This is a genomic window from Streptomyces canus, from assembly GCF_001514145.1.
GTDB classification, from domain to species: Bacteria; Actinomycetota; Actinomycetes; order Streptomycetales; family Streptomycetaceae; genus Streptomyces; species Streptomyces canus.
Genome location: NZ_KQ948681.1, coordinates 54,679 through 103,327 on the forward strand (window position 1 = coordinate 54,679; position 48,649 = coordinate 103,327).

General features: G+C 69.7%; 45 protein-coding genes (1 of these 45 cut by a window edge). 12 read left to right on the forward strand and 33 right to left on the reverse strand.

Annotation, left to right across the window (positions count from 1 at the left end):
• The 27 genes from AQJ46_RS46835 to AQJ46_RS46970 form a co-directional block, all read right to left on the reverse strand.
• Positions 1-490: the 5' end (the start) of a MerR family transcriptional regulator gene (locus tag AQJ46_RS46835; protein WP_059211463.1), read on the reverse strand. Its footprint begins 632 nt before the window's first position; 490 of the gene's 1,122 nt are visible here — the first part of the coding sequence; the start codon lies at positions 488-490; the stop codon falls past the left edge of the window.
• A gap of 303 nt (positions 491-793) precedes the next feature.
• Positions 794-1,573, reverse strand: a complete 780-nt coding sequence (locus tag AQJ46_RS46840; RefSeq protein WP_059211464.1) for a GP88 family protein — start codon at positions 1,571-1,573, stop codon at positions 794-796.
• A 16-nt stretch (positions 1,574-1,589) separates the two neighbouring features.
• Positions 1,590-2,030: a hypothetical protein gene (locus tag AQJ46_RS46845; RefSeq protein WP_059211465.1), complete on the reverse strand. Its 441-nt coding sequence runs from the start codon at positions 2,028-2,030 to the stop codon at positions 1,590-1,592.
• Positions 2,031-2,195: 165 nt separating this feature from the next.
• A complete protein-coding gene (locus AQJ46_RS46850; RefSeq protein ID WP_059211466.1) occupies positions 2,196-3,188 on the reverse strand; it encodes an SAV_2336 N-terminal domain-related protein in 993 nt (330 codons plus the stop codon).
• 325 nt (positions 3,189-3,513) lie between these two features.
• Positions 3,514-4,008, reverse strand: coding sequence for a hypothetical protein (locus AQJ46_RS46855; RefSeq protein WP_059211467.1), 495 nt, complete (start codon positions 4,006-4,008; stop codon positions 3,514-3,516).
• A 218-nt stretch (positions 4,009-4,226) separates the two neighbouring features.
• Positions 4,227-4,649, reverse strand: a complete 423-nt coding sequence (locus tag AQJ46_RS46860; protein ID WP_225887615.1) for a hypothetical protein — start codon at positions 4,647-4,649, stop codon at positions 4,227-4,229.
• Entirely contained in the window at positions 4,646-4,912 is a 267-nt protein-coding gene (locus AQJ46_RS55815; RefSeq protein WP_159064199.1) for a hypothetical protein, read from the reverse strand. The genes AQJ46_RS46860 and AQJ46_RS55815 overlap by 4 nt, the downstream gene beginning before the upstream one ends.
• Before the next feature lie 311 nt (positions 4,913-5,223).
• A complete protein-coding gene (locus AQJ46_RS46870; RefSeq protein WP_059211469.1) occupies positions 5,224-5,688 on the reverse strand; it encodes a hypothetical protein in 465 nt (154 codons plus the stop codon).
• Between the two features lie 38 nt (positions 5,689-5,726).
• Positions 5,727-7,973 carry an ICP22 family protein gene (locus AQJ46_RS46875; protein WP_059211470.1) on the reverse strand — a complete coding sequence of 749 codons (2,247 nt, stop codon included), beginning with the start codon at positions 7,971-7,973 and terminating at the stop codon, positions 5,727-5,729.
• Positions 7,973-10,684 (reverse strand): hypothetical protein, encoded by a 2,712-nt coding sequence (locus AQJ46_RS46880; protein ID WP_059211471.1) that lies wholly within the window; start codon positions 10,682-10,684, stop codon positions 7,973-7,975. The genes AQJ46_RS46875 and AQJ46_RS46880 overlap by 1 nt, the downstream gene beginning before the upstream one ends.
• Complete coding sequence (locus tag AQJ46_RS46885; protein WP_059211472.1) at positions 10,684-11,094, reverse strand: hypothetical protein; 411 nt, start codon at positions 11,092-11,094, stop codon at positions 10,684-10,686. The genes AQJ46_RS46880 and AQJ46_RS46885 overlap by 1 nt, the downstream gene beginning before the upstream one ends.
• 93 nt (positions 11,095-11,187) lie before the next feature.
• The gene (locus AQJ46_RS46890) at positions 11,188-12,303 is read right to left on the reverse strand and encodes a DUF4417 domain-containing protein (protein WP_059211473.1); all 1,116 of its coding nucleotides are present in this window, start codon (positions 12,301-12,303) and stop codon (positions 11,188-11,190) included.
• Positions 12,300-13,622, reverse strand: a complete 1,323-nt coding sequence (locus AQJ46_RS46895; protein WP_059211474.1) for a ParB N-terminal domain-containing protein — start codon at positions 13,620-13,622, stop codon at positions 12,300-12,302. The genes AQJ46_RS46890 and AQJ46_RS46895 overlap by 4 nt, the downstream gene beginning before the upstream one ends.
• A 57-nt stretch (positions 13,623-13,679) precedes the next feature.
• A complete protein-coding gene (locus tag AQJ46_RS46900) occupies positions 13,680-14,669 on the reverse strand; it encodes a replication-relaxation family protein (RefSeq protein ID WP_059211475.1) in 990 nt (329 codons plus the stop codon).
• Positions 14,666-17,080 (reverse strand): type IV secretory system conjugative DNA transfer family protein, encoded by a 2,415-nt coding sequence (locus AQJ46_RS46905; protein ID WP_225887616.1) that lies wholly within the window; start codon positions 17,078-17,080, stop codon positions 14,666-14,668. Before AQJ46_RS46905 ends, AQJ46_RS46900 begins: the two co-directional genes overlap by 4 nt.
• Before the next feature lie 27 nt (positions 17,081-17,107).
• Positions 17,108-17,671 carry a hypothetical protein gene (locus AQJ46_RS46910; protein ID WP_059211476.1) on the reverse strand — a complete coding sequence of 188 codons (564 nt, stop codon included), beginning with the start codon at positions 17,669-17,671 and terminating at the stop codon, positions 17,108-17,110.
• A gap of 250 nt (positions 17,672-17,921) precedes the next feature.
• Positions 17,922-18,953 (reverse strand): NlpC/P60 family protein, encoded by a 1,032-nt coding sequence (locus tag AQJ46_RS46915; RefSeq protein WP_059211477.1) that lies wholly within the window; start codon positions 18,951-18,953, stop codon positions 17,922-17,924.
• 9 nt (positions 18,954-18,962) lie between these two features.
• Entirely contained in the window at positions 18,963-19,616 is a 654-nt protein-coding gene (locus tag AQJ46_RS57995) for a hypothetical protein (RefSeq protein ID WP_225887617.1), read from the reverse strand.
• Positions 19,617-19,700: 84 nt separating this feature from the next.
• The gene (locus tag AQJ46_RS46925; protein ID WP_059211479.1) at positions 19,701-22,241 is read right to left on the reverse strand and encodes a hypothetical protein; all 2,541 of its coding nucleotides are present in this window, start codon (positions 22,239-22,241) and stop codon (positions 19,701-19,703) included.
• On the reverse strand, positions 22,238-24,838 hold the full coding sequence (locus AQJ46_RS46930; RefSeq protein ID WP_059211480.1) for an ATP-binding protein: 2,601 nt from the start codon (positions 24,836-24,838) through the stop codon (positions 22,238-22,240). The genes AQJ46_RS46925 and AQJ46_RS46930 overlap by 4 nt, the downstream gene beginning before the upstream one ends.
• Before the next feature lie 31 nt (positions 24,839-24,869).
• Positions 24,870-25,475, reverse strand: coding sequence for a hypothetical protein (locus tag AQJ46_RS46935; protein ID WP_059211481.1), 606 nt, complete (start codon positions 25,473-25,475; stop codon positions 24,870-24,872).
• On the reverse strand, positions 25,472-25,798 hold the full coding sequence (locus tag AQJ46_RS46940) for a hypothetical protein (RefSeq protein ID WP_059211482.1): 327 nt from the start codon (positions 25,796-25,798) through the stop codon (positions 25,472-25,474). Before AQJ46_RS46940 ends, AQJ46_RS46935 begins: the two co-directional genes overlap by 4 nt.
• 25 nt (positions 25,799-25,823) lie before the next feature.
• Positions 25,824-26,927: a conjugal transfer protein gene (locus AQJ46_RS46945; RefSeq protein ID WP_059211483.1), complete on the reverse strand. Its 1,104-nt coding sequence runs from the start codon at positions 26,925-26,927 to the stop codon at positions 25,824-25,826.
• Positions 26,927-27,205 carry a hypothetical protein gene (locus AQJ46_RS46950; protein WP_059211484.1) on the reverse strand — a complete coding sequence of 93 codons (279 nt, stop codon included), beginning with the start codon at positions 27,203-27,205 and terminating at the stop codon, positions 26,927-26,929. The genes AQJ46_RS46945 and AQJ46_RS46950 overlap by 1 nt, the downstream gene beginning before the upstream one ends.
• 109 nt (positions 27,206-27,314) lie before the next feature.
• Positions 27,315-28,256 (reverse strand): hypothetical protein, encoded by a 942-nt coding sequence (locus AQJ46_RS46955; protein WP_059211485.1) that lies wholly within the window; start codon positions 28,254-28,256, stop codon positions 27,315-27,317.
• A 1,225-nt stretch (positions 28,257-29,481) separates the two neighbouring features.
• Positions 29,482-31,836: an ATP synthase subunit B family protein gene (locus AQJ46_RS55820; RefSeq protein ID WP_159064200.1), complete on the reverse strand. Its 2,355-nt coding sequence runs from the start codon at positions 31,834-31,836 to the stop codon at positions 29,482-29,484.
• Between the two features lie 1,338 nt (positions 31,837-33,174).
• Complete coding sequence (locus AQJ46_RS46970; protein WP_059211488.1) at positions 33,175-34,032, reverse strand: GntR family transcriptional regulator; 858 nt, start codon at positions 34,030-34,032, stop codon at positions 33,175-33,177.
• 66 nt (positions 34,033-34,098) lie between these two features.
• Between AQJ46_RS46970 and AQJ46_RS46975 the strand changes: the two genes are divergently transcribed.
• The 12 genes from AQJ46_RS46975 (at position 34,099) to AQJ46_RS47025 (ending at position 43,594) form a co-directional block, all read left to right on the forward strand.
• A complete protein-coding gene (locus AQJ46_RS46975; protein WP_059211489.1) occupies positions 34,099-34,737 on the forward strand; it encodes a WhiB family transcriptional regulator in 639 nt (212 codons plus the stop codon).
• Between the two features lie 100 nt (positions 34,738-34,837).
• Complete coding sequence (locus tag AQJ46_RS46980) at positions 34,838-35,056, forward strand: hypothetical protein (RefSeq protein ID WP_059211490.1); 219 nt, start codon at positions 34,838-34,840, stop codon at positions 35,054-35,056.
• A gap of 273 nt (positions 35,057-35,329) precedes the next feature.
• Positions 35,330-35,587, forward strand: coding sequence for a WhiB family transcriptional regulator (locus AQJ46_RS46985; protein WP_059211491.1), 258 nt, complete (start codon positions 35,330-35,332; stop codon positions 35,585-35,587).
• 243 nt (positions 35,588-35,830) lie between these two features.
• Positions 35,831-36,022, forward strand: coding sequence for a hypothetical protein (locus tag AQJ46_RS55825; protein WP_059211492.1), 192 nt, complete (start codon positions 35,831-35,833; stop codon positions 36,020-36,022).
• Positions 36,022-36,180: a hypothetical protein gene (locus tag AQJ46_RS55830; RefSeq protein WP_159064201.1), complete on the forward strand. Its 159-nt coding sequence runs from the start codon at positions 36,022-36,024 to the stop codon at positions 36,178-36,180. Before AQJ46_RS55825 ends, AQJ46_RS55830 begins: the two co-directional genes overlap by 1 nt.
• 185 nt (positions 36,181-36,365) lie before the next feature.
• The gene (locus tag AQJ46_RS46995; protein ID WP_059211493.1) at positions 36,366-37,775 is read left to right on the forward strand and encodes a DUF2637 domain-containing protein; all 1,410 of its coding nucleotides are present in this window, start codon (positions 36,366-36,368) and stop codon (positions 37,773-37,775) included.
• A 251-nt stretch (positions 37,776-38,026) separates the two neighbouring features.
• Positions 38,027-38,200: a hypothetical protein gene (locus AQJ46_RS47000; RefSeq protein WP_159064202.1), complete on the forward strand. Its 174-nt coding sequence runs from the start codon at positions 38,027-38,029 to the stop codon at positions 38,198-38,200.
• Positions 38,200-38,970 carry a hypothetical protein gene (locus tag AQJ46_RS47005; RefSeq protein ID WP_059211495.1) on the forward strand — a complete coding sequence of 257 codons (771 nt, stop codon included), beginning with the start codon at positions 38,200-38,202 and terminating at the stop codon, positions 38,968-38,970. The genes AQJ46_RS47000 and AQJ46_RS47005 overlap by 1 nt, the downstream gene beginning before the upstream one ends.
• Before the next feature lie 2 nt (positions 38,971-38,972).
• Positions 38,973-39,473 carry a hypothetical protein gene (locus AQJ46_RS47010; RefSeq protein ID WP_059211496.1) on the forward strand — a complete coding sequence of 167 codons (501 nt, stop codon included), beginning with the start codon at positions 38,973-38,975 and terminating at the stop codon, positions 39,471-39,473.
• 150 nt (positions 39,474-39,623) lie between these two features.
• Positions 39,624-41,909: a hypothetical protein gene (locus tag AQJ46_RS47015; RefSeq protein ID WP_059211497.1), complete on the forward strand. Its 2,286-nt coding sequence runs from the start codon at positions 39,624-39,626 to the stop codon at positions 41,907-41,909.
• A 422-nt stretch (positions 41,910-42,331) separates the two neighbouring features.
• Entirely contained in the window at positions 42,332-43,207 is an 876-nt protein-coding gene (locus AQJ46_RS47020) for a hypothetical protein (RefSeq protein WP_059211498.1), read from the forward strand.
• A gap of 96 nt (positions 43,208-43,303) precedes the next feature.
• Positions 43,304-43,594, forward strand: coding sequence for a hypothetical protein (locus AQJ46_RS47025; RefSeq protein WP_059211499.1), 291 nt, complete (start codon positions 43,304-43,306; stop codon positions 43,592-43,594).
• Between the two features lie 1,155 nt (positions 43,595-44,749).
• Here AQJ46_RS47025 and AQJ46_RS47030 read toward each other — a convergent pair.
• The 6 genes from AQJ46_RS47030 to AQJ46_RS47060 form a co-directional block, all read right to left on the reverse strand.
• Positions 44,750-45,001, reverse strand: coding sequence for a hypothetical protein (locus AQJ46_RS47030; RefSeq protein ID WP_059211500.1), 252 nt, complete (start codon positions 44,999-45,001; stop codon positions 44,750-44,752).
• A 73-nt stretch (positions 45,002-45,074) separates the two neighbouring features.
• Positions 45,075-45,800 carry a hypothetical protein gene (locus tag AQJ46_RS58645; RefSeq protein WP_059211501.1) on the reverse strand — a complete coding sequence of 242 codons (726 nt, stop codon included), beginning with the start codon at positions 45,798-45,800 and terminating at the stop codon, positions 45,075-45,077.
• A gap of 425 nt (positions 45,801-46,225) precedes the next feature.
• Positions 46,226-47,095: a DUF6197 family protein gene (locus tag AQJ46_RS47040; protein WP_063803941.1), complete on the reverse strand. Its 870-nt coding sequence runs from the start codon at positions 47,093-47,095 to the stop codon at positions 46,226-46,228.
• Positions 47,096-47,247: 152 nt separating this feature from the next.
• Complete coding sequence (locus AQJ46_RS47045) at positions 47,248-47,463, reverse strand: hypothetical protein (RefSeq protein ID WP_059211502.1); 216 nt, start codon at positions 47,461-47,463, stop codon at positions 47,248-47,250.
• 386 nt (positions 47,464-47,849) lie between these two features.
• Positions 47,850-48,173 (reverse strand): hypothetical protein, encoded by a 324-nt coding sequence (locus AQJ46_RS47055; protein WP_059211504.1) that lies wholly within the window; start codon positions 48,171-48,173, stop codon positions 47,850-47,852.
• Between the two features lie 43 nt (positions 48,174-48,216).
• On the reverse strand, positions 48,217-48,396 hold the full coding sequence (locus AQJ46_RS47060) for a hypothetical protein (RefSeq protein WP_059211505.1): 180 nt from the start codon (positions 48,394-48,396) through the stop codon (positions 48,217-48,219).
• Positions 48,397-48,649 lie beyond the last annotated feature (253 nt).

Genomic DNA, 48,649 nt, shown 5'->3' on the forward strand with positions numbered 1-48,649 from the left:
GCTGCTCCCCGACCGTCGTCTGGCGGCGGGTCCTGCGTGGCCGATTGAGGTACGCATAGGCGGTCGACCGGAACCACCTGTCCTCGTTGACTTCGGGTTTTTGCCCGTCGCCCGCCTTGCGGTCCGGCCTCGCCAGGGTCCCCTTGGAGATATATGTCCGCAGGGTCCGTACGTCGGTCGCATCGCGGTGGAAGGCCCGCCCCTCGAGCTCGCCGATCCGCTGCAGGGTCAGCAAGTCGCGAGCGTCGCCGGCCGGCAGGCCCAACGGATTGCGCCCCTTCTGCCCCTTGATCCATACGCCCGGAAAATTCTTACGCAGCCACTCGTCCACCTCGTCCTCGTCGTACACGTCCGCCTTGCCGGCCCGGTCGACTGGATCCGGGAAGCTCTCCTCGCCGGTCCACTTGTAGGCGGTGTCCCGGTGTACGTCATACCGCTCGCTGATGAGGGTGACGTTCGTGTGCTTCTGTTCGGAACCTTCAGGAATCATGACGTCTCCAAGGGCCGGCGCGGCCTTCTCCAGGGTTGCCGGCCGCCGTACAGCGGGGGCGTATTCTCGTGGTCCCGGCCGGCGGAGCTTGCCAGGGTCGTGCGGGCGGTGCGAGTGGTGTGGCCGCAGGGGCCCCACCAACAGAGCAAGGTACATAGAAAAATAGAATTGTGCAATCCTCTCGGGTGTGTCGGGCGGTATCCGCGCGCCGCCGGCACGCCATCGTGGGCTGCGGCGGTCACACACCGCCGAAGCCCACGATGACGTGCATGCCAAGTACTTCCACCCGAGGGGGCTGCCGCCTCAACCCGCCGGGGTCAGGACGGGGCAAGCCTCCGCTTTCTTCGCTGCCCGCTGCTTCCTGGCCTCCCGCTCCGCGTCCAACTTCCGCTGCAGACTGCCGAAGGTCTCCAGCCCCTGGCGTTTGAGCAGATGCTTGATGGGGTTCGCCGGGATCCCTACACGCTCGGGCCCCAGCACGGCCAGCAGATCGGATTCAGTCTGGTCCGAGTAGCCGGCGGCCTCAAGCGCCTCGACGTTGTGGAAGACCTCGGCGTGCCGCTCCGATTCAAGATCAAGCATGTAGTCCTCAGTGCCGCCGAGGCTGTAGCACCACAGGAAGTTCCCGGGCGGGCCGGGCTCCACCAGCCGACGGAAGCGGCTGACGGCCTTGGTGTAGCAGTAGAACCGCACTCCATCGGGGGCACTCCGCATGATGCGGAGCCAGGCAGCGAGGTAGTCGTCACTGAAGAAGTCGCCGCTGTCGTGCAGCCGGATCCATTTGCCCTGGTAGCGCTTGTGCTTGAGCTCCTCGGACATCTGCTGTTCCCACTCATCGAGCGTGTCCAGGATCATCTTCAGATTCCGTTCATGGGCCTCGAGCACATTGCGGAATCGGTAGGTACCGGTCCGGGCGTAGCACAACCGCGCGCACGCCCCGGCCTCCGGGCACGTGTTGTACGTCCGCCCGTCGTCGAGGCGCCCCGCGAAGGCCGGCAACGGCCAGTTGAAGATGCCTTCCTGGCGGAGCTGCCGGTTCTGGGTGAGCAGCCACTTGCGGGGTCCGGACTTGGTGTCGGTCATCAGGGTTCACTCCAGGTCAGCTGTCGGTGTCGGAAGAAGGCGAAGCGGAGGCGGGAGGCTTCAGGCCGGGGCACCCCTCGTGGATGGCGGTGCACGCGTGGACCCCGAGAGCGGTGACACCTCCTTCGGCCCGGGCCAGGAGCGCGAACGCCCTGGCCAGCGCAGTGCGGGAGGACCGGCGGTGTTTGCCGCCGAACTGCAAGTCGTCGCCGTGGTTGGCGATCTGCTCCAGTGCCGCGTCCCGGGCCTGATTGATCTGTTCGTCCGTGGCCGACGCCAATTCCGCGATGAACAGAGGGATGAGGCCGGCAAGGAAGTCGGCCAAACGCTCGGGGAAGGCGCCGGTCCAGGGGGCGTGTTCGTAGTGCGGCTGCTGGTTCGGAATGGGAACCCGGACGACACGATCGAACGGGCCGTGGGAGGTGGAAGGTGCGCTGCCGGGCGGGTCGTTGTGCACAGGAGGCTCGATTCATGCAGGGCGCCCCCGACTCGAGTGAGTCGGGGGCGCTCAGGTGGTCCGCCTGGTTCCGGAGCCGGTGCTCTTCCGGCTCCAGGCGGTGCTGTGGGGCAAAAGGCCGGCGAACGGCGCCGGCATTGCCGTGATGGGCTCGCGAGTCCGCGCTCAGCCGAGGTGGCGCAGAGCCTCCTCGCTCACAAGGACACGCCCCTTCGGGGCACCGGCCAGTTCCGCGCCCGCTCGCGTCAGCAGCTCCACCGTGCGGGAGAACGAGGTACGCGGCACCGTGCGCAGCAGCAGCGCAGCAACGCCTTCTCGGAAGGCATAGATTCCGGGCGAGCCTGGCAATGCATGGAGCATGCCGCTGAGGATCACCTCCGCGAGGTGACTCGGGCACGGAGTCGTCCCGAGCGACTTCTGCACCAACTGCATCACCGGCAAATGCGGGACGCCCACCGCCAAGTGACCGGCGAGACCGAACGCTTCGGCAGAAGCGGTCGAGCGGAAGCGGAGGACGAGTTCCTCAGCAGTGAGCTCAACCGGGGAGACGGAACCTTCGACCGAGAGGGCAGCGGGCAGAACGTAGGCGACCGCCCCCGAGATCTCCGCCCCCTCGGCGCCGCTGATCAGCGCGAACCAGTTCTCCAACCACACGGCGGAGGACTCCAGAACCGGGATCAGGACACTGTCCGCTCCCGGCTCCGGCACGCCGTCGTAAGCCGTGAAGCTCAGTGCGGCGTTCGCGGCCCCGGCGGACGGAGCCCAGATCCGACCCGGCGCCCCCGGCAACGCGGTGCGCCGCCACATGCGCTCCGGCAGCGGCTGGACGACCGCGACCGGCCGAACGCGCGCCCAGCTACGCAAAGTCCCGTACCAACGAACGGCGGCCGGGCCGGGATACCACTGCGGGCCGGAGCAGTCACTGAGCACGAGCGTGACCGTACGGTCGTCCTCGACTTGGCGCCCGCGCAGCGTGCCGTCAGCCTTGAGGACGGACACCGTCACGCTCTGGAAGTGACCGGCCTGGGCCAGGGACTGACGCAGACTCCGCAGCAGCGGCCGCCACATGGTCATCGTGGGCCCAGCGTCGAAGACAAGCTGGAGTCGGTACGCCGGGCCGCTGCTTCGGGAAAGGGCGGTGGTCGTCCGCACGTTCACGTCGTCTCCTTGGGGCCTCGGGGAGGGGCGAGGCCCGGACCGGCCGGAGGGAGTCAGTCCGGGCCTCGCGGCCCCGGCCGCCGAGGGGGAGTTGCGCGGCCAGGGCGAGCCGCGTGAAGCGGCTCCTTCGAAATGGTCTTGCGATCGGGCTCTCCCGCCCTCACAAAAACCACTCTACACACTAAAAAAGAAGTAGGCAATACCTCGAATTCTTGGGATGCTGAGACGGCGAACGGGGTGAAGGGTGCGCAGGGGAAGGCGCCGCCGGCTCGAAGCCGGCGGCGCGTGGGGGAGTTGGGTCCTGTCGGCTGGGGCGGGGTTCCGTCTAGCCGCTGACGAGGGAGCAGTCGCGGCGGTGTACGGGCGACGTGCGGAAGGAGGGGGCCTCGGAGGTGTCGTCGCGATCCATGAGCCAGTCCCCGAAGTCCGCCTGGCTGTTGATCGTGACGGACGGAACCGGCGCGCCACAGTCGGGGCACGGTGCGATCAGGCTGAATGTCAGCCGCCCGGGGGTCTCGTACGTGCCGATGAAGAAGTAGGCGCGCCGTCCTTGTGACAGCTGGATGCGTGCCGCGCGAAAGTGCTGCGCCCCGGGGAACAGGGGGTGGTTGAGGTCCTCGTAGACGCCGAGCCTGACGTCGCCCGGCAGGCGGAGGCGGTGACGGAGGGCAGCCTCGACTCCCGCGTGCTCGGATGGGGCACGCAGGATCGAGGGCTCCGTTCCGTGGTCCGTGACCGCCCGTCCGTCTGCTCGATCCAGGGCGGCATGTCGTGCGGCGGCTTCGATCGCCTCCATGCTGGTGATGGTTGCCTCGCGCACCGTGTCTCCTTTGGCTGTCCGTGGCCTGGAGTGCCCCCCGGGGGACTCCAGGCCTCTGGCCCGGACTCGTAGGCGGGTCGGGTCAACCGCTCGAAGCGGCTCAACTGGGTGGCGTTGTGGGCGACTATCCGCTCCACAACGCAATCCACAGTACCCACTTAAAAAGAAGTAAGCAATATAACTGGCGGTGGTGAGGAGACTCGCTGGCTGGTGAAGGGTCAGGCGACGAGTGTGCCCACCATGTCGAGGACATTCTGGGCCCGGTCGAAGGCCACCTGCTTGTGGCCGTACGAAGGCCAGCGCAGATGCATCACCTCATGGGCGAACACCCTGTCGGCGGCCTCCCTGGTCGGCACGTGGGTCAGGTTGACCGCCATCAGAGGTATGTCGAGACGGCTGTCGTGCTCACCGAGAAAGACCTGCGCCGCGTAGTGGGCGTGGAACGTCAGCCCGGTGACCTGGGAGTACCGGGCCAGATCGAAGGTCAGGGCGAAGGGGAGTTGCGACGCCTCCATGAACAACTCCGCCCGCGTTCTGAGCCATCGGGGATCCACGGCCTGCACGCACTCGACTACAGGCAGAGGGCTGACCAGAGCCTCGTGCCGGGCCATGGTGAGCGGGTGCCCTTTGTGGAGCGTCACAGCAGGCCTCCTTCCGGGGCGTTGGACAAGCGCAGGGGCAGATCGCAGAGAGCGGCCGGCGTGTTGAAGTGCGCCGCCAGCTGTTCCGGGAGGCGGCGTTCGAGTAGCAGAGGGCCATGCGCCTGCCGGGCTGTCACAGCCTGGGTGTGCCCGGCCAGGACGACCGCCTCGGCGCTGGCGCCGAAGGTCGCGCTCACCAGTTCGGCCACCTGCGGGTCCAGTGTCCTGGTCCGGCCCGGGTCGAGCACGGCGCTTCGTGACATGCCAGCGTGTTCGGCGGGGTCGGCCGGCCTCAGGCCGGCGGCCGGCCGAAGACCGCGCAGCACGGCGGTGCCCGCGGACCGCAGACCACCGGGTGCCCAAAGGAGCGCGGCGGCCAGACAGCTCAGAGTCCGGTGCTGCGGCTCCAGACGTCGGCCGTCGAATCCGTTGAGGCCTCGTCGCTGGGCCCGCACACTGTCACCTCCCTCGTCTCTGCTTCGGCCAGCCCTCTGGCCGGGGCGCGGCCGGCGAGGCGCCGGCCGCGATCTCATCATGCCAAGACGCCGGCGACGGGCTCCCGGGCCGGCCTCGATCAAGAGAACTGCCCATGCCAGGAGTCGCCTTCCAAGGTGGCGAGCTGCTGTTCCTCCTCCCGGGTGAGCCGGTTGAGGAAGTCGTCCCAGTGTTCGATCTTGGCCAGCTCCTCGCCCTCGGCCGGTTGGATCCGGGCCGTCTCGCCCGAACGCAGCTGCATGATGACGTCGCCGTTGTCGTCTAGATGCGCCTCGGTCCATTCCAGCGCGCGCCGCCGGGTCTGGTTGAGGTTGAACACGAAGCCGAGGTCAGGGGAGGTCTGTCCGCCGACCAGGGGCCGGATCCATATCAGTTGGTCAGGCTCAGGTTCGGCCCGGAAGTGGCGGGCCAGGGGCTGGCGAAACACTTCGGTTCCGTCGGGATCGATGACGACCAGTTGAGCGCCGGCGTCCACCGGGTCCCCGGTGCTGCTGTGGTTGCCGGCGAGCAGGTCGGCGAAGCGTGTCTGCCAGTCGGTAGTCATGTGCGTGATCTCCTTGTTGATGACGGGACGAACGGGGGTCAGTGGGCCGTCTGGACCACGTCCTCGACGGCCTTGCCGCGCAGGTGGGTAATGCCGCGCTTCTTGAAGAACTCCAGCATCTCGGTGCGCTCGTGCGCGTACTCGCACATGATCCGGCTGGGGGCCTCGGCGCCCAACAGATCGATGCCGTCGCGGAACATGATCTCGTTGTTGCTCTGCGAGAACGACGCGATCTTCATGGGGTCGCGGGTCATGCCGTGCATGCTCTTGCCGCCCGCGGGGTTGATCGCGCCGTAGTGGTCTCCGTCGTAGGCGTAGTAGTCCGACCGGCGCATGAGGACGGACGGGTCGTCCCAGATCAGTCGGCCACCCCCTGGGCTGGAGGGTGTGTTCTTGACGCGCAGGAAGACGCTGTTGGCGCCGCCGCTGTACTTGTCCGCAGCCTCCGACATGCCGACACCGCCGCCGATACCCATGACCGACCGCTTCTCGGTGGAGGCCAGCACGCCGGTCGCGAAGAGCTTCGTCATCTCTCCGCCGCCGATGTTGTGGGTCAGAGACTTCCCGGAGAACGCCTTGCTGACCTCGGCCGCGTTGCCGGCTACGTCGAACCGCGACCAGGTCAGCCAGCCGCCGCTGGTGGCCGGGGTCGGGTCATACCCGGAGCTGGCGGCCAGCGCGTCACCGCTGTCGAAGCCGGTGGCCTTGGCGACCGCCTCGCGCAGCACCGCGACCTTCTTGGGCAGCACCGTCTTGGCCGCTTCGAGCTGGATGCGCTTGACCTGGTAATGAAGCGCATCCTCGTCCAGTCCGATGAGAGAGGAGGCCTGCTGGTGGACGAGCTCCTGCACCTGCAGGTCCTCCAGTCCCTTGGCCTCGGCGAACGCCGCTTTCACCGCGGCGCCTTTGTCCAGTCCCTGGGCTGCGACGTTGTTGGTCAGGTACGTCCACTCGCCCTCGGATGCGGTCATCGGCGCGTTCACCAGGTGAAGCTGCTCCAGGCGGTCCACGAGTTCTTTGCCGTGCCCACCGCCCACCGGGGCATGGACCTCGAGCTGGCCCCGCATCGAGAACTCGGTCTTCGAGGGGTCATTCGCCGCGTACGGCCGGTACACCGCGCTCCAGCCGTCACCGAGGTCGACCGAGTACTCCTTGCCGTTGGCCTTGCTGCGGGACGTGCCGTCCCACGACGACTCGCCGGTCTGCGGGTCCAGCTGCGCCTTGATCCGGCTGGCGTCGCGCAATTGGGCAGCGAGCGTGCCCGGCTCCGGTTCGTCGGCCGGTGCAGGGATCTGCTTGGTGACGGTCTTGGTGACCATGTGCCCGAACTGCTCGAAGTGCGGCATGGTCTCGCCGCCGTTGTTGATCTTCTCGCCGACGACGTTTAGCTGGTCCAGGTAGTACTGGGCCATCTCCTTCTCGGCGTCGCTCAGGTCAGCGGAGGACAGCACGCTGTTGACGGCATCCAGGGCCTGCTGGTGTTTCTGGATCGAGGCCTCGGACATCGGCAGGTTGTCCTTCAGCTTGTGCTGAACCGACGTGGTCGCCTTGGTGACCAGTTCACCGAGCTGCTTCTCCTTGTCCAGCGCGAGGCGCTCCTTGACCTCTTCCTCGACTTCCACGTCCACCATCTTGGTCCCGGACACGGATAGCGCCTCGAGCAGCTTGCTCTCTGCCTCCTCGGACACGTGGGCGAGCAGGACCTCGCGGGGGCCGTCGGCGGAGGCGTAGGCGACCAGCGTGGCCTGCGAGTTGATGAAGTCCTCCCCTCCGACCAGGACCGGAGTGCCGGTCGCAACGCCGACGGGCGGCTCGTCGGGCACCGGGGTGAGCGGAGGATCCGTTTCCTCCTCGTCGGGCTCTTCGACCTGGACCTCTTCGGCCGACAGCCCAGAGGCATCAACGCCGTCCTCGTTGGCCGGCTGGTCGCCTTCGACCGCTTGCTGGTCCGCCGCCGACTCCTCCAGGCCCTCGCTCGGCGGCTCCGCCCCGACCTCGCCCGAGTGCGCAGGTTCCGCCGCCACCTCGGTGGTGTCCTCACCCGCGCTGCCTGCGGAGTCTCCGGCCGATGCCGACGCGCCACCGTCCTCCTCGGGTATCGCCGCTTCGGCAGGAGGCTCGGTCGCCGGTGCGGTGCTCTGGAGAAGCTCGGTCTCCCATTCCGTCAAAGTCGCAGGCTCGGGCGGGGGCTCCGTCCCGAGGGCGACCGGAGCGGACGGCGAGTCGGTGGTCACCGTCGGCGAGACGGCGTACGAGGCGTGACTGCTCTTGGAGTTGGTTCCCATCACTTAGCCCCGTGCTTCAGGGAGGCCGCGGTCGGCATGTTCAGCTCCTTGACGAAGAAGTTGGTGAACGACTCCCGCAGGCTCTGCTTGCGCTGGACGGCGTGGTCCAGGAAGGCCTCGGCGATCTGCTCGCTGCTGACCTTGGCCGACGGGATGCCGTGCTTCTTGGCGGCCGCCTTGCGCATCGTCGGCACCCAGTGGACGCCGGCCTTGACGCCCTCGTGGGCGGTGGAGTGCAGCATCGAGCGCCACTGGGAGTCGGGGATCGCTTCGAAGTTCTTGATAATCGGGTGCGCCACGGCGGGGTTGACCTTGATGCCGTCGCCGAGGCCTCCCGACAGTGCCGCCTGGTACAGCTTCTGGTGCACCGGGTCGTAGGAACCGCCTCCCGACGGGGCGTACCCCAACGCGAGTTGGTCCTGCCCGTAGTGCTTGAACGCCTGGCCGAGGTCGCACCGGACGAGGCCGCCCGAGGCGGTGCGCAGTACGTTCGCCTGATGGCCGTCGTGATCACCGACGAGCCAGGCTCCCACGTGCGAACGGACGATGGCGTCCACCTCCGACTGGGACCAGTTCTGCGGCTCCGAGGCGAAGTGGTGCGTGTCCTTGAGCAGCGGCTGGACGCTGCCGCTCTTGCCCTCGACGTTCTTGACGTACACCGGCACCGAGGGCAGGCCGCCCAGCGACAGGGCGTGCGAGGCCGCGGATTCCGCGTGCGCGATCGCCCCGCCATCCTTGTCGGCCTTGAACAGCCATGCGGAGCCGTCCGGGGCGTCGTGGAGAGACTTGGCGTAGGTGCCCCCGAGATTCGCGGTCTTGCCGGGCCCGAACGACCAGGAGCCGACCACGTCCGCGTCGATACGCGCGGGCACATCCTGAGTGGTGGCCTTGACCTGCTGGAGGTTGGCCACCAGGGCCTGGACCTTGGCATTGAAGGAACCCGGCGGCGCCGGCTTGACCGGGGCCTTGGGAACGGAGCCGGCCGCAGGGGAAGGCGTCGGCGTCTCGGCGAGCTTCTTGGCCTGCTCAGGGCTTGCACCCATGCTCAGCGCCGCCGCCTCCTTGGCCTCCTTCGTCAGCCCGCCCGCCTGGGATGGCGACGGCGTCGAGGAGGCGGGAGCGGACGACGGCGAGGACCCGGAGGTGATCAGCTTGCTCTGCAAGGCCTTGACGGCTTCGTCGGACGCCAGGCCGTTGTCCACTCCGGCCGGGGGACCGGTCTTCTTCTTCGCCGCCGCGGCCGCGACCTTCGCGTTGATTTCCTCTTTGTCCAGGGCCGGGTTGAAGCTCGAGGCGATGAAGCTGGTGACGTGCGCGCGGGCCGCCTTGTCCGCGTCCGGCATTCCCATCTGCTCGGCCACCTCACGCAGGTCGCCGAGCTTCTGCTCTTTGGCCCACGCGTTGAACTCGTTGGTGAGCGCCTTGGGGGCCACGGTGTGCGACGTGAGCAGCCCGGGATTGCCCATGGAGATATCGCTCGCCGGCTGCAGTACGCCGTGGATCCATCCCTGAGCATCCGTCTGCAGTGTGTGGAGCTCGCCCGTGCTCGTCGCCCACTCCGCGACCTGGGCCGCCGCCTCCGGATTCCCCTCCAGGTCGGGAAGGGCGAGAGGGCTGCTGAGATCGGGCTTGGCCGCGGAATGGACGTCCAGGGCTTTGTCCAGCGCGGCCAGCTGGTCCTGCCGCGCCTGTGACTTGGCCTTCAGGGCCTCCTTCTCGGTCTCCGCGGTGCCGGTGCGCAGCAGGTCGACGATCTCTCGCGGCTTGAGGTGCTGAGCGTCTGCGAGGGACATGTCCCCCGCAGCAACGGCGTCCTGGACCAGCGGGAGGACCGTGGAGGTGCTGATCTTCGCGATCTCCAGAGGGTCCCCGGTCCACACCTTGTAGCCGGCCTGGATTTCCTCCAGGTCCGGCATCTGCGGGCACTGGGCCGTGAGGACCTGCTTCTCCGCTTGCAGCAGGTTCTGCAGCTTCTCACTGTCCAAGATGCCTTTGGCGTCGGCCACTTCCTGGCAGGCGGCCTCCCACGCCGTCACGGCGGCTTCGAACTGTTCCGGAGTGGCCGTCCATGTCCCTGCCGGCCCGGGGGACGGCAGCGAAGTGCCCTCGATCTGGTAGAGATCGGCGAGGGTCATCCCGCCGACGGTGCCCCCGGACAGCAACTGGTTGTAGCGCTGTAGCGCGGCGGCCTGGATCTTCTGCTTCGACGGGATCGGGTCGTCGTAGTAGGGGTCGAGCCAGTGGACCAGGGGGTGCTGGCCCGTGCCGGACAGCCCGACGAGCGCGGGGTGCTCGAATCCCTTCGCCGCGGCGATCTGCTGCAGCTCCTCCGGAGAGAGGCTGTTCAGGTACTCGAGAGACTGTGCCCGCAGGGCGTCGAGCTGGGCCTGGATCTCCTCCTCGGAGGCGCCCTCGGCCTTCATCGTCTCGATGGCTTCCTTGGCGGCCTTGATCTGCTCGGCGAAGATCTCGTACCGCTCGACGGGGTCCTCGGGCAGGTCCGGGTATCCGGCATTCCCCTCCTCGCCGCCCGCAGCGATATGGTCCAGGTTGTCCATCGCAACCATCAGGTCCGTCTTCGCGGTGACGAGTTCGTCGCTCAGCTGCTGCTCGTCCGGCGGCGCGCCGGCCCCGCTCGCCTCGACAGCCTCGGCCGTGTCGCTCGGCGCGATGGCGTACGAGGCGTGGCTGCTCTTGGAGTTGGTGCCCATCACGCGCCGTCCCGGGGCGGAAGGACCGGAATGACCTCGGCCAGGAGCTGGTCGAGGACGAGCTCGGCGGCGTGCCGCAGGTCGGCGGCGCCCGGGGGGACGTCGGTGAGGGAGAGCTGGCAGACGCCGTTCTCCTCCTGCCAGCGATCGACCTTCTCCGGTGTGACGCCTTCGGCGAGGCGCTCACGCCAGGGGTTGGCCTCGTCATAGACCAGCGGGACCCACACGACGTGTTGCGCGGGGTCCGCATCGGGCGCGGCGTCGAGTGCCAGAACGGCCACCGGGTCCACTGCCATGCCGAGAGCCGGATGCCACACCGTGAGGATCGACAGCTGCCAGGTGGCGGGAGCCGGGACAGCCAGCGACTCTGGCGCCGAGGGCTCCGGCTTCGGTGACGTGGGTGTCGACATCTTGAGGCTCCTCCCGTGGGTTTCGCCTCATAGGGGTGCGAAAATCCGCCGCCGTGTGACATCCACGGCGGCGGATTCTTGTGATTTTCCGATTTACGAGGGTTGGCGGCCCGGCAGAAGTGAGGCCATGAACTGCACGGTGGCCGCGAAGGCGTCCGCCGGCCGAGCGTGGATGTCCTCGCGCCCGTTCGCGGTCATGATCGCTCCGTGCAGGGCGTATTGATGCGGGTTCTGGCTGATCAGGGTCAAGCGGTTCCCGAAGAGCGCCACGACCTGGGCGATCCGGTCGACGCGGGACAGGCCGGTGAGGATCACCGGGAGATCGGCGGGCAGGTTCTCGGCGAGCCAGTACAGGCCGGGCAGGGCCCAGGTGTCCCAGTTGCTGTTCTCCCGCACCGTCTGTACGTTCACGGCGATGGCCGGCGGGGGCGCGTCCTCGATCCAGGCGATGTACCGCTTGAGGTCCTCCAGGCGGAACCAGTACACGTTGGGGACCGCGGCCACGCCGGCGTCGGCGAATTCCTGGGCGATCAACAGGCAGCGACGCATGTTCAGCAGGTGCTCGGTGCGGGGCCAGTTGCCGTAGATCGAGTAGTTCGGGGAGAGCACGAGGTCCCATCCCTGTGAGGCGATCTCCTCGACCAGGCCGTCGCGCTTGCGGTAGGTCCAGAAGGCCTCCACAAGGGGATCTTCGCCGTAGCCGACGAGCACGGCCTTCTGGTCATCCCGCAGGGCGAGCGCCTCGCGGGCCGACTTGCCGGCGAACCGCGGGTAGATCGTGTGAGTGTCCGGGCTGAAGACCCGGCGCATCCCGACTCCGTAGGCCGGCCACCGCAGGCTCGCGTCGAGCTGGGTCACGGCGGAGCCGTCGGTCATCGGAACGAACGCCGGCAGGTCGGGCAGCTCGCCGTCGATCACGATGTCGTCAAAGGCGAGTGTGCCGCCGACGTCGCCCATCCACCGGGCGATGTCGGTACGGCTTCCGCAGCGGATCGGGCAGCCGCCGCACGCGTTCGTGGGCGCCCCGGCCTCGGTCGCCGCGCATCCGCAGTAGGAGCAGTCGGAATTGCTCCCCGAACACAGCGGCTCCACCGTGGCCGGGCCGCCGCGCCCGTCCGGACCGGTCCAGAAGGCGCACGTACGGCAGTCGCAGCCGCGGCCCGGCAGCGGCAGTCCGACACGGGGCGTGGGCAGGGAAGTGAGGGTCATGCGGCGTGCTCGCTCTCTTCGAGGCGAGGCATCTCCTCGCCGAGGTACTGGTTGAGTTCGCGGGTGGCAAGGCGCAGCGAGCCGAGGTCGTACCGGCCGACCTGTCGGCCGGTACGTAGTTCCGCGAGCAGGGCCCGCAGGCCGTCCAGCGCGCCCCGGACCACCGCCGCGTCCGCCTGCGGCGCCGGTGGTTCGGGCTCCCCGGCAACCTCGGGCTCTGCTGGCTGCACGAGAGTCCGAGGCTCACCAAGTGCCGAGGAGACCGTGGGTGTACCGCTGTTGGTCTCGGACACGTCGTGAGACGACGGCGCCTCGGTCTCCTGCCCGGCCTCCTCCTCCGGCACCGGGTCGGGAACGCGCGTGAGGGCGGCGCGGCGGCTGGCATTCGCCTGCTCCTGACGGACCTCGGCGGTTTCGATGATCTGCTCCGGCTCGAGCTCCGGCGACGTCAGACCGACGTTCACCGCGGTGGGCAGCAGGTGGAGCCGCGAAGAGTTCTTGAGCGCCGCCCAGATCTCCGAGGCGGCCGACTCGCGGCCGCGCAGAAGCGCGGCGAAGCGAATGCGCGTGTTGAGACGGATGGCGGCTTCGTCCATCTCCTCGGTCAGGTCACGCGGCAGTTCCCGGAAGGCACGCACGAGTTCGGTGGCCTTGCGCTCGGTCAGCTGAAGGCCGAGCCGGGTGAGGACTTCCGACCAGGGCGCGGCACAGGACTGGTCGGTCCCGCGGATCCTCTCCAAGGCCTTGAACCGCTCGACCGAGTCCGTGATCCCGTAGACCTCCGCCGGCACCGGCTTGCCGGCCCGCAGCAGTTTGCCGACCAGGACGGCACACCGCTGGTACATCAGCGCGGCCGCCTGTTCCCCAGGGCGCAGCGGTTCACGGGCGAAGTTCTCGACGAACCGCCACATATGGCGCTCTTCGTCGCTGAGGGGACCGGGGCAGACCACCGCGGGCAGCGCGGCGAAGTGCGGGTTGTCCGGCAGATGTGCGGCACCCCACCGCATGGCGCGCAGCCGTCGCTCGCCGGTGACCAGGCGGATCACCGGCGCGCGATCAGCGACCGCGATCTCTTCGGCGAGGACGGGCTCGAGCATGCCGACGACCGACATGCTCGAGATCAGGTCGGACAGCTCCTCGGGGGCAGTCGCGTCCCCCGGCTTGCGGCCCTGCGGCTCGGTGAAGGCAGCGCCGGGACCCTGCAGGGGCAGCATCTCGAAACGCCGCTGCCGCAGCTTGGCGCTGCGCTGCAGAATCTCGGCGAGCTGGATCATGTTGCTGCCGGCGGGCGCCGCGTCCTCCAGGGTGGAGGTGCTCATGGGCTGGGTGTCCTCCCTACGGCGGATCCTGGCACGGCCCGAACAGGCCGGCCCGGATCACTGGGCGTGCTTGAGGTACAGGTCGGTAAGTGGCGGACGGTCCTCCGGCGTGCCCCGCAGCAGCACGGTGAAGATCGGCTCGAACGGCCCGCGGTCCTGGAGCAGTTGAAGCGTGGTGACGCCGATCTGCAGGCGCCCCGCGAGCCGGGACAGGCGAGGGTCGGCCCGCGTGAGGGCGTACAGGTCGGCGGTTCGCGCCTCGAGCCGGGCCGGCAGGGTCCGCGTTCGCGGCCCGTCCAGAACGACCAGAAGCCGAGGGAAGACCGGGTAGGTGTACTGCCAGGCCGGACGGCTTGAGGCCGCCGAGCGGCGGGAGCGGTCCGGATGCTGCGGGACGTACTCGAACAGGCGCCCATAGGCGGCGACTTTCGCGGCCAGCCGCGCCGTGGTCATCGTGGCCCGGTCGACCTCGATGAACGTCGTGAGCATCTTCCGCCGTCCATGGGAGAGGTCCACGTAGTGCAGGACCGCGTCGGAGATGACGTGGTCGTCCTCCACCCGGCGCTGCCCGTCGCGGATCCGGTGCGCGACCTCGGGCGTCCAGTCCAGGGGCCCGCACTCGTGTCCCAGGCGCGCCGCGTGGCGGACGAATGCCAGTCCGGCCGCGTTCACAGCCAGCGTGTGGGCCTGACGCGAGCCGGCGACCGACTCGGGTGTGACGCGGTAGAGACGAGATGGCAACTCCCCTGCTTCTTCTACCGCGGCCGCGCCGATCTCGGTGAGAAACCACAGGTAGGGCAGGTTCCGCCGGTTCGGGCCCCGAGCCTCGCCCTGGGCCCGCATCCGATGCACCAGACCCGCGTTGCGCAGCTCGTTGAGCTGGTTGAGCAGGTAGACCGGGCGGGAGGCCTGGGGCGTGAGCAGCTGGTGCATTTGGGGCGTCGACATCACGCGGTGCTGGTACAGCACGTCCAGGGCCATCTTGGCCAGGGACGTGAAGCTCTTGTGGCGCACCGGTACGACGGCGCTCTCGGTGAGGATGGTCATGCGAGTTCCGTATCCGTGCTGGCGGGTCCGCTGGCGGAGCTCGGGTGGGGCGCCGGGCTGCTGACGACGGTGCCCGGCTTGTCGGAGACGCGGTCAGCGCCGGCTCCCGAGGCCGACGGGCCGCTGCCCGGCGCGGGCTTGCCGGCTGGCTGCTGGTCATCCGGGTCGGTGTCATCCGGGGGCGGCGCCGGGAGCTTGCTGACGAACCCCTTGATCCGGTTGTCGAGCCTGCGCAGGTCGTCGAGGATGTCGCGGACCCTCCGGCGCTGGAGGTTCTCATCGACGGCCGCCGACAGCGCGGGCAGATCCTTTTCCCGGTAGTACTCGGCGTAGAGCTCGTCGACGCTGGCTCCGCGGACACGGAACGGATCGGTGGGTCCGTCCTCCAGCGTCACGGACATCACGTAGTTGTAGCGCTGCAGCTGGGTGATCGTGTACGGGTCGACCAGCTTGCCCCACCGGCGCGTGACCATCTGGGCCTCGTCGACATCGGATCCTGTCGTCGACAGCAACGAGAGGTTCTGCAGCAAGCCCTGACGGGTCGTGGGCGTCAGCCGCTGAGCCATCTGCGTCATGGCGAGGAGCTTCACCTTGAACTTCCGCAGCTGCTCCGCGATCTGCGCGAGAGTCCCCTTCGAGGCGCCGTCGACGGCGGTGAGCTCGTCGATGAACGCGTAGAAGTCCTTGCGCTGATCCGCCGGCACGTCGCGCCGCGCGAGGCCGGCCCGGAACAGGTCGTAAATCAGCAGGGAGCTGATGATCCGGTCGGTGTCTCCGGTGCCCGAGGTGCAGATGAACACGATCTTCCCGGTGTCCATGGCGGTCCGGATGTCGTAGCTCGACGTGCTGGAACCGAGCAGCGCCTTGATGGCGTTCGACGAGTCCAGCCGCTCAATGATGTTCGTGACCACCGGCATTGCATCCCCGGGGTACTTGGGGAATGTCTTGGTCCAGAAGTCCCGCAGCTCCTTCGACAGGTAGGGCACGATCGTGTCGCGCCACTCCTCGTCACTGAGGACAGTCCGGATCTGGAAGACCGTCGGTGCCAGCCCGGGCTGGTTGTTCCGGGCGAGCAGAAGTGACAGCTCCACCAGCGACTTCACGGCATTGGTCAGGATGGTCTTCGCACGTCCGGCCGAGTCTCCCCAGTTCAAAGCACTGGAGAACCCCGTGACGATGTACTGCACGATGTCGGGGATATCCGCCTCATGGCGATTCTGCATCGACAGCGGGTTCCACGAGGCGACCATCCTGTCCAGGTCGGGAGAGGTCAGGTCGATCTCCCAGATCCGGTCCATCAGGTGGTCGTGCGCGAGGTACGGGCGGGCGCGCTGCCAGCCGTCCCCGTGCGGATCAAGGAAGAGGACGCCGTGACCGCAGTGCGCGAGCGCGATCGCCTGGACCAGCGACATTTCCGTCTTACCGAAGCCGGCCTTGCCCAGGGACAGCGCGAACAGCAAGTAGACGAGCGGCACGCCAGCCAGACGCTCGCCCCCTCCTGGCTTTGGGACCCAGCCCAGCGGCATCAGATCCGGCTGGCCGGTCCACGTGGGAAGGTTGGCCGGGGGAGGCGGCACCGTACCTCCGGAACGGGCGATGTTCGCCGCCGAGTTGTGCTTGGTGGGCGGCTTCAGCAGCCCGGCGATCTCGGCCGCGGTCACCCAGCCGTGGCGACGCGGACTGAACGCCCCCGTCTCGAAACGGCTGTCGAAGCTGCGCCGGTACAGCAGCGAGTCGGACCGCACCCGGGTGACGCCGAGGTTGAGGCCGACCGGGCGCAGATGGTTCTCGCCAGACCATGCCTCGAGCGCGGCCAGGACCTGATCGAGCAGCAGCCGCGCCCTGTGCGGGTCGGCGGAGCAGGTGCGAACCAACAGCTGGAGGTCGAACACCGGGGCCGCACCGGGAAGGAACTTGCCCATGGCGGCCTTCATGTCCGAAGTCCGCGTAATCCGGAGCATGGAGTGCCGACGCGACGCAGGACGTCGGCCCTGGTTGCCGCGCATCTCGGCCGCGACCTCAGCGCCGATCGCGGACAGGCCCTCCAGACTGAAACCGGTGCCCGGCTGGCGCGGGAGCCCGGGTATGGCGGGCATGTCGCTGGGACGCCGCCGGGCCGCGGCAAGCAGCCGGCTTCGTTTCCTGCCGACCTTCGCCGGCGAGACCGGCACGAGGTCCAGGACCAGGTCAGCGCGTTCGCCGAGGTCTTCCCGGACGTCGGCTACCGCGGAGGCCATGGCCTGCAGCGGGTCGGGCTTGAGGGGCATGTCGCGCAGGGCGAGGTGATCCGGCAGGGCCAGGGCCAGCTCGGCGCGGGCCACATGGATCTTCCTGGAGGACGGACGGCGTGGAGGCGGTGTGTCCTTGGAGAGGGGCACCGGCGGGCCGGGCTGTTCGGGAGACTGCGTCATTGCGTGTCCTTCAGTACGGGCGGGCTGTCACGCGGCCGCGGCCGCGACGACGGGCTGGGCGGCCTTGGGCGTGACGCCCAGGCGGATCTTCGGCGGCTCGGTCTGGCCGGCATCACCGGTGACCGCTCGCAATTCGCAGTTCGCGTAGCCCTGGTGACGCAGGACCGAGACCGCCCGGGTGGGGCCTTCGACACGCAGGGTCAGCGGGCCGCCGGTCGACATCAGCCGCACGCGCACGGCCGTGCCGCGCGCGGGCAGCAGCCAGCGGGAGGCGTTCTGCTGAGCCCGTGCGAGCTGCTGGGCGAACCGCAGCACGTCCTCCAGCACCGGGTCGAAGCCGGTGGTAGGCAGCACTTCGACCGCGGACCGGTCTCGCAGCGTCGGACGGCTCAGCAGCCACCGAGCCAGCTGCCCGACGACCACGCCGACGGCGGCCAGGGTGAGGACCCACCAGGCGTTCCCCAGAGCCCAGTCCATGGCGGTCTGCCCGTACTGCGGCAGCTTCCCGGCTGTGTCGATCAGCTCGTCGATCACGTCATTCGTCGTCATCGTGGCCTCACCGGCGTCCGGCGGGGCGGACGGGGACGGCACGGGACATCGGGTACCTCCTGAAGGCCTTCGGGGTGGCGGATGTCTATAGGGGTGTCGAAACGCGCCGCCGTGTGACATCGGGTGAACCGTCTTTTCGGAATCGCGAGGGCTGCAGGGGCGCGGACCGTGCGGAGGCCGGCGCACGCCGTTCCACGAAGGGGCGTCTTGGCGGCCCTGAAGACCCGGTGGCAGGATTTGTCCGCTGGCTGCCGACCAGGCAACCGCAACGAGGCAGCCCGAATGCCGCCGGTTAGCCGATGTGCCGCATGGCGACGATCTGCGACGTCCAGTAGGAGAGCGGCTTGATCCGCACCTTCATCCCGGTCCGCGGTGCGTCAATGACCTGACCATTGCCGAGATAGAGAGCCACGTGGTTGGGGCTCGCTCCGCTGCCCTCGGAGAAGAGAAGATCTCCCGGGCGCAGGTCGTTCACGGAGCGGACGGGGCTGCCTTCATTCACCTGGTCGTAGGTGGTGCGAGGCAGATTGACGCCGGCCGCCGACCACGCCATCTTCACCAGGCTCGAGCAATCACAGCCGTTGCCGCTCTTGCGGTCGTAGGGCCGCTTGCAGTTGCCGCCCCACTGGTAATAGGTGCCCAGAGCATCCTGAGCGGCGGCGACGACGCGACCGGTCTTCCCCGACCCGGTGACGGTGCCGCTCCCCTCCTGGACCGCATCGGTCCACTTAGCGGCGAGATCGCGGATCTTCTTCACGTAGTTCCGGGTCTCGTCGTACGGCGGGATCCCTTTGTACTTCTGGACCGCGTACGGGCCGGCGTTGTAGGCCGCGAGCATGTTGTCGGTGGCGTCGCCAGGAACCTCATCGACCAGTCCGGCGAGGTAGCAGTCGTAGGCGACCGCGGCCGGCACGGCGTCAGCCGGGTCCCACACGTCCTTGTCGCCGTCCTTGTCGCCGTCGACGCCGTGCGCCTTCCACGTGCCGGGGATGAACTGCGCGATCCCGTCCGCGATCGGAGCACCGGTGTTCGGGTCCTTGGACTGGGCGTCCGGGTTGAAGCCGCTCTCGCTGTAGAGCTGAGCGGCGATCAGTGCGGGCGTGACCTCGGAGCATCCGTACTCGCTGATGCCCTGGTTGATCAGGTCGACGAGCCAATCGGGGACGCCGGCGCCGTCGGAGATGCTGCCGCCGAACCCGGCGTTCTGCAGGTCGTCGCTGCTGTTGTCGCTGCCGATGACGTAGGCGATGCCCATCAGCAGCACGCCGATCAGGATGCAGAAGGACAGGGCCAGGTACCCGATCGTCTTGAGGAACTTGTTCACCGGGCGCCCTTACGCGTTGGGGAGCGCGGTCACGCGCCAGCCGGAGGAGTCCTGGCGCAGTTCCAAAGCGAGCTGTTCCCTGCTGTGCTGAGCCGCTTTCTTCTCGGGTGCGACCACCAGGTCGTAGAAGACCCGGGCATAGGCAAGGTGATTGCTGGGAGCCGGGGCGCCGTCGGGCAGCTCGACGCCGGTGACCTTGGCTGTGACACGGGTGCCGGTGGCCTTCCATTCCTGCCACTGATGCGCCGAGCGGGTGTTCGTCTCGCGCAGGTCGGTGGCGAGGTCGCCGCTCGCGTACGCAGCGGCCCGGCCGCCGGCGTCGCTGAAGGAGGTGTCCCGCCGGGCGTCGTGGCTGGCCCACGCGATGGTGAACTCGCGGGCCACGTCAGCGGCCTCGGGCGGCAGGGCTGCCGTCGACGTCGTACTCGGGGTGGGAGAAGTCGACGAGGGCGCGGTGGCCGATGGCTGAGGGCTGGCTGGCTCTTCTTCGGTGGCCGGGATGGCCCGGTTGGTCGTCGAGGGAGCCGCGATAGCGCCATCGGAGGGGGACGTGTCCGCCGGGGTAACCAGCAGCGCGACGCCGAGAACCGCCAGGACCGCGGCGGCCACGAACAAGGCGATCGTGCCGGCGGCACGCGGCCGGCCGGGCGCAGGAGCGGACATGAAAACCCCCGTGACATGACTAAGGAAGAGGAGGAGGAGAGGCGGGCTGCGTTCCGGGGCGCAGGGCGCGCCCCGGAACGCTGATCAGCTGGACCGCCGAGGCGGCCCGGCGGGACGCGTGGCGCGGCGGACGCTGCGCACGCGGGCAGGTGGGGCAGGTGGCGCGTCGTCGCCCTTCTTCGTCGGTGGCGTTGCGGCGGCCGAGGCCACCGCGGAGGCGGCACCGCTGGGCGCCGACGGCGGCGTGGAGGCGCTCGTGGACGGCGAGGCCGAGCCCGTCGCCGGGGGCGCACCGGGTGTGCGGGGTGCGGCCGCGGAGATCCTGGGGCCGGACCTACTGCTCGCCTGGGCAGTACCGAACGTGGCGGCGAAGCCCAGTTGGGCGTTGGCGCTGCTGCGCGCGACGAACCGGCTCGCGGTGGCGACATTGCGCCGGTACTCGTCTGCGAAGGCCTTGGCTCCGTCGACCTTCTGCCCGACGCGGTTGGCAGCCTGGTCCTTGGCGGCGGTGAGTTGCGTCCTGACCTGGTTGGCGCGGGCCGCCGCCGCGGCGCCGCCCCGCTTGGTCGCTGCCACACCGCGGGGAATGCCGACCGGGGCGCCGACAGTCGCCAGGGCCGTGAACTTCGTGGCCTTCCAGCCGTACTTGGCCGTCGCGGCCGCGACCTTGCCGGTCGCCATCGTGGCCCGGCCGCCGCGGCTCTGGGACATCTTGTTGGCCGCGGCGGTGGCCAGCCGCTTGCGCAGCGCCTGCTTGGCCGCGCCCTGGGCCGCCACCTTGGCCGCGGCCGAGGCTCCGCCCGTGCCGACCGCCGCGGCCGCGTTGGTCGCCAGCCGCGCGGCGGCCCGGACTCGTCCGCCCTTGCGGCGGTTCTGCGGGGGACCGACCCACATCTGCTTGGCGCTGCGGCCGGCCCGTCCGATCGGGCGGGACACCTTGCGAGCCTCACCCTTCGCCTCACCGAACAGCTGCTTGAGCCCGGGTGCGGTCTCGGCGTAGCGGCCGAAGGAGTTGAACACGGACTGACGGCTGCCGCCCACCCGGGCGTTGGCCAGGCGTCGGTTCAGGTTGACGGCGACCTGCCGGGCGGTCTCCTTGATCTTCTTCTGGCCGACGAGGCCTGCGACCGCGGCGATGTCGATGACGATGAATTTGACCGCGAGGACCTTGCCGGTATCGGCGTCGATCAGCGCCAGGATGACCACGATGAAGACGCCCAGGAATAGGACCGCGAGGGCAACGCCGAGGATCGCCTTGGTGATCGCCGAGAACCAGCGCCACAGCACGGCGCGGCCGCCGCCGGGCAGGATGCCGGCGGCCAGGGCCCAGTGGCCGCGGATGCCTTCGAAGGCGACCCAGCCCTGGGAGACGAGGAAGGTGCCGGTGACCAGGACCATGAGGATCGACACGATGACCGCGGCCAGGGCCACGAACGCTGCGGAGAATGTCTGGTCGGCGGAGGCCTTCTTGGCGTCGCCGTCCTTGACCTTGCACACCTTGGTGAAGTGCTCGCCTGCGTTGAGCAGTTGGTCGTTGTAGGTGGCCCCGCCTTCGGTGTTCTGCAGGTTCGCCTCGGCGTCGAAGAAGTTCAGGCCACGCTGCTCGTAGTTGTATTTGATCAGCGAGGCCTGGGCGAAGGCCTTCGAGCACTCGCCCTCGAAGGTCTTGCCGTACAGCATCAGCTGGGTCGGCTTGACGATGAACGCGTCGACGAGCGCGTTGGTGATCGGCCGGCTCACCTCCTTGGACGTGGCCTGCCCGTCGGGGTCGTTCGACAGGATGAGTGCCGATACCTCGAGCGAGAAGTCTCTTGTCTTGCCCAGCAGCCCGTCTTCGGACAGCAGCATCGTCGACCCGCCCGGGGCCGGCTCGTCGTGCGTCCCGAGCAGAACCTGGGCCGGCGACATGAGCACGGTGGTCGCGAGCGCCGCCACCACCAGCGACATCCCGGCCTCGGCGAAGCCGCGGCTGCGCTGCTTGAACAGGATGTGCCAGGCTGCGTAGGCGAACGCGAAGACCAGGAAGAGGGCGGGCAGGCCGAGCCGGTTGATGACCTGGTCGCGCAGGGTCGTGGCGATGTCGTCGGCCGGCCCCACCATGATCTTGGCGAGGCCGAAGCCGAGCGCCCAGTCGATCAACCAGCAGCTGAACCCCACAAACCACTTGCACACGCCGAAGAACAGCTGCGCGAGGATGTTCCACAGCTTCAGGTCGATGTCGTTCCAGTCGCCGGTGTCGGCGTCCACGCTGTACGCGGAGATGGGTACGCCGTACTCGTCGGTGACATTGAACGGCTGCAACAGACCGTCGCTGGCGTCGGCAGGGGTCTTGCTCAGGTCCTCGATCGGCTTGTTGTCCGGGTTCGCGCCTGGCGTGACCCCGGGCCGGGGCTCCATCGGGTCGTACGTGTCCTCGTCGCTCGGCTTGTCCGTGCTGCCGCCGGTTCCGGGCGTCGGAGACGGGGTGGACCCGGGCGCCGTGGGAGCGGTGCCGGGCGTGGGGTTGGGCTCCGGGTCGGCGAAGGCAACGGTCCCGGCCAGGGCCAGGAACAGCGCCAGCGGTATGGCGATCAGCCAGAGCCGCAGGGCGCGCCGCGAGAGCCGTGGCCGGCGGGGCGGCTTCACGCGAGGGCCTCCTCAAGCGGCAGGACCTCGACCGCGGCGCCCGCGTCCTCGTGCTGGCCGGGGGTGGTGTGGATGGCCTCGGCCGCCGGCTCGTCGGCGGGGATGAGGACCTTCATGCCGGCGATCCGCTTACGCAGGTCGCGGTAGAGGCACTCGCCGGCGCGCAGCTGCCGCTCGGTGTCGGAGAGGTTCAGCGGGCTGAGGTTCTCGGTGATGAGCTTGATCATCTCCGGGTCGGCAGGGTCCAGGTCGAGGAACTCCAGGCAGCGGGCGGCCAGCGGCTTGCTGCGGTGCCGGAAGACGAAGATGTGGCTCAGCAGGGCGCGGATCTTGTCGCCGATCTCGCTCTTCGGCCCGATGTCGTAGGGGTCGTGGCTGCCAGCGAATGCGCCGGCGTTGTGCTTGCGGCCGTCGGCGATGATCTCGAGCAGCAGGTTGGAGCCCTCTGCGCTCGAAGTCAGCCACCAGCACTCGTCCAGGAACACGCCGCAGAATTCCTGGGGGTTGGCGAAGCTGATCTCCCGGCACAGGGCCGTCATCAGGTACATCAGCCGCCAGCCGAACCTCTTTTCCACCTCGAGGGAAGGCAGGCGGTGTTCGGAGAGGTCTTCCTTGCTGGGAAGGCCCAGACGGTCGACGGCGAACACGATCGAGTCGGCGTTGGTGATCTGTACGACCGGCAGGGTCGGGTCGAAGATCACCCGGCCGAGGTCCTTTTTGGCCAGGGAGCGCATCTTGCGCACCAGTTCGCTGGCGGCGGCGCGCACGGCTGCGTCGTTGGGTTCGTCCGGGTCGACCGTCTTGGCCCGCTCGGCCAGGGTGGTGATCAGGGCGGTCATGCCGGGATTGGGGCCCAGGCGGGTGGCTTCGATGGCGTCCGCGAGCGTGACGCCCTCGACGGACATGGACGCGATGTCGAGCAGCGGAGTCAGGAAGCTCTCGCAGTACCGCGCGGCCCGCGGCCCGCGGAAGACGCGCAGGGGGTCGAGGCTGACGCCGGCGGTCTCGTCCACCCGGATGATCTGGGTGGTGCCCGGGCATGCGACGGCGAAGCGGCTCCACTCCTGCTGCGGGGTGCGGTCGATGACCAGGGCGCGGCCCCGGCTGCCGGCGGACCCCTCGCGGTGGCCGGTGGACAGGATCGAGTACATCGCCGTCTTCATGGCGACGCTCTTGCCGGATCCCAGCTCGCCGACGAAGGCCGCGGAGGCGGAGGCGTTGACCCTCGGGCCGTGGCTGAAGTCGATCAATACCGGCCGCACGCCTCCGCCGCTGAGCTGCAGCCCGTACAGCGAGCCGGAGTCGTCGCCCAGGCCGGCGCCGCAGAACGGCATCGCCATCGCGAAGTCGCGCGCCAGCATGTACTGGGTGAAGTCGAGCAGGGGCTTGGGGGTGCGGGTTCCGGGGAGCATCGCGTGGAAGAGCGCGACCTGGTCGCCGATTGGGCGCACCATCGTGTAGTCGTTGCCGCCGAAGTGGTTCTGCAGCAAGGCGGCCTTCTCGTTGGCCTCGTCCGGGGTCGCTCCCCACACGCAGGTGGCGATGGACGCCCGGATCTCCACCTCGGTGGAGGAGGCGGTCAGCCGGTCGCGGTACTCGTCCAGCGCGAACGACGCCTTGTCCAACGACGCCGGCACGCCTGCGGTCTCGCCGTCGTATTCGGTGCGCTGGTGGGCGAGCTCCCGCTGCTGCCGGCGGCTCTTGGGCTCGGCCTTGGAACCGGACTCGATGTGCATCCGGACCGTCCAGTCGACGGGGAAGCCGAAGTCGTCCAGGGCGGCGAGGTATTCGCTGCCGGGGAACCGGAATGCCTCGGGCATCTCGGACAGGACGGAGAAGGCCTGGTAGCTCGAGCCGTGCTCGGTGGTGGCCTTCAAGTACCGGCGGCGGAACGGGTTGGTGGGGCCCTTGCTCTCCCGATCGCCGCGGCCTCCTTCGTCGAGGATGACCTGAGTGTGGGCCGCGGTGGTGTGGCCGCGGCTGCGCAGGGCGCGGGGCGCGCCGTCCTCCGGCAGCAGCGGCTCCTCCAGTCCGCGGCGGGCGCTGTGCCCGTAGATCCAGAGGATCTCCGCCTCGGTGGCCGGCCGGAGCCTGACGCCGGAGGGCCAGGACGCGGACATACGGCGGGCCTGCTTGAGGCGTTCGGACTCCTCGCGGACGCTCACCGGCGGCACCGGCAGCCCGAGGGCGGACATCACTTCGGCATGGGCCGAAGAGGCCACGGCCCGGGTGGTCTGCTTGAAGTCGGTGTGGGCCAGCGGCAGGGCCAGGAAGTCGATCCGGCCGGTGAGTTCGAGCTCCTCCAGCTGGTCGAGGACCTTCAGGCTGAGATCGATGTACTCCGGCGACTTGTCCCAGTCGACGCCCGAGGTCATGCGCTTGACCACGGAGGCCGCGTCCACCTGCGGGCACAGGCTCAGCAACAGGACCTCACCGCGCAGCGCCTTGAACAGTGACTCGAGCGCGTCGAGCCGCTCCCTCTTCGTCGCGCGGGAGGCGTGCGTGTAGTTGTCGGTGTCGACACGCCATACGCCCCACACGGTGGCGTTGGTGGTCCAGATCAGATGGCCGCTGATGTGACGGACAGGAAGGCGCATGGCGTCGGTCCTCGATGAGAGAAGGCAGGTCTTACTGGGCGGAGCGCCGGGCGTCGAGGGAGGCGAGCAGCTCCTCCAGCTGGGTGCGCGGGGCGGCATCAGGCCGGTCGGCCGGGGCGGATACGGCGGCCACGGCCGGCACGGGCTGCGGCCGGCGGGCCGACCGGGCGGAGACGGGAAGCGCCAGCGGCGCCACACGAGCAGCCGAAGCCTGCGGCACCGGTGCCGCGCCGGCAGGCGTGAGGATGCGGACGGTGCAGTGGCCTCGGACAAGACGCGGCCGCGGGGTGTGCTGCGGCCGGCCGGCGAGCCGGCCATCGGCGGGCGTGGAGGTGTAGACGAGGAGGCTGCGCAGGGCGCGCGCCGGATCCCGGCCGTCGATCCGCGCCCAGCGCAGCACCCACGCCAGCCCCCACGGGAACGCGATCATGATCAGGACGTTGCCGACCCCGAAGTGCGCCCACAGGCTCTGCGTCAGGGTGAGCGCCGCGAACACGACGACCATCGTCACGATCTGGGTGATCGTGTAGGGGCCGCCCGGGAGCCGTCCGGCTCCCGGGAGCTTGCCGATGACCAGCGGGTGCTTGCGCGCCCGGGTGTAGGAGTGGCCGACCAGCTCCTCTTCGGAGGCGCTCACAGTGACCGCCCACTGGAGGAGTTGGGGGGAAGCTGGAGGACGTGCGAGGTCGGTGCGGAGCCGGTGTCCTCGATCTCGGAGCCGACCTTGGTCTGCAGGATCGGCAGGTTGGCGATGCCCCACAGCACCATCGCGCCGAGGAGGAAGGCGACCAGGGTGGCCACCCAGCTCTTCGTCTTCCAGTACGCCATGGCGATGGCGACCAGGACCATGGCGCCGACCACCAGCTTCACCAGGGTGGTGATCTGGTTCGTCTTGAGCGTGGCCCAGTCCATGATGTCGCCGGCCAGGACGACGGTGTGCGGGTCGGACAGGGTGTGCATGTGCGTTGCCTTTCGTGAGATCGGGTCAGGAGGCCGACGGCGACGGGGAGGCGGTCGCCGAGTCGCCGTCCGTGGTGGCGGGTGTGCTGGGGACGGCTGAGGGCGTGCTGCTCGGGCCGAGCGCCGGGGCGTCGTCGAGGGCCGAGACCTCCCAGCGGCCGGCACGGGCCTGCAGGGTCAGGGCGTAGGCCAGCGGGAAGGTGTTGCCGTCGCTGTCGGTGGCGTCGACGGTGACCAGCAGCTGCCGCTTGGATCCGTCGGCCGGCACCGTCTGGTCGGCGCTGTCACCGGAGTTGTCCTCGACATCGGTGATCTTGACCTCGGTGTAGGGCGCGGGCGTGACCGGCTGGAGCTCGACGCCGGGGGAGGTGTAGCGGTCCAGCTCGCCGTTCCCGGCCAGGAAGGCGTTGAGGAACGAGGCCGCGGTCTGCGTGGCCGGGTCCGAGGTGCCGCTGCCGCGGGAGGTTCCGTAGCCGAGGCCGCCCGGCGTGAGTGCCTCGGGCGCGGCCACCTGCGCCGGCAGTGACACCGCGGTGTACCCGACCTCTGCGCCGGTGTCGGCTGCCCCGCCGGCCGATCGGGGGCCGATCGCCTGGATCGCGACCCGGTAGTACTGGACGCCCGCGTCGCGGTAGGAGTCCTTCGAGGTCTTGGCCGCGATGCTGGCCGCGACGGTCACCGACCAGTAGCCCGGGCTGATCTCGTGCGAGGCGATCGCCGCGGTGCGCGTTGCCGTACGCGTGCCGGGGTCGTGGGTGAGTGCCACCGAGCCCGCGTAGTACGGGGCGAGGTTCTTCTCCGTGCCCTCGCCCGCCTCCAGGTAGGCCGCGACGAAGAGCTGGGCGAAGCCGGACGGCCCGGTGTCGGAGGCCTGCCGGGTCTGCGGGGCGGTCTTGGTCGCTCCTTGGCTCGGAGACGCGGAGGAGAGCAGGGCAGCTGAACCCAGCAGCGGGCCGGCGGCGATGACGACCCAGATGCCGAAGCGCGCGAGCCGGGCCATCCCGGACATGCCGGCGACGCTGGACTGCCAGCCGGTCTCGTCGTCCTCGCCGGTGCGGTGGCCGGCGGACTCGTCCTGGACGTAGGTCTCGGCCCAGTCCGCTTCTGCTGCTCGTCGACGGCGGAACATCACGATGCCCTCCGCGCGACCTGGCTGCCGAGCAGGGCGCTGATCCGCTCCCGCAGTTCGTCGGGACTGCGGGACAACAGCGCCTCCCAGGACTGCAGTGCCGGTTCCGACTCGCTGTCCATGAAGGCGCGCAGGTCCTGGTGGACCTGACGGTCCAGCGGGTTCTGGACGAGCGCGGTGGCGAGCACGGTCAGACGACGCCGGGCCCGGGCAACGCGCTCCTCGTCGTCGTCGAGCGGTGGGACGGAGGGACCGTGCGGGTGGGGAAGCGTGGACACAGCGGTACTCCCGGTCGGATCAGTGGAGGGGGATGGGTGCGCCTGGGCGCCGATCAACCACTAGGGGTGTGGTTTTGACCCGCCGTGTGACATCCGGCGGGGACGAAGTTCAGGCCGCGGCCAGGTAGTAGGCGTCCAGGTCGGCGCAGCGCAGCGGCCGCACCGCGCGACTGGCGCGCTGGCGCAGGCGGGCGCCCTCGGCCCCCATGGCCCTGGTGGTGCGGATCGGACGCCCCGAATCGTCCGAGGAGGCCAGGTAGTAGGCGGTGATCCGCTGGGCGTCGGAGACCGAGAGCGCTTCGGCATCGACCGCCCACATCACGAGAGCGAGAAGGTCTGCGCGGGGATCGTCGGCGGCCAGCTCCGGCTCGTCCTCGCCCACCAGCTCGAGCTCGGCCGCCCGGGCCAGCAGCTCGGCCAGCGAGGCCTGCACGTGAGGGTCCTCCACCGCGGGAGGCATCACCCGGATGCGCCGGTCGCCGGCGAGCGGAGACACCGAAGCGGCGATCCTGCGCAACTCGCCGCGGCTGTCGAAGTCGGCGGCCAGGGTTGCCTGGGCGAGCGAGAGGGTGTCCATGGAGAGGTTCGCGAAGATCCCGTGCGGCCGCCGCGCGACCGGGTAGGTCCGCACCACCTCGAACAGGCAGCTGAGAACCGTGGAGAACAGGTCGTCCCAGTCGATCGCGGAATGCATCTGCGTCCGGGCAATCGAGATCGCCTTGGGCAGCAGAGCGCGCACCACGATCCGCCAGGCGAGCTGCCCGTCGAACGTCTCCGCGGTGGCCCGTTCCAGGAGCACCGCGAGAGCGCGGTCGTACCCGTCGAAGTCGCCCCGGCGACGGAACGCCGTCAGCCGGTCGATCACGTCCTGGGGAACGGCGATCCCCTCGAACTCCGGGTGCTGTGCCGCCCACGCAGCGACGTGGTCGGCGGCACGCAGGTCGCGGCCGAGGACTTCCCAGTCACGGTTCATGCGCTGGACCGTGCCGTTGGAGCCGTACTCGGACTCGGAGGAGCCGGCGGCGAAAGAGCTGTGATTCTTGGTGGCCACGTCCGTGTCCGTCCTTTCACGTCATCCGGTGGGGATGGCGCTCACGCTCTCCGGACCCCCCTTGTCGTCGGCCTGATCACGGCGCGCAGCGGAAGCTGTCAAGGCAAAACGCACGGCGGCGGAGGACACCGCGAGTCGGACAAGGGGACCGGCGACAAGGGGTGCGCACCACTCGACAAGGGGCGCCGACAAGGGGTGCGCGCACCGCACCGCCGCACGGCATCCGACGGTGCGGTGGTGCGGTGCGGTGGTGCGGTCCGCACGCGGTCGCGCACCGGCCGCCTCCCGGTGGTGCGCCGAGCCGGCCGGGGCGGTGCGCACGGGTACGCACTCCTCGGTGCGGAGCCGCTGCGCACCACCGGGAGGAGCGCCGCTCGACCCGCCTGCCCTCCGTACGGACCGTGACCGCGCAGAGCCGAGGGAGGGAGGAGAAATCTCCGTCCCCCCGGGCCGGCATCCGCCTGCGCCCCCGAGGCCGGCGGAGCACCGTCCCACACGCGAACAAGGCCGGAGGCCACGCTCGGCACGGCGAAACCGCTCCTTGGCCGACTCGACAAGGGGTGGTCAGGCCGTCGACAAGGGGTACGCCGTCAGGACGCAGGACTCGACAAGGGGTCACGGCGCCGTCGGCCGAACTCGACAAGGGGTACGGCGCGGAACTCGACAAGGGGTTCCTCCGACACGACCGCCGCCTCGACAAGGGGGCTGCCGTACTGCTCCCGTACCTCGACAAGGGGTGCACGCGGACACGCTGTGTGACGCCCAGGGAGCGCCGTCTTCGTCGGCTCGGTTGCCCGCACCGTCCCTCCGACGGCCCCGCACCGGCCCCGGTTGGACGGAACTGGATCATGTCCCGCACCGGTGCGGTGCGGACCGCCAAGGCCGCGCACCGCACCGGTGCGGGAACGTGGTGCGGTGCGCACGCCGGCCACCAGCCGCACCGCGGCGCACCGGTGCGGTGCGCCGCCCACGAAGATCAGACGGGTGGTACGCCGCCCCATCCGGCGCACCGCGCACCGGCCGCGCCCGGGTCGACGCGGTGCGGTCGTGCGCACTGTGACCCGGAGCCGCACCCGCACCCGGCGGCGATGCGGTGCGGGCAGTTCGTCCGCCGAGCCCGCTTCACACGGCGGCGGCCGACGGCGCCGACCGGTAGGCCCGATCCGGTGCGTCGGCCTTCGACTCCGCGCCGCGCAGCGGCCCGGGCAGCCGAGCCCCACCGCGGTCATGCAGGCCGGAGCGGACCGTGCGTGACGCGCGCGCCAGCGGGGTGCCACCGGGTGCGGAGTACCGAAAGCCGCTCCGACAGCAGGTAGCGCGCCGTGCGTTCGCGGGCCTGTTCGGCGGCCTCGTCCGCCGCACGCTCGGCATCCGCACGCGTGCGGTACCGGTGCGCGCCACGCATCCGTGCCGCGAACGCCAGGTCGGCCTCCGCCGCAGCCACCTCGCCGTGAGCCAGCAGGGCCAACGCTGAACGGCGGGAGGTGAAGACCGCGGTCTCCGCGATCAGCCGGGCCAGCGACGCCACCTCGTCACGGGTGGCTCCGTCAGCGCGAACGCGAGCACTCGCCTCTTCGACCTCGCGCCGCAGGGCCACTTCGGCCTGGACGACCATCCGCTCGACGTCGCTGAGGTTGTCCACCTCGGCCTGCCCGGCGGCCTGCGTCAGTGCCGCTTCGCGGATCTCCGCCTCGGCAGAGCGCCAGGTCGCGCACGCCGTGCACAAGCCCGCCGCATCCGGCGCATCACACCCGGCACACGGCACCGCACGACGGGCCTGTTCGGCTGCTTCGGCCTCGGCCCGCACCTGAGCGATGGCCGCCTGACGAGCGGCCCGCTCGACGGTCGCCCGCGCATGCCGGACCCGCACCTGCTCGGCCTCCCTGGCCACCGCCTCGCGCAGCCGCGCGTCGACCGCTGCCCGACGCGCGGCCGGCGGAGCACCCGCCATCTCGGCATCGACGTCGGCCTCGACGCGACGGCGCAGCGCTCGCCGGTCCGCAACCCGGTACTCGCAGGTCTCGCACGGACCGCCGCCGTCCAGGCGAAGGCCCTCGTCGCAGCGCACATCCGTGCAGTCCGGGCGACGAGGAAGCCCTCGCCGCATCAGCCAGCCCACCACGTTGCGGACTTCTCCCGGGCCGCCCTGGTCCGCGAGCCGTCGGGCCAGCCGTCGGGCCAGCACCCCGCCGGCGTGCGCAGGTCCGGCCTGACCAGCTACCACCTCGAGCTCGGCTCGTACGGCGGCCGCGACCTTCGACCGGGCACCAGGGTGGCTCAACCGCGCCCACAGCAGTTCCACCGGCGCCAGAACATCCTGGAGATCACGCGGCGGCCGCGGAACCCGCCCTTGGCACACCTCGCCTGCGTCGGCACCATCGCCCCGCTGGGAGTCGGAGGCTCCGGTCCGTCCCGGCTGCCGGTCCTGCTCATCCACCGCGGAATCCCTGGGCTGTTCCCCGCGAAGCGGGCGCCCCGCACCGACCACCAGCGTCAGCCGGGGAACTTCCTGCCAAGCGGCGGGGGCGTCCTCGCGCACACCCGCGCGCTCCGGCCGATCACCGGACCCAAGACGGCCTTCGCCGGAAAACCCCCCATCAGCAGCAACTTCAACCACCTCATCAGCCACAGGAGCGTGGCCAGTGTGGTGCTGTGCACTACCGGCGAGGTCTGCCGCACCCGCGCTGAACCCGTCGCCACGATCGGACTGCCCAGTTCCCCCATGGGCCGAGACCTGATGATCGGCCTCAAGATCCCCGAGTGCAGTACCGGCGAGGTCTGAAACGACGGACATCGCACGCTCGGCTCCACCCTTCGGCGCACCCAGAACAGGACCACGACCGTGAGCCTCGGCGACCGGAACCAGGCGCACCCGCGACGTCTGGTGCAGACGCGAGGCAGTCTCCCGGCGCACAACTTCAACGACACCGTGCTCCCTCAGCCGGCCCAAGACCTTGCCGCCGGCCTCCGGCGTGCAGCCCAGCAGCCGGGCAACCGTTGCCGCAGGGCGCCCCCGGCCGGTGTCCACGGTGCCCGGGCACAGCTGCAGCCAGCCCCGCTGTCCCGTCGACAGCACCATCAGCAGCAGCCCCAGCCGGTCCGTCGAGGCACCCCGCCCCGTACGCCCGGCCAACATCCCGGCCGGCACGGGATCCTTGCCCTTCGGCGTCCATCCCGGCCCGAACAGGACCTCGCACAGGCGCAGCAGTACCGCGAGTTCCTGCCTCGACAGCGCCAGGGGATGCCGCCGGTCGCCCGCCTGCTGGGCGCGGTGCATCGGCACAATCCGGCAGTCGAGACCGGTGGGATGACCTTGTTCGTTCGTCACCACATCCGAGTCGAGCACCTGCGCCTTCCGCAAGCGCGGAAGCACGGTGTGCGCCACCGACGACCGAGATACCCCCAACCACCGCCCGAGCTCCATCGCCCAGATCGATGTGTGGAAGTCCCGCCGGGCGTCCGCCTTCGCCATCAGCACCACGGCGCCCAGGCGCACCGAATCCAGGGCGCCCGCCAGAGCCGGATCACCCACCAGTGCACGGACGGCGCCCAGCAGACGACCGCGCATCGTCTTGGTCAACTGGAGGGGATTGCCGACCTCGAGGTACGTGACCGGTCCGGCCTGCGCGGGACGGCGCCGCGAACGAAGTCGCCGCGGCACCGGAACGTCCGGAGGCGATGGCCGTCGCCCCGGGCCGGCTGCCGACCGGGCGGCAACGGAAGCATGCGGAAATGGCGCCTCCGCCGGGGCGGAAGCCGGCTTATGACGTGGGAGCGGGTCGTCGGTCAGAGCTAGGCTGGGCACACTTCTCCTGGCACAGCGGCTTCAGGGTGACGGCCGTCGCAGCTGCGCTGGGTCTGCAGCCCCGCTGGTGCACCCGGCGGGGCTGTTGAGTTGTGGGCTGAATGCGTTCCTCGACGCGGTCAGAGCTGGTGTGTCAGCCCATAGGGGTGCGCGCGAGCAGGACGGTGTGACAGAAAAGCCCGGGCGACTTGCGATCAGTCGTCCACAGGCAACGCCGTCATCCCGCAGCCCGCGATGGCCGAAGGCGGCGCCTCGCGCTCGACCGCGAAGGGACGGTCAGGCGACCGCGGTCACGGCAGCCGGCCTGCAGGACAGCGGCTTCGCCATGAGCCCGGCGCACTTGTCCCTCGTACGCGGGGAGGCGGCACGGCTGTGGGGGTAGGCCGCGAGATGGCGGAGCCGGCCGGTCCGGAAACGCCGATGCACCGTGGACCGGACCGGGCCATGGGCACGCACGCGCGGTGACGAAACGGCGACAAAGGAGTAAATGGTGGCCGAGATCAGCGTGCGCGGGCAGCGCTCAAGCTGACAAAGGGCATGACGGTACTGCAAGATGTACTCCGTTCCTCGAACCGAGCACGCCGAAAGCACTGAAGACGCCGCTGGCGGGCTCGACCCTCGAGGGGCTGCTGCTGTAAGGGCAGTGATCATCAGGTTGGAGGACCTGATCTTCGCTCGACGGAGCTGCTAACTCCGGCTGGGCGGTGAGGGCCGGTGGAGGAGCGCTAACTCCGAAACCGGCAGCGGTGGGGCGGGAGCGGCCTTCGCCAAAAGGCGCCCGCCCAGCATTTCTACGACATTCCGTCCCCCCTACTGGGGGCGGTGCGCCCGTAGCGCGGATCCCCTTATGTCAGGGCCCGCTCGGGCGGCGCGACCCAAGGCCCGGAAGGTCCCCGGTACACCCGGGCGCTGTTACCGGAGCGCTGCGTCACACGACACCGCCTCATCGGCTATTCGATTCGCTCAGCCCCGAATGGAGTCCCACTCGGGGCATTCGTCGCGTCTGAGTTACTGGAGATCGACTGGGGGTCAGCCTATCCCCAACTGTCCCGCAAGTGCACAGACCTTGGCGGGCGCCCCTGGCAAGTGCCACTGCGTGCCAAGCGCCGGCTGTCACGGGGACTTGAAGGGCGAGGGCACGCTCCCGCCGCTTCGTGAAAAAAGCACCCTATCCGCGCGTATCGTCATCAACTCGCAGCAGACCGGGCGGTCTTCGGAAAAGGAGATGCGCCGTATGACGTGCACCGGGGAGCCGCCCGACCTCAGCAACTGGGCCTCCTCGGCGGCTGCTTCGCGCGCGGACAGGTGGCTGATGTGGCCGGTCTCGCCGAAGCCGTGCTCGGCGAGGACCTGCATCTCGTCGACGGACTCCGGCGAGGTGAGCACCCGTGCGTCGTCAACCACGAACGCCGGGAAGTGCAGGTGGCGAAGGGCCCAGGGGGCGCCGTCGTACTCAAGGACCGACTGGCGCACCACCACGTTCATCTCGGCCTGGCCGCCGAGGGCGCGCGCGATCTCATCGGTGGCGTGCCTGCGTTCGACCTTCAGGCCGGTGCCGGCGCCCAGGGCGTCCACGTCGACGGGCAGGACGCGCCCGGTGGTTCGCCAGCGCACGGCGATGGTCGAGGCCGGGCGCAGCACGCGGCTCCCCTTGTAGGGGATGACCTCGATGAGGCCTTCGGCCTCGAGCAGCTTCAGTGCCTCGCCGACGGTGTTGAAGGCCACCCCGCACAGCCGGGCCAGCTCGCGCTGCCCAGGCAGGAAATCCCCCGGCCCGAAGGTGCCTTTGAGGATGTCTGCGCGGATCGCGGCGGCAGCGCGCTCGCGCGGGGCGGGGGTCGGCATGCGCACATCTTGCCGCACTCGCCAGCGCTCACTCGGCACCTGGTCCTCGATTCCCTTGACGTGATCGACATCAGCATGCATCCTGTGACTCAACTGAATCAAATCAGATGAGTCAGTGGAGATCATCTGAACCTCACTGGTGGACGGCGTACACCGTCCATCGTCCGCCCCCTACACCGGAGATGACCACGAATGACCAGCACGTCCGCGCGCCCCCGCCTGGCTGCCGGCCAGACCACGGACAAGGACATCGCGTCTTTCCTGGCCCACACCGAGCCGGTCGACGCCCTTGCCCAGGACGGCTACCTGGCCGGCCATGACGGCAGGGCGATTGCCCAGCAGCTGCGCCGGCCGGGCCTCGTGCGGGCCCTGACCTTCTCCGTCTGCCACAGCGCCCGGCCGGACACCGACCGCTTCTACCAGGACGACGAAGAAGAGGCGGCCCAATGGCGCCGGCGCCGTACGCAGACCATTCGCGATCACTGCGCCGTCTGCCCGGTCCGGGCAGCATGCGCCGAGCTCGCCCTCAGGGACGAGGACGTCCACGGCGTCCGCGGCGGACTGCCGGAGGAGAAGCTCGCGTTGCGGCTCGCCACCGACGCCGACCGCCTGGGGAAGGCACGCGCCGCAGACGACCGCGTCGAGCGGCTCCGGTCCGTCCGGCTCGACGCCGAGCGAGAAGTGCACCGCGTCGCCCTCATGCACACCGGCGGCTCGGTGCCGGCGGCGAAGCGGGCCGAGAACAACGACGAGGTCCGCACGGCGGTTCAGGAGCGCGACGCCGCTAAGAAGGCCCACCGCACGGAGAACGGCTGGACGGTCGCGGCCTGAGCGGCCCCGCCCCGCCGATCACACAAAAGCCAAGACGGCCCCGGGATTGCCCCCCGAGGCCGCAGCAGGTCGACCAACTCAGAAGGAAGGTGACGACCGCATGGCCATCATGTCAGACAAGCCCACCGCCCCGTCCCGCGAGGGAAGCAGGCAGATTGTCGCCGGCGGGCGGATGCGCCGCCCGGCACAGTGCACCCTGACCATCGCGCCGACGGTACTGAGTGCTCACGGCTACCGCGATCAGGCCCACGCTCACCGCGCCGGCATGTGTGCCCGCCTCTTCTCCGCGGCACGCCGCGGCCTCGTGGACACCCGATGACCGCCGCCGCGCGAGCGACCCCGTCCCTCGACGGCCCGCTCGCCAACGAACAGGACCTGGACGACGCGCTCTTCGGCCCCTACGACGAGGACGCGAACGGCGAGGAGTGATCCGGCGGGCGCCGGTACGGAAGGTCAGCCCTCCGCGCGTTCGGTACCGAGGGCCGGGGATCACCGACCAACTGCCCGCTGACAACCCGCCGTCCAGCACCGGTCGCCGGCATCCCGGCCGGAGGCCGCCAATCACCAGCCATCTTGCGAGTACGGAGGATCCATGGACTGGCGTCACAACGCCGTTTGTCGCGAAGAGGACCCCGAGCTCTTCTTCCCCATCGGCACGACCGGGCCCGCCTTGATCCAGATCGAGGAGGCCAAGTCCGTCTGCCGTCGCTGCCCCGTGTCCGGGCAGTGCGGGCAGTGGGCGCTCGAGTCCGGACAGGACTCCGGCGTCTGGGGCGGACTCAGCGAAGACGAGCGCCGCCGGATGAAGCGCCGCGCCGCCCGAAACCGGGCCCGCCAGGCAGCCGCCTGACAACCGGCCGACCCGGCCGACAGCTTACGACACCACAACGGCAAAGCCGGGCCCTCCGCCAGCGATTGAGGTGCTGAGCGAAGGGCCCCGCCCCCGGCTGCAACCAGGGGCTTCCCCGTAACACCTCACTAGCCGAGGAGCACGGAACATGCAGCACCCTACGACGTCAGGCACCCGCCTGAATGCGCAGTTCACCCAATCCACCAGCCCGGCCGGCCTCCGCGTCATGGGCGGTGAACGCTGATGCCGCGCAACAACAACGTCGACCGCGGCCGCCGGTTCGCCTGGGCCGACCCGTCCCAGTTCGGCAGCAGGGGCAACACGATGGGGCGCCCCGCAAAGACAACACGTGCCGCCGCCAACCAGGGCGAGGACTTCCGCACGGGAACGCCCGCGCCCCGGCGCGGTTTCCTCGGACGCCGAGGAGACCGCTGATGGCCTGGCTCGACCGCTACTTCGACAACGGATCCCCGGCCAAGAGCGCCGCCCGCGTCACCCCCGAGCGCACCGACGCCACCCGCACGGAGGCACGCAAGGCCGCAGGGCGCCTCGGTGCCCTCTCGAGCATCGGCAAGAAGCCCGCCCAGCAGTGAGCGAGCCCAACCCACCGCACCCGTCGGACGAGGACCTCCTGCGCGCGGACCGCGTGGATGACCCACGCGCCACCACCGCGTCGGCGGCTGCTCGTCCGACGGCCCGGGCACCAGCCTCGCCGCCGGCCCGCGCGAGCCCCCCATCCGGTCAACAACTACTTCCCGCCCGCAGAAAGGACGATCCGGTGAGCACCGCCACCCACGCACCGCCGTTGAAGAAGGGGGCGTGGCCGCGTACCAAGAGCCGTCCGGCACCACGTCGCGTCAGGCAGCTGACGCGTACGGAGAAGTGCGCCGTCGTCTTCTCGGTGCTGGCCTTCATCGGCGCCGGTGTCGCCGGATTCTGGTCCTCCTTCGACGGTGTGCGCGCCTGGGCCGCGCACAGGGCGGCCTTCGAGTACGCCGCCCTGGTCCCGCTCGCCATCGACTTGCTCATCCCGGCCAGCGGTGTGCTGGCCATGGTCCTCATCCGTGTGGACATGGAACTGCCGTGGCTGCGGTTCGCCCCATGGGCGCTCACCGCGGCCACCGTCTACCTCAATGCCAGCTCCGTACCCGACATCCCGGGAGACGGAATCACTGGGCCCCCGCTCTCGGCCCAGGTGGCCCACGGACTCATGGCGGGCATCTGGGCCATGTGCTCCGAGGTCGGGATCCACGTCTACAAGGCCCACTCCAAGATCGAATCCGGGCAGCGGATGGCCCGCATCCGACGCTCCCGCTGGTTCCTTTCACCGATCCGCACCGCCCTGCTGTGGCGCCGCATGGTCCTGTGGGAGATCCGCAGCTACGAAGTGGCCCTGCAGCTCGAGCACCAGAGGCTCCTGGAGGTGGCGCGACTCAAGCGTGAACACGGCCGACTCCGGTGGCGGTGGAGGGCTCCGCTGGAGGAGCGCGTCCGGCTCACACTCGGCGTCCCGGTCTCCGCTGCCGTCGCCGATCCGACCGACTCGCGGAGCGATCCGACCTCCGTAGCGGAATCGGTTCACCTCAGTCGGACCGAGGAGAGGCAGTCGGACCCGACACAGCCGGTCGGACCGACCTCGGCCCCCGGGGAGTCGGACGAGTCAGCCGGGTCGGACCCGGCCCGGTCGGTCGGACCGACCCCCACAACCCGGGAGTCGGACTCGTCGGCTGACGCTGTGTACCCGGTCGGTCGGATCGGTCTGGCCGGCAGCCCGGGTCCGACCGACTGGGCTCGAGCCGTAGAGTCGGGCGCTCTCTTCCAGAAGCCTTCCGCGCCGGCCGGTCCGACCGCAGACCCGACCTCGCAGGTCAGCGACGAGTCGGTCGGACCGGACCCGATCCAGTCGGACGACGAGCCGACGCCGACCAGCACGGATGAGACTCCCGCCGAGTCGGACCCGAAGGCAGACGAGCCGACCGGTCCGACCCCGCGCAGGACGACCAAGTCGTTGCCCGAAGTCATCGACGAGGCCCGCATCCAGCTGTCCGACGTGCCGACGGCCGCCCTCACCGAGGAACGGATCCGGCGGGTCATGGGATGCGGTGCCTCCCGAGCCAGGCGCATCCGGGACCAGCTCAAAACGGAGCGTGCGAAAGCGGCCTCCGACCCGGAGCGCGGAACCGGATGACCGCAGACCAGCGGTCCGACTCCCCGCCCGCCCCCTCGCTGCGCGGAGTCGGACCGTTCACGCCGCACGGAGGTGCTGCCTTCGACCATCCGGCGGACCTCGCATTCCCCCAGCCCCCACCCGGCGCGCCCTCGCCGTCTGATCGCCGTACGGAAGGCCTTCCCGTGTTACTCCGCTTGCTGCTTCGCCGCCCCCTCCTGCGACGTCGCGCGCGCCTCGGCGCCGGCGCGGAACCGGAAACCCGCACCGTCATGCCCCGCTCCAGCCCTGTTCACGAGCTGTCCAGCGCGGACCGCCTGGACCACGGGCCACTGCCCGCGACGGCACCGCCGCCCGGGCAGGACGACGCCGAACGCGCCGTACGCGCCTGGCTCCACCGAGACCAGTACGGCCTGCCCGACACCCCGGCCAAGGAGTCCCACTGATGCCCGGCGTCGAACACACCAACGCCTTCACCAAGCAGACCGACACGGCGAGGGCCTCGCTGACCGGCGACCCCGCCGCGGGCGACGGTGGGTGCTGTGCCGGCTGCCCGATCGCCGCAGGGTGCGCCCTGGCCAGCGACGTCTACGTCACCTGCCCGATCACCGGCAGCACGCCGCCTCCGGCCCCGCCCGCCGGCGTTCCCGAACTGGCCGGCTCGGAACTGCAGCCGGATGCGGATCCGGGAACCAACTGGAGCGACGTGGCCAGTCGGGGTGTGGAGACGGCAGTCTCCGCGGCCTTCGGCTTCGGATGGCTCGACGCCCTGATTGCCATCGTCCAGCGCTCGGACGGCACGGACGCCCAGGGCAACCCCGTCGACTGGGGCCGGTTGCAGCCCCGGCGCAACGGGCTGTCGATCTTGTTCGTCTCCTTCGTCCCCCTCGGTGAGCACACCGCCGCCGCCTGGGTCGCCCAGGGCCTTACCGAGGCGACCGACGCCTACCTGCACTACGGCCTCGGAGCGGTGTTCATGCCGCTGGGAGCCGGCCTCGTCGTGCTGCCGGTGCTCGCGTGCCGCGAGATGAACGGCGTGTTCGGCGCGCTGTGCCGTGGCGCGACCGGCCTGGTGGCCCTCGCCGCCCGCATCGCCTGCAAGTTCCTGACCTCACGGCTGGGGTGGATCGTCACCCGCCCTGCCCTGTGGGCCGGCGGGATCGGCCCGCTCCTTCTCAGCTGGCGTTTCATCGTTTCTCGTCTCACCGGAGCCTGATCGTGTTCGACAACCACGTTGCCAACGGCACCTTCGGAACCCTCGCCTTCGGAGTGCTCACGCTCGTCGTGATCGCGGCCGGGTTCAAGTACAAGCTGCTGCGCCGCAAGAAGACCATCGTCTTCGTCGCCCTGGGCGTCCTCGCCGTCACCGTCAACTCCGGCGGCCTGCTCGGCGAAGTCGCCGGCGCCCTGCGCCTGGGCATGAACGTCGCCGGCGAGCAGGGAATCAACGGGTTGGCCGGCGCGAAGACGCCGGCCAACCCCCCGACCACCCAGGTCACCCCCGTCACCGCGTTCGGCGCCCTCCTCGGCCTGGCCATCCTCGCCTGGTACGGCATCAAGCTCTACGCGGCCAAGGGCAAGCCGGAGGACTGGAAGGAGATGATCGGCGGCGTCATCGTCGGCGTCTGCTCCGGCACCGGCGTCGGGTTCCTCGGGATCGCGCTCAACAGTGGCGTCATCGTCAGCAACAACGTCGGCTTCTACGTCTTCGGCGGCTGACCCTGCGGGCCGTGACGGTCCCCCACACCCCCCGAAGCCGGGGTGTGGCGGGCCGCCCTGGCCCGGACGCCCCACGTCCAGCCGCACCTCACACCCCCTACCCGGTCCCCAGCGATCGGCCCGCCCCACCGCCCAGCGACGGAGGAGTCCATGAGCACCGCCCACGAACCGCGCCCCCGTGACCTTGAGGTCGACGACGGCGAGCACGGGGCGGCCGCGACCGTTGCCGAGGCGCCAACCAGCGACGACGACCAGAACGACGACAGCGAGCGGACCAACCACGCGGCGGCCAGGCGCTGCGCGCACCACGCCGCAACCGTCCTCCGCCTCGTATCCGGCCACACCGGCCCCGGCCTGCGCCACGGCTGGGACGCCCTCATGCACTGGACGACCGTCGCCTACATGTCGGACGAGGAGATCCGGCGCCGGCTCGTCAAGAAGCACCTCGACACCTACATCGCCGACCGTGACGCCACACGGTCCAACATCAACCGGCTCAGCAAGAAGACCGGCAAAATGGCCCGGGAAGCCGTGACCTTCGGCCTCACGCCCGAAGAGGCCGCCCGCCTCCGGGCGACCAACACCGAACTCCAGCGCCAGCGCCGGGCCGGCACCGCCCTGGCACGGATCCCCTTCGACGCGGAGACAGCCCAGCCCACCGAGGCGCAGATCCGCCGCCACCGCACCGTCCAGAGCCTGGCCCGCTTCGCCGGCGTCCTCCTGCCTGCGGGCGCAGCCACCATCGGCCTGATCGTCGCCGCCCCCACCGCTGGCCTCATCGCCTTGCCCCTCCTGGCCGGCGCGGCCTGGTGGCTCGGTCGGCACCCCGTGGAGCTGACCCAGCGGCCGCTCCCCGCCGACCTGGTCGGCCCTGCGGAACTCGAGCCGCTCCTCCTCGACGCCGATGACGACCCCGACGCCGCCGAGCTCGAGGATGAGGGCCCCTACGCGATCGCCAACGCCACTACGCCGGAGGAGGCCGAAGAAGCCCTGCGGCGGGCGATCATCCACGAGGGCGAAGACGTCGAGTCCGTCACCGACGCCCGGCGCGAGCCGTGGGGCTGGTCCGTCCGCGTCACCTTCCGCACCGGCTCACCCGACGACCTCAACAAGGAAGACACTTACAAAGGCCTGGTCACCCTGTTGCGCGTGCGCCGCAACGGCCTGCTCATCGAAGGCGACCCGGACGACGGCGCGGCCTGCACCGTACGCATCCTCATGCGCCATCCCTTCACCGCCGAGCTGGTGGGCGACGTCCCGTACAGGGCTCCACTCTCTGCCTCGATCACCGACGTCTTCGACTTCGGGGTCGCCATGGACGCCACCCCCCTCGCCTACGCCCTCGCCGGACTGATGCTGCTCATGGTGGCCGACTCCGGCGGCGGCAAATCCGGCATCATGCTCGCGATGGCCGAAGCCGTCACCTCCACACGCGACGCGGTCGTCGTCAACGTGGACCCGGTGGGGACCGGCGTCGACGCACTCGGGCCGGCGATCACCCTGAGCGCCTGCATGGACGACGACACCATCTGCGCCCTCCTGGAGTTCTTCCTCGCCCTGTGCTCCGCCCGAGCCCGACTACGCGCCACGTACGGATGGGGCAACCTCTGGCGCGTCTCATCCGAACACCCGGCGTTCTGCCTGTTCGTCGACGAGTGGCCCCAGCTCTCCCCCCGCGCCAAGGCCCTGCTGATCCGGCTCCTGCTCCTCGGCCGCAAGGAGGCGATCTGGGTGTACGGCGGCAGCCAGTACGGCACCAAGGACCACCTGGGCGAGGCGATCGGTCCCAAGCTCTCGGCGAAGCTGATCGGCGCCAGCCGCCGCGTCGACGTCACCGAACTGCTCGGCGCCGGCGCGCTCGCTGAGGGCTACCGAGCGGACCTGATCCGTCCGGCCACACACAACGCCCGCAACGATGCGGGCCAGATGTACGCGCAGGGCCTGGCCGGCATGTCCGACCGCCCCATGCGATATCAGGTACGCGAGATCCACGCCGACTACGCCGCCAGAGTCGGCGCCGAGCGAGCAGCTGCCGGGCTCCCGGACGTCACCCACACCCTCGCCGAGGCCGGCATGCTCGATGCCTGGCTCGAACTCCAGGAAACCTGCGCGAACAACACCGTGATGCCCGCCGGCCGAGCCCGCGCCCCGGAGATCCTGCTCACCATCCGCGACGCGTTCATGCGTGAGAACGACCCGACGTACATGACGCTCGATCAACTCCACGGTCACCTCCGCCGAGCCGCTCCCGACCCCTGGGAGCAGTGGGACGGCCTGCCCAACCATGACCGCCTGCGCGAGCTCGGCAAATCCCTCCGCCGGTCGCTCGACGACGCGGACGTCGCGCTGTCCTCGCAACGCATCCGCGAGGTGGAGGGCAAGCCCCGCGGCTACTACCTCACCGACGTACAGGAGGCTCTCGACCACGCGACGTGATCGCCTTCCGATTGGCATCTGATCGGCTCAGCATCGGCGCCGATCGAAGATCCATTCCCGACCTGCAGAAACCAATCCCTCCAATCAAGATCGCTACCCCGGGGATCCGGCGCGGATGGCCGCCCAGGACACCGCAGCCGGCCCGACGGCGGGGCAGGCAACGGGCGCGAGCGCCCGAGGCCGTGCGCCAAGAGACCTCCGCCGAACCGACCCGGCTGTCGATTTCTTACTTCTTTACAGAGGTGTGTTCCGGTCGACGGGGTGCGGCCATGACGCCCCTTCCGCGCTGTCACACGCTTCGCCGAAAACGCACCCCTATAACCGCCACCCGTGCCAACACACGACCAAGGGATACGCACATGGACCATCACCACCCGCTTCCAGAACACGCCGTTGCGCCCTACGGACACGAACGTCCCTCCATGCGGCGGCTCATCCTCGAAGCCCGGTGGGCTTCCTACCAGCACCGCTCAGCACTCGAACACGATCCGGACGCTCCGAGCACCACAGGCCTCGGCCGAGCAAGGACTCTGCACCTCGGTGTTCTCCACGACGTCCTCGCCCTCCGCGGGACCGAGGACGCGGACGCCTACGACACCGCACAAACCTGCGGAGACACCCTGCGGCACCTCGACGACGCCGACATCACGACGACCGGCATCGACTACCTCCGCCAGCAGTACGCCCAGGCCCACCAACTGGGCACGGTGACGGGCAATCAGTTCGCACCACTGCTCAGGCATGTCTTCCCCGAGCCCATCGACCTGGACGTCAGCTATCCCGCCACCTCGGATCTCATCCACCAGATGTGCGACGCCTACCACTGGTCCAAGATCAGGAATCCCGCACTACCACCTGCCGACGCGGCCACCGAAGCGCGCAGGCACCTGATCTGCCAGGGCCTCCTCCTCGACTTCGCGGCCGCCCTTACCCCCGCCGACACCGCAGCCGCCGCAGCCGCCGTCGAAGCCGGCCACGCCCTGCGGGCCCGCGACGGCCGCCCGACATCCACCGATCAGAATGCCCGGGCGTACCTTCTCGACGCCTACCGCGAGCTGAAGCCGGACGAGGAGCTTGATGCACATCCCTTCGACTGCCCCGGTGGATGCGGAGGCGACGGCATCGTACTGACGACGGTGACCTGGGAGTACCAGGGCGACGGAATCTACGTGCCGGTGTACCAGGAACCCGTCGATTGCGACAGCGGTGATCCGGAGGCGCACAGCGTGAACTGCCAGACCTGCAAGGGTCACGGATACACGTACTCGCGCGGGGAACGCCAGCTCTGCTTCGGATAGGTGACGGCACCATGCGAATCGCCATCAACATCACTGGTGCCTCCCCGGCCGCCTTGCTCACTGCCTCTTGACCAGTCACCCACCAAGGAGAACAGCATGACCACCGAGGCGAGTCCCGCCCTCTGGGTCGGGACCTTCCACGGGCATCACAGTGGGACCAAGGTCGTCGCCACCGCGACCCGCACCGACTCCGCCCCGCTCCCGTACGGCTGGGACTGCTCCTGCGGGATCGGTCAGCGATTCCCCACCGAGGACGGCATCTTCGACAGCGCATGGCGTCATACCCACCCGCCCCGGTGGCGCTCCTGGGCCCGCCGGGTGCCCCTCCTGGGGCGCCTGGTTCAGCCCACGCCCCGGCTCAAGCACCCGCAGACGCCTGAGTGGTGAGAGGCCGCGCCGTCCCCGCTGGCATGCAAGCCTGCTTCCTCGGCGGCGGCCTGGCCGTCTGGCTCACCGCCGTCGGCCCCCGATGCGCCACCGGCGCCGCACCGATCCCGGTCCCTCGCGCACGAGAGGGTGAACTCGCGGACATGGTGGCGCTCGCCGGGTGAGAGCTCCTTCAGGACCCCGGCGACGCTCCGTTCACCGCGCGGTTCATCAAGGCCTGCACCCGGCACCAACATGAAGCGGGCCCCGTCCTCGGACGGGGCCCGCTTCATTGGAGCTCAGTCCGACGACTGACCGGCGCTGACAGCAAGGGAGAAGCTGCGGGGGCTGCGGGGAGGGAGAAGTCTCCCTCCCCGCAGCCCCCGCAGCGTCACGGGCTGTTCCCGCGGGCACACCAGGGAGGACAGAGAAGTCTCCCCCTCATCGCGGGCCGGTCAGGAGACCCTCCGGGCAGACCGGGGGGAGAAGTCTCTCCCCCCGGAACCTGAGCGCTGATCAGAACTGAGGGGAGTGAAATCTCCCTTCCCCTTGTGGCCACCGGCATGAGAACCGGAGAGACGACCCCGGCTGCCCGGCCCTGCGGGACGCACCTTCACCCAGATGATCAAGGTTGCCGCTCGTATTGCCTCTCGTAGTGCTCTTCCTGGTGCCTCTCGTAGTGCCTCTCCTATTGCGTCTCGTAGTGCCTCGGACCGGTGCGCCCGACGGCCAAAGCCGCTGATCAGTGGCTCAGACAAGGGGTTCTCCTCATGCCGACTACTTCCCTACGAGCCTGCGAGGCACGGCCCTGGGACGTGCGAAGAGCAACAAGAACAGGCGAGGGATAGGCGAGCCACAACAGCGAAGAGCCGGCGGAGGTGAGAGCAGAGATGGGACCAAGGACAGAACAGACGACAAGTACAGAGGACGAGACAACAGCGATGGGCGGGAGGAGACCGGGAGCGAGTGTGAGGCAGACGGGCGAGCAACGAGGGACAGGGCGGGGGATCGGCGAATGCAGATGAGCGAGCGGGTTGGTGATCGCGCCGGTCGTCCGGTGCGGGGTGGATCGGTGGCGGCTGGCGGGGACGATGCCGAAGGCCGGACGCTAGCGCTGCGCCCCGCTCACCGGTGGTGAGCGGGGCGGGGGGAGAGGGGGGCGGCGCGCGATCGGATTTAGTCGACTCGGGAGCTGGCGTCCTTGATGAGGGCGCGGCCGACGGAACCGGCCGCCTGCGCCGGGGACAGCCCGGAACCGAGGGCGCAGATGTAGCGAGTGGCGATGACATCGTGGGCCTCGGGGGTGCTGAGGGCGGTCATGACGGTGGCGGGGCGCAATCCCCACTTCTGGGCTATCAGGGTTGCGGCCGTGACGACGATGAACGCCACGATGTCGGGCAGGCTGCCCGGGGTGGGAGTGTCGGACATGGAGATGTCCTCTCTGGGAGATGGCGGTTCGGCCCCTCGCGAGGCGAGGGGCCGAACCGGGCGGGCGGGGGGACTACTTCGTGAGGTCGGCGCGCTCGGCGATGAGGTCTTCCCTCTTGCACTGGAGGGCGAGGATCTGGCCCGTGAGCTGAACGGCGGGGGCCATGTCGGGGGTGATGTCGTCGCTCTGCGGGGCGGTGGTGGCCGGGAGCTCGTCGCGCTGCTTGGTGAGCTCGTCGATCCGCTCGCCGATGGACATGATCTTGCAGCTCAGGTCGTCGGCCTTCTTCGCGATCGCCTCGGCGCGCTGGGGAGCGAGGGTGGCGGTGTAGGTCGCGGTGAGCTGGTCGTAGTCGTCGCGAGCCTGCCAGTTGCGGACGAGGGCCGTGACGAGGTCGGCGGTACGGGCGGAGGTGTTGAGCGTCGCGCCACCGGCGCTCGTGCCGGTGCCGGTGGAGGCTCCGGCCAGGTCGCGCAGCCGGAACACGGAGGTCTCGTCGACGAGGTCGGCCGGGTTGACCAGCTGGTGGCCGACCACGTAGGGGAGGCTGGCGCTGCCGAGGACGGGGACGTTCGTGCGCTGGTGGCGGTCGGTGGGCGACCCACCACCGAACTGGATGTTGACCAGACCATCGACCTCCGGGAAGGCGTGGTAGTCGGGGTGGATCACGAAGGTGCCGACGGGAAACGCGCCCATCTGACCGACCCGCTTGACGTCGTAGACCGCCTCACCGTGCTCGCCGATGCTGACCTCGGCGGTGTAGTAGCGGCCAGCGGCGGTCTTCAGGGTCTCGGTCATGGTGTCCTCCTGGACAAGGTGGTGGTAGGGGCGGGGTGTTCCCTGCGCCCTTCGATGTCTCCACTCTACACACAGAAAAAGAATTAAGCAATACCTAGAATTGTTCGCACGTCCTCGCAGGTCAGCGGCAGGGGCGGGGGTCCTGTGACACGCGTCCGTGGCGGGACGGCCGGGACGTAAGAGGCCGGGCACTTGATCGCGGGGAGGGGTGATTTCTCCGTAGGATCCGCCGTCGGCAAGGACTCAGATGGGCCGTCTCCGGCGGCAGTCGCCGCACCGTCACCGGCGCCGGAGGGGAGCGCAGTGTTCCGCCTCGGTTGTCCGCCGTCCGGCCACGCGTCGACTGGCTGGGTAGCGCACGGTCGGCACCGCCCCGGGGGAGTGAAGTCTCTGGTCGCGAGGGCCGCTTGGACATCTCGCACGACTCATCCGCTCTCGGCTGGGACAGCCGCGCGGAACGCCGCGACCACGTCCGCCGTACTGCGCCCCGGCTCGTTCCCCCACATCAGGACCGTGCCACGGAGATGCCTGGCCAACACCCAGCCGGTCATGTCATCGACAGCCACCAGCGGGCCCTCGGTGATGTGCTCGACGAACAGGCACCACGCAGACTCCGCTTCCCCATACGCCGCCCATGCCTCCCGGCCGTCCGCAGGGTTCGGCTTCGCCGCGACGAACGCCCGGTCCAGGGCGTGCAGTGCGGTGCACGCCGAACTGCCCGCGAATCCGGCCGGATCATGCGACTCCAGACCCGGCCGGTGCCCGACGTCCTCCAGATGCGTCGCCGCCCACGCCAGCACGCCCCCGACGGAACCGCGATGCATCCGGGCCATGGGCCGCCCTGGCCGAGCGGCGGCCGTTGCGGCCGACTCGGCCAGCCCGGCAGCCTCACGGAGCACCTCGACCACCTCGTCCCGCGTACGGTCGCCCTGCGAACCCCACTGATGCACGACGTGCCGACGGTGCCGGTACTCGTCCGGCCAATCCGAGTCGTGCAGCACGGCACCCCCGGCAACCAAGTCGGACAGGGTGTCCAGGGCGAGGCGCTGCGCGGCGTACAACGCCGGATAGTCGTACGTCCGGCCGGAGCTGCGCCGGCTGTCCCCGCCCGCGACATCCAGGGCGCCGAGAATGCCCGGGGTGAGCAGGCGCGTAGCAGTGACTCCCCGATCGTGACCGAACTTGTCGCCGTCGCGGCCGTTATGGAATCCACGGGCCTTGACGTGCGCGGCCGCCCAATTCAGCAGGTCGGGCGCGTTCGTCGGGAGAACGGTGGATTCGGCGCTGTATCGCATGTGTTCCTCCAGAGTTGAGGGGGAGGCGTTCACGCCGCGAACCCGGTCTCTGCTGACGGTTCCGTTTGTCGCGCGGCGCTCCGAGGGCAGAGCGATCGGGACACCGCCGAGCTGTCCCGCTCCTGGCGACTGAGGACGCTGCTCTGAGGGCTTCAAATGGGTGTGACGCCGTCCTGGATGGCGGTGGTGCAGTAGTAGTGCTTGCCGGTATTGCTGGCGCTGTGGTCGGCGCGGATGGCGCATGGGATGGTGCCGCAGGTGGGGATGGCGCGGTTGGCGCGCATTTCTTCGCCCAGTCCGTAGAGCCGGTATTCCCGTGCGTTCTCGTTGCAGTAGACGCACGCGCGGGGCGTGCGAAAGTGGGGCATACCAATCCTTCGACGCGACGGTCCCGTACGCGCGAATCCCTAAAGGGGCTCGCGGCCCGGGATGGGTTACTTCGAGGGGAAGCACTTGAAGCAGAGGCGGACGGTGCCGCGCCCAAGGCGTTCCTCCACCTCCGACTTGGTGTACCTCAGAGAGGCAACGCCGCCGCAAATGACGTCACCGATGTACCAGCAGTGGCTTCTATGGATCAGCCTTGGAGGCCCGGGCGCATCATGTAGGCGGGTGACGTAGCGAGAGAGCACCAGTTTGAGTTCTTCAAGCAAGAGCATGAGATTTCCGATCGTCAGTACGAGCACAGCACCACAGTGCGTGGATCGCTGCAGCCCAGCTGCGCCTGGGGCAACGCGCAGGGTCCTGCGACAGTTGGTTAGACGGCGGCCCAGCCGAAGAACACCCAGCCCTCAATCTCAGCGGTGCTCTCCGCAAGTACGGGAATGGCGCCCGCAGGATCCCACTTCCAAAAGCCGTCGTCAGGGCCGCCGAGCAACTTGTCGGCGAGCCCCTCGGCTTCCTTAAGCGGCATGCCCGTTGGTGTGACGATCTTGTAGCTATCCTTCGTGGCAAGCGTTCCGCTGCGGTCTGCCGATACGCCGTCGTCCTCCGCTTCCTCTGTGGCGCGGGTGTGTGCCGCACGGAACGCCTGGTCTACGTCGGTGCCGTTCTCATATTCGTTGAAGCCTTGGGCGCCCATGGCGGGTTTCCCTTCTTTGCGTGCGGAGCGGAGGATTGAGCGGCTATGCGCGCTCCTCGGCGTCTTCCAGGTCGTTCATGGCGAAGATCCAGGCCAGACGCTCGGTTGATCCCGGCTCGCCGTACGGAAGGCCGGTGTCGGGGCACATCGGCTCGGTTCCGCCGGTGGTCTCGGTGACGTCAGGGGCGGAGGCCCGGCGTGACCTGCCAAAGTTCTTGAACATGGCGCCCCTCTCGGGCGGAACGGTGGAGCCGGGTGTGTTCCTCGGCGGCAACGTCTCCAACATACACCGATAAAAAGAAGTAGGCAATTTGCAGAATCTTCCTCCCTGCCCCCCGCGCCCGCTCCTATCGCCTCGCTCCTCCCGCCACCTCTCCGCCCCTGCTTCCCTCGTGTTACGTGTCGTGTGGCGTGTCTGGTGTGGTCGTGTGGCGGGTGGTCTTACGCGGATGGGAGTGCTGCTGGTGTCGGGGAGG

Bases quoted from the DNA above. Each gene is read 5' to 3' on its own strand.
- AQJ46_RS46980 (WP_059211490.1), top strand. From the start codon at position 34,838: ATGGCCATCATGTCAGACAAGCCCACCGCCCCGTCCCGCGAGGGAAGC.
- AQJ46_RS55830 (WP_159064201.1), top strand. From the start codon at position 36,022: ATGGCCTGGCTCGACCGCTACTTCGACAACGGATCCCCGGCCAAGAGC.
- AQJ46_RS46905 (WP_225887616.1), bottom strand. From the start codon at position 17,080: ATGACGCAGTCTCCCGAACAGCCCGGCCCGCCGGTGCCCCTCTCCAAG.
- AQJ46_RS58645 (WP_059211501.1), bottom strand. From the start codon at position 45,800: ATGACCGAGACCCTGAAGACCGCCGCTGGCCGCTACTACACCGCCGAG.
- AQJ46_RS57995 (WP_225887617.1), bottom strand. From the start codon at position 19,616: ATGTCCGCTCCTGCGCCCGGCCGGCCGCGTGCCGCCGGCACGATCGCC.
- AQJ46_RS46880 (WP_059211471.1), bottom strand. From the start codon at position 10,684: ATGGGCACCAACTCCAAGAGCAGCCACGCCTCGTACGCCATCGCGCCG.
- AQJ46_RS46840 (WP_059211464.1), bottom strand. From the start codon at position 1,573: ATGACCGACACCAAGTCCGGACCCCGCAAGTGGCTGCTCACCCAGAAC.
- AQJ46_RS47025 (WP_059211499.1), top strand. From the start codon at position 43,304: ATGACCACCGAGGCGAGTCCCGCCCTCTGGGTCGGGACCTTCCACGGG.
- AQJ46_RS47020 (WP_059211498.1), top strand. From the start codon at position 42,332: ATGCGGCGGCTCATCCTCGAAGCCCGGTGGGCTTCCTACCAGCACCGC.
- AQJ46_RS46930 (WP_059211480.1), bottom strand. From the start codon at position 24,838: ATGCGCCTTCCTGTCCGTCACATCAGCGGCCATCTGATCTGGACCACC.
- AQJ46_RS46940 (WP_059211482.1), bottom strand. From the start codon at position 25,798: ATGCACACCCTGTCCGACCCGCACACCGTCGTCCTGGCCGGCGACATC.
- AQJ46_RS47000 (WP_159064202.1), top strand. From the start codon at position 38,027: ATGCCCCGCTCCAGCCCTGTTCACGAGCTGTCCAGCGCGGACCGCCTG.
- AQJ46_RS46895 (WP_059211474.1), bottom strand. From the start codon at position 13,622: ATGAGCACCTCCACCCTGGAGGACGCGGCGCCCGCCGGCAGCAACATG.
- AQJ46_RS55825 (WP_059211492.1), top strand. From the start codon at position 35,831: ATGCCGCGCAACAACAACGTCGACCGCGGCCGCCGGTTCGCCTGGGCC.
- AQJ46_RS55815 (WP_159064199.1), bottom strand. From the start codon at position 4,912: ATGTCACGAAGCGCCGTGCTCGACCCGGGCCGGACCAGGACACTGGAC.
- AQJ46_RS47030 (WP_059211500.1), bottom strand. From the start codon at position 45,001: ATGTCCGACACTCCCACCCCGGGCAGCCTGCCCGACATCGTGGCGTTC.
- AQJ46_RS46885 (WP_059211472.1), bottom strand. From the start codon at position 11,094: ATGTCGACACCCACGTCACCGAAGCCGGAGCCCTCGGCGCCAGAGTCG.
- AQJ46_RS47060 (WP_059211505.1), bottom strand. From the start codon at position 48,396: ATGTTCAAGAACTTTGGCAGGTCACGCCGGGCCTCCGCCCCTGACGTC.
- AQJ46_RS46945 (WP_059211483.1), bottom strand. From the start codon at position 26,927: ATGTTCCGCCGTCGACGAGCAGCAGAAGCGGACTGGGCCGAGACCTAC.
- AQJ46_RS46875 (WP_059211470.1), bottom strand. From the start codon at position 7,973: ATGGGAACCAACTCCAAGAGCAGTCACGCCTCGTACGCCGTCTCGCCG.
- AQJ46_RS47015 (WP_059211497.1), top strand. From the start codon at position 39,624: ATGAGCACCGCCCACGAACCGCGCCCCCGTGACCTTGAGGTCGACGAC.
- AQJ46_RS47055 (WP_059211504.1), bottom strand. From the start codon at position 48,173: ATGGGCGCCCAAGGCTTCAACGAATATGAGAACGGCACCGACGTAGAC.
- AQJ46_RS46970 (WP_059211488.1), bottom strand. From the start codon at position 34,032: ATGATCTCCACTGACTCATCTGATTTGATTCAGTTGAGTCACAGGATG.
- AQJ46_RS46975 (WP_059211489.1), top strand. From the start codon at position 34,099: ATGACCAGCACGTCCGCGCGCCCCCGCCTGGCTGCCGGCCAGACCACG.
- AQJ46_RS46870 (WP_059211469.1), bottom strand. From the start codon at position 5,688: ATGACTACCGACTGGCAGACACGCTTCGCCGACCTGCTCGCCGGCAAC.
- AQJ46_RS46985 (WP_059211491.1), top strand. From the start codon at position 35,330: ATGGACTGGCGTCACAACGCCGTTTGTCGCGAAGAGGACCCCGAGCTC.
- AQJ46_RS47005 (WP_059211495.1), top strand. From the start codon at position 38,200: ATGCCCGGCGTCGAACACACCAACGCCTTCACCAAGCAGACCGACACG.
- AQJ46_RS46890 (WP_059211473.1), bottom strand. From the start codon at position 12,303: ATGACCCTCACTTCCCTGCCCACGCCCCGTGTCGGACTGCCGCTGCCG.
- AQJ46_RS47040 (WP_063803941.1), bottom strand. From the start codon at position 47,095: ATGCGATACAGCGCCGAATCCACCGTTCTCCCGACGAACGCGCCCGAC.
- AQJ46_RS47045 (WP_059211502.1), bottom strand. From the start codon at position 47,463: ATGCCCCACTTTCGCACGCCCCGCGCGTGCGTCTACTGCAACGAGAAC.
- AQJ46_RS46900 (WP_059211475.1), bottom strand. From the start codon at position 14,669: ATGACCATCCTCACCGAGAGCGCCGTCGTACCGGTGCGCCACAAGAGC.